44 protein-coding genes, 1 rRNA gene and 1 riboswitch (1 of these 46 running past the window's edge) are annotated in these 57,671 nt (G+C 67.5%); of the genes, 19 read left to right on the top strand and 26 right to left on the bottom strand.

The window, feature by feature from the left end; genetic code table 11:
- On the top strand, positions 1-221 hold the 3' portion of the coding sequence (locus tag AC5P5S_RS12020) for a glycosyltransferase (protein WP_062605324.1). The gene continues 994 nt to the left of window position 1, outside the view; the window shows 221 of its 1,215 coding nt (coding positions 995-1,215); its start codon lies off the left edge, out of view; it ends in the stop codon at positions 219-221.
- 13 nt (positions 222-234) lie between these two features.
- Here the strand turns inward: AC5P5S_RS12020 and dnaQ are convergent, their stop codons facing one another.
- Both dnaQ and AC5P5S_RS12010 read right to left on the bottom strand, forming a co-directional pair.
- Positions 235-744: a DNA polymerase III subunit epsilon gene (gene dnaQ / locus AC5P5S_RS12015; protein WP_062605322.1), complete on the bottom strand. Its 510-nt coding sequence runs from the start codon at positions 742-744 to the stop codon at positions 235-237.
- A 55-nt stretch (positions 745-799) separates the two neighbouring features.
- Entirely contained in the window at positions 800-1,693 is an 894-nt protein-coding gene (locus tag AC5P5S_RS12010; protein WP_062605320.1) for a LysR family transcriptional regulator, read from the bottom strand.
- Between the two features lie 108 nt (positions 1,694-1,801).
- Between AC5P5S_RS12010 and AC5P5S_RS12005 the strand changes: the two genes are divergently transcribed.
- From AC5P5S_RS12005 to AC5P5S_RS11985, 5 genes are all read left to right on the top strand, one after another.
- Positions 1,802-2,191 (top strand): RidA family protein, encoded by a 390-nt coding sequence (locus AC5P5S_RS12005; RefSeq protein ID WP_053504789.1) that lies wholly within the window; start codon positions 1,802-1,804, stop codon positions 2,189-2,191.
- 203 nt (positions 2,192-2,394) lie between these two features.
- Positions 2,395-2,727: a hypothetical protein gene (locus AC5P5S_RS12000; RefSeq protein ID WP_005414902.1), complete on the top strand. Its 333-nt coding sequence runs from the start codon at positions 2,395-2,397 to the stop codon at positions 2,725-2,727.
- Between the two features lie 56 nt (positions 2,728-2,783).
- The gene (locus tag AC5P5S_RS11995; protein ID WP_005414903.1) at positions 2,784-4,037 is read left to right on the top strand and encodes a TolC family protein; all 1,254 of its coding nucleotides are present in this window, start codon (positions 2,784-2,786) and stop codon (positions 4,035-4,037) included.
- The gene (locus AC5P5S_RS11990) at positions 4,034-5,239 is read left to right on the top strand and encodes an efflux RND transporter periplasmic adaptor subunit (protein WP_062605319.1); all 1,206 of its coding nucleotides are present in this window, start codon (positions 4,034-4,036) and stop codon (positions 5,237-5,239) included. Before AC5P5S_RS11995 ends, AC5P5S_RS11990 begins: the two co-directional genes overlap by 4 nt.
- Positions 5,240-5,249: 10 nt before the next feature.
- Positions 5,250-8,459 (top strand): efflux RND transporter permease subunit, encoded by a 3,210-nt coding sequence (locus AC5P5S_RS11985; RefSeq protein ID WP_062605317.1) that lies wholly within the window; start codon positions 5,250-5,252, stop codon positions 8,457-8,459.
- A gap of 95 nt (positions 8,460-8,554) precedes the next feature.
- Here the strand turns inward: AC5P5S_RS11985 and AC5P5S_RS11980 are convergent, their stop codons facing one another.
- From AC5P5S_RS11980 to AC5P5S_RS11940, 9 genes are all read right to left on the bottom strand, one after another.
- Entirely contained in the window at positions 8,555-10,327 is a 1,773-nt protein-coding gene (locus AC5P5S_RS11980; protein WP_062605316.1) for a DUF885 domain-containing protein, read from the bottom strand.
- A gap of 693 nt (positions 10,328-11,020) precedes the next feature.
- On the bottom strand, positions 11,021-11,368 hold the full coding sequence (locus tag AC5P5S_RS11975) for a lipid-A-disaccharide synthase N-terminal domain-containing protein (protein ID WP_005411648.1): 348 nt from the start codon (positions 11,366-11,368) through the stop codon (positions 11,021-11,023).
- Positions 11,368-12,090 carry a glycosyltransferase family 2 protein gene (locus AC5P5S_RS11970; RefSeq protein WP_062605314.1) on the bottom strand — a complete coding sequence of 241 codons (723 nt, stop codon included), beginning with the start codon at positions 12,088-12,090 and terminating at the stop codon, positions 11,368-11,370. Before AC5P5S_RS11970 ends, AC5P5S_RS11975 begins: the two co-directional genes overlap by 1 nt.
- 89 nt (positions 12,091-12,179) lie before the next feature.
- Complete coding sequence (locus tag AC5P5S_RS11965) at positions 12,180-13,145, bottom strand: NAD-dependent epimerase/dehydratase family protein (protein WP_005411650.1); 966 nt, start codon at positions 13,143-13,145, stop codon at positions 12,180-12,182.
- A 45-nt stretch (positions 13,146-13,190) separates the two neighbouring features.
- Entirely contained in the window at positions 13,191-13,925 is a 735-nt protein-coding gene (locus tag AC5P5S_RS11960; protein ID WP_024957791.1) for a suppressor of fused domain protein, read from the bottom strand.
- A 125-nt stretch (positions 13,926-14,050) separates the two neighbouring features.
- Positions 14,051-14,974, bottom strand: a complete 924-nt coding sequence (locus tag AC5P5S_RS11955) for a ParB/RepB/Spo0J family partition protein (RefSeq protein WP_062605313.1) — start codon at positions 14,972-14,974, stop codon at positions 14,051-14,053.
- A complete protein-coding gene (locus AC5P5S_RS11950; protein WP_005411653.1) occupies positions 14,974-15,771 on the bottom strand; it encodes a ParA family protein in 798 nt (265 codons plus the stop codon). Before AC5P5S_RS11950 ends, AC5P5S_RS11955 begins: the two co-directional genes overlap by 1 nt.
- A gap of 113 nt (positions 15,772-15,884) precedes the next feature.
- Complete coding sequence (gene rsmG / locus AC5P5S_RS11945; protein WP_012481632.1) at positions 15,885-16,523, bottom strand: 16S rRNA (guanine(527)-N(7))-methyltransferase RsmG; 639 nt, start codon at positions 16,521-16,523, stop codon at positions 15,885-15,887.
- A 39-nt stretch (positions 16,524-16,562) separates the two neighbouring features.
- Entirely contained in the window at positions 16,563-17,162 is a 600-nt protein-coding gene (locus tag AC5P5S_RS11940) for a 4'-phosphopantetheinyl transferase family protein (protein WP_043034419.1), read from the bottom strand.
- An 84-nt stretch (positions 17,163-17,246) separates the two neighbouring features.
- On the opposite strand from AC5P5S_RS11940, the gene AC5P5S_RS11935 reads away from it, so the two are divergent.
- Positions 17,247-17,498 carry a GlsB/YeaQ/YmgE family stress response membrane protein gene (locus tag AC5P5S_RS11935; RefSeq protein ID WP_005411656.1) on the top strand — a complete coding sequence of 84 codons (252 nt, stop codon included), beginning with the start codon at positions 17,247-17,249 and terminating at the stop codon, positions 17,496-17,498.
- A gap of 72 nt (positions 17,499-17,570) precedes the next feature.
- Here AC5P5S_RS11935 and xth read toward each other — a convergent pair whose 3' ends face one another.
- The 4 genes from xth to AC5P5S_RS11915 all read right to left on the bottom strand — a co-directional run bounded on the left by xth (position 17,571) and on the right by AC5P5S_RS11915 (position 23,341).
- Positions 17,571-18,338 (bottom strand): exodeoxyribonuclease III, encoded by a 768-nt coding sequence (xth, locus tag AC5P5S_RS11930; RefSeq protein ID WP_062605312.1) that lies wholly within the window; start codon positions 18,336-18,338, stop codon positions 17,571-17,573.
- 131 nt (positions 18,339-18,469) lie between these two features.
- The gene (locus tag AC5P5S_RS11925) at positions 18,470-19,879 is read right to left on the bottom strand and encodes a coniferyl aldehyde dehydrogenase (protein ID WP_062605310.1); all 1,410 of its coding nucleotides are present in this window, start codon (positions 19,877-19,879) and stop codon (positions 18,470-18,472) included.
- A gap of 213 nt (positions 19,880-20,092) precedes the next feature.
- Positions 20,093-21,754 (bottom strand): MFS transporter, encoded by a 1,662-nt coding sequence (locus tag AC5P5S_RS11920; RefSeq protein ID WP_005411659.1) that lies wholly within the window; start codon positions 21,752-21,754, stop codon positions 20,093-20,095.
- Positions 21,755-21,913: 159 nt separating this feature from the next.
- Complete coding sequence (locus AC5P5S_RS11915; RefSeq protein WP_005411660.1) at positions 21,914-23,341, bottom strand: DcaP family trimeric outer membrane transporter; 1,428 nt, start codon at positions 23,339-23,341, stop codon at positions 21,914-21,916.
- A gap of 245 nt (positions 23,342-23,586) precedes the next feature.
- Here AC5P5S_RS11915 and acs point away from each other — a divergent pair, with 245 nt between their 5' ends.
- The 3 genes from acs to AC5P5S_RS11900 all read left to right on the top strand — a co-directional run bounded on the left by acs (position 23,587) and on the right by AC5P5S_RS11900 (position 27,261).
- Positions 23,587-25,530 (top strand): acetate--CoA ligase, encoded by a 1,944-nt coding sequence (gene acs, locus AC5P5S_RS11910; protein WP_005411661.1) that lies wholly within the window; start codon positions 23,587-23,589, stop codon positions 25,528-25,530.
- Positions 25,531-25,609: 79 nt separating this feature from the next.
- Positions 25,610-26,275: a response regulator transcription factor gene (locus AC5P5S_RS11905; protein ID WP_005411662.1), complete on the top strand. Its 666-nt coding sequence runs from the start codon at positions 25,610-25,612 to the stop codon at positions 26,273-26,275.
- A gap of 232 nt (positions 26,276-26,507) precedes the next feature.
- A riboswitch (yybP-ykoY riboswitch) is annotated at positions 26,508-26,597 on the top strand.
- Positions 26,598-26,685: 88 nt separating this feature from the next.
- Positions 26,686-27,261: a manganese efflux pump MntP gene (locus AC5P5S_RS11900; protein ID WP_049397048.1), complete on the top strand. Its 576-nt coding sequence runs from the start codon at positions 26,686-26,688 to the stop codon at positions 27,259-27,261.
- A gap of 39 nt (positions 27,262-27,300) precedes the next feature.
- On the opposite strand, the gene AC5P5S_RS11895 is transcribed toward AC5P5S_RS11900, so the two are convergent.
- Both AC5P5S_RS11895 and AC5P5S_RS11890 read right to left on the bottom strand, forming a co-directional pair.
- Positions 27,301-30,747 (bottom strand): hybrid sensor histidine kinase/response regulator, encoded by a 3,447-nt coding sequence (locus AC5P5S_RS11895; RefSeq protein WP_043034414.1) that lies wholly within the window; start codon positions 30,745-30,747, stop codon positions 27,301-27,303.
- Between the two features lie 207 nt (positions 30,748-30,954).
- On the bottom strand, positions 30,955-33,102 hold the full coding sequence (locus AC5P5S_RS11890; RefSeq protein WP_062605309.1) for a S46 family peptidase: 2,148 nt from the start codon (positions 33,100-33,102) through the stop codon (positions 30,955-30,957).
- 127 nt (positions 33,103-33,229) lie between these two features.
- On the opposite strand from AC5P5S_RS11890, the gene AC5P5S_RS11885 reads away from it, so the two are divergent.
- Genes AC5P5S_RS11885 through AC5P5S_RS11875 form a run of 3 tightly spaced genes read left to right on the top strand, consistent with a single transcriptional unit; the run spans position 33,230 to position 37,616 of the window.
- Positions 33,230-34,918 carry a molecular chaperone HscC gene (locus tag AC5P5S_RS11885; protein WP_062605307.1) on the top strand — a complete coding sequence of 563 codons (1,689 nt, stop codon included), beginning with the start codon at positions 33,230-33,232 and terminating at the stop codon, positions 34,916-34,918.
- Entirely contained in the window at positions 34,915-36,372 is a 1,458-nt protein-coding gene (locus AC5P5S_RS11880; RefSeq protein WP_049397053.1) for a J domain-containing protein, read from the top strand. The genes AC5P5S_RS11885 and AC5P5S_RS11880 overlap by 4 nt, the downstream gene beginning before the upstream one ends.
- A complete protein-coding gene (locus tag AC5P5S_RS11875; protein ID WP_049397055.1) occupies positions 36,369-37,616 on the top strand; it encodes a J domain-containing protein in 1,248 nt (415 codons plus the stop codon). The genes AC5P5S_RS11880 and AC5P5S_RS11875 overlap by 4 nt, the downstream gene beginning before the upstream one ends.
- A gap of 11 nt (positions 37,617-37,627) precedes the next feature.
- On the opposite strand, the gene AC5P5S_RS11870 is transcribed toward AC5P5S_RS11875, so the two are convergent.
- From AC5P5S_RS11870 to glyQ, 4 genes are all read right to left on the bottom strand, one after another.
- Positions 37,628-41,485: a translocation/assembly module TamB domain-containing protein gene (locus tag AC5P5S_RS11870; protein ID WP_033835359.1), complete on the bottom strand. Its 3,858-nt coding sequence runs from the start codon at positions 41,483-41,485 to the stop codon at positions 37,628-37,630.
- The gene (locus AC5P5S_RS11865; RefSeq protein ID WP_005414924.1) at positions 41,482-43,278 is read right to left on the bottom strand and encodes an autotransporter assembly complex protein TamA; all 1,797 of its coding nucleotides are present in this window, start codon (positions 43,276-43,278) and stop codon (positions 41,482-41,484) included. The genes AC5P5S_RS11870 and AC5P5S_RS11865 overlap by 4 nt, the downstream gene beginning before the upstream one ends.
- Before the next feature lie 256 nt (positions 43,279-43,534).
- Positions 43,535-45,610 (bottom strand): glycine--tRNA ligase subunit beta, encoded by a 2,076-nt coding sequence (gene glyS, locus AC5P5S_RS11860; RefSeq protein ID WP_012481648.1) that lies wholly within the window; start codon positions 45,608-45,610, stop codon positions 43,535-43,537.
- Positions 45,611-45,697: 87 nt separating this feature from the next.
- On the bottom strand, positions 45,698-46,609 hold the full coding sequence (gene glyQ, locus AC5P5S_RS11855; RefSeq protein WP_012481649.1) for a glycine--tRNA ligase subunit alpha: 912 nt from the start codon (positions 46,607-46,609) through the stop codon (positions 45,698-45,700).
- Between the two features lie 83 nt (positions 46,610-46,692).
- Here glyQ and AC5P5S_RS11850 point away from each other — a divergent pair, with 83 nt between their 5' ends.
- Genes AC5P5S_RS11850 through AC5P5S_RS11840 form a run of 3 tightly spaced genes read left to right on the top strand, consistent with a single transcriptional unit; the run spans position 46,693 to position 50,208 of the window.
- Positions 46,693-48,528: a GspE/PulE family protein gene (locus AC5P5S_RS11850; protein WP_062605306.1), complete on the top strand. Its 1,836-nt coding sequence runs from the start codon at positions 46,693-46,695 to the stop codon at positions 48,526-48,528.
- The gene (locus AC5P5S_RS11845; protein WP_062605304.1) at positions 48,500-49,246 is read left to right on the top strand and encodes a glutamine amidotransferase; all 747 of its coding nucleotides are present in this window, start codon (positions 48,500-48,502) and stop codon (positions 49,244-49,246) included. The genes AC5P5S_RS11850 and AC5P5S_RS11845 overlap by 29 nt, the downstream gene beginning before the upstream one ends.
- Positions 49,247-49,296: 50 nt before the next feature.
- Entirely contained in the window at positions 49,297-50,208 is a 912-nt protein-coding gene (locus AC5P5S_RS11840) for a BPSS1780 family membrane protein (RefSeq protein WP_005411674.1), read from the top strand.
- A gap of 107 nt (positions 50,209-50,315) precedes the next feature.
- Here the strand turns inward: AC5P5S_RS11840 and tatC are convergent, their stop codons facing one another.
- From tatC to AC5P5S_RS11820, 4 genes are all read right to left on the bottom strand, one after another.
- Complete coding sequence (gene tatC, locus AC5P5S_RS11835; protein WP_005411675.1) at positions 50,316-51,065, bottom strand: twin-arginine translocase subunit TatC; 750 nt, start codon at positions 51,063-51,065, stop codon at positions 50,316-50,318.
- The gene (gene tatB, locus AC5P5S_RS11830) at positions 51,062-51,523 is read right to left on the bottom strand and encodes a Sec-independent protein translocase protein TatB (RefSeq protein ID WP_005414931.1); all 462 of its coding nucleotides are present in this window, start codon (positions 51,521-51,523) and stop codon (positions 51,062-51,064) included. The genes tatC and tatB overlap by 4 nt, the downstream gene beginning before the upstream one ends.
- Before the next feature lie 15 nt (positions 51,524-51,538).
- On the bottom strand, positions 51,539-51,766 hold the full coding sequence (tatA, locus tag AC5P5S_RS11825; protein ID WP_005414932.1) for a Sec-independent protein translocase subunit TatA: 228 nt from the start codon (positions 51,764-51,766) through the stop codon (positions 51,539-51,541).
- Positions 51,767-51,841: 75 nt separating this feature from the next.
- Positions 51,842-52,735 (bottom strand): lipid-binding SYLF domain-containing protein, encoded by an 894-nt coding sequence (locus AC5P5S_RS11820; protein ID WP_005411678.1) that lies wholly within the window; start codon positions 52,733-52,735, stop codon positions 51,842-51,844.
- A 165-nt stretch (positions 52,736-52,900) separates the two neighbouring features.
- On the opposite strand from AC5P5S_RS11820, the gene hemH reads away from it, so the two are divergent.
- From hemH to AC5P5S_RS11805, 3 genes are all read left to right on the top strand, one after another.
- Positions 52,901-53,863, top strand: a complete 963-nt coding sequence (gene hemH / locus AC5P5S_RS11815; RefSeq protein ID WP_062605303.1) for a ferrochelatase — start codon at positions 52,901-52,903, stop codon at positions 53,861-53,863.
- Complete coding sequence (locus AC5P5S_RS11810) at positions 53,860-54,714, top strand: alpha/beta fold hydrolase (protein WP_062605301.1); 855 nt, start codon at positions 53,860-53,862, stop codon at positions 54,712-54,714. Before hemH ends, AC5P5S_RS11810 begins: the two co-directional genes overlap by 4 nt.
- Before the next feature lie 290 nt (positions 54,715-55,004).
- Positions 55,005-57,110 carry a methyl-accepting chemotaxis protein gene (locus AC5P5S_RS11805; RefSeq protein WP_062605299.1) on the top strand — a complete coding sequence of 702 codons (2,106 nt, stop codon included), beginning with the start codon at positions 55,005-55,007 and terminating at the stop codon, positions 57,108-57,110.
- A gap of 479 nt (positions 57,111-57,589) precedes the next feature.
- On the opposite strand, the gene rrf is transcribed toward AC5P5S_RS11805, so the two are convergent.
- Positions 57,590-57,671 (bottom strand): 5S ribosomal RNA (rrf, locus tag AC5P5S_RS11800); the annotation flags it as partial.

The raw sequence follows: 57,671 nt of genomic DNA, 5'->3' as shown, positions 1-57,671 counted from the left end.
CCGATCAGTTCTTCTGGGCTGATCGTCTGTATCGGTTGCGGGTGGCACCGGCGCCGCTGTCAGCGAAGCGACTGGATGCAGCGACGCTGGCGGCAGCCATCACCTTTGTTGAAACCGACGCAACGCGTACACGCGCTGTTGCCTTGGGCGCGGCGATGAGCCATGAGGACGGGGTGGCATGTGGCGTAGCAATGATCGAACGCCGGTTGCGGCCGGTGTGACATCGGCCAGGCCTCAGCGCAGGTGCGGAATCACCTGCGCCAGCAGGTGCGCATCCTTCAACGCGCCATGCAGGCCGCGCTGGCTGGGAATGCGCAGGCGCTGCAGCACATCATCCAGCTTGTTGCCCTGACCCGGCCAGCGTCCCCGCGCAAGCTTCAGGCTGCAGGTGATGCGGCAGTGCTGGGCCAGCGTGCCGGGGATGCCGGACAGGCGCAGCTCGTTGTCCAGGAAGCCCACATCGAAGGTAGCGTTGTGCGCGACCATCTCGCTGCCGCGCAGGAACTCCAGCAGTTCGACCGCCTTGCTGGAGAACAGCGGCTTGCCCACCAGCATCGCATCGCTGATGCCGTGCACGCGCTGTGCGCCCCAATCCACCTTGCGCTGCGGCTGCAGGTATGTGTGGAACTGGCGGCCGGTGAGCTGGCCATCGATCAGTTCGACGGCACCGATTTCGATCACCCGGTGCCCCAGGCGGTGGGAGATGCCGGTGGTTTCGGTATCCAGTGCAACGATGCGGCTCATCAGGGTGTGCGTTCTCCAGTACGTGCACGCCGATTCTCGCACGCGGCCGATGCACTCACCCCAACGCTTCCACCACCCAATCGATGAACACCCGCAGCCGCTGGCTCATGTGCCGGTTCGGCGGGAACATCACGTGCATCGGCATCGGCGGCAGCTGCCAGTCCTGCAACACCGGCAGCAGCTCGCCGCGCGCCACGTGCGGCTCGGCCATGTAGCTGGGCAGCGCCACCACGCCCAACCCCGCCAACGCAGCGGCCAGATAGGCGTTTCCATCATCGAAGCCGACCGTATAGCGGCCCTGCACCTCAACGCGTTCATCGCCGCGCTGTGCAACGAACACGCGTGCGCGGCCACTGCGCGGGCTGAGGAAGCCGACCATGTGGTGATCGGGGCCTTCCAGCGCGCGCGGATCGGTCGGCAGGCCGAAACGCTGCACATAGCCCGGACTGGCGTGGAAACCGATCGGCAGCGCGCCGAGCGGTCGCGCCACCAGTGCCGGGTCGGCCGGGGTGCCACCCCGGATCACGCAATCGACGTTGTCGGCGATGACATCGACTTCGCGGTCACTCACGCCGATGTCCAGCTGGATCTCCGGGTAGCGCGCCTGGAAATCCGGCAACGCCGGCACCAGCCGCAACCGCGCGTACGGCCCGGGCACATCCACGCGCAGCCGCCCGCGTGGCTGGGTGGCCGCGTCGCCCAGCCCGCCCTCCACTTCTTCCAGCTCGGCCAGCAGGCGGGCGATGCGCGGGTAGTAGGCCGCGCCATCGGCGGTGACGCTGACCCGGCGCGTGGTGCGGTTGAGCAGGCGCAGCCGCAGGTGTGCCTCCAGCTGCTGCACCAGCTGGGTGACCGTGGTGCGGCTGATCTGCAGGGTCTGCGCGGCGCGGGTGAAGCTGCCGGTTTCCACTACCCGGGCAAAGGCCCGCATCGCCTCGAAACGGTCCATTGCGGGCCATGATTGTTTGGAATTGGCAATCAATCTAGGCCGATCATCGCGGTTTATCCAGACAGCACTGGCGCGGAGGATGGCGTTCTCTCCCACGGGATCTTCCCCATGTCACAGCGTGATGTCGTTTTCCCCACCGGCCGCCAGGCCCTGTACGAGCGCAACCGCTACTCGCCTGCGATCCGTTCCAACGGCTTCCTGTTCGTCTCCGGCCAGGTCGGCAGCCGTGAGGACGGCTCGCCCGAGCCGGACTTCGAAACGCAGGTGCGCCGCGCCTTCGAGAATCTCAACGCGGTGTTGGCTGCTGCGGGCTGCACGTTCGATGACGTGATCGACGTGACCGTGTTCCTGGTCGATCCAGAGAAGAACTTTGAGAAGGCCTGGGCGATCGTGCCCGAGTACTGGGGCGAGGCGCCGCACCCGACCCTGACCGGCATCGGCGTGACTTGGCTGTATGGGTTCCAGTTCGAGATCAAGGTGATCGCGAAGCTGCCGTGATACGGGTAGTGCCGGCCGCTGGCCGGCAACGCGGTGGGGTCGAAAAGCGTGTCGACCAAGGTCGACACCCACCAAGGCAGGAAGTCCGCACCCACCAGGGCAGGATGCCCCCAGGCCGTCCACCTGAACGGGAGATTCCGACGAATTCCCGAACTGACCATTGATATTGTATCCGGCGAAAACCGCTTGCTAGCCTCCCTTCCATGCGCCGGATCACCCGCCAACTGCGTACGTACCTGATGATGCTGCTGATGGCGGCATTCGTGGTCGTGCCGGTGGCCGACGCGCTGGCCTGCACGGTGGAACCGCACGCCAGCACGGTGCACGTGGAGTCCGCACCGGATGCCGATGGCGATACCGACGGCAAGCATGTTGGTGCCTGTGGCCACAACCACTGCCACCACTCCAACCTGAGCCTGCCGGCCAGTACCCTCGCCGCCTTCGGTGCGCCACTGCCGGCGCGCTGGATGAATGCCGGCGACGCGGCGACCTATGCGGTCGCCCAGGATGAATTGACGCGTCCCCCCCGGGCGTGAGTTGAGCGCGTCCCGCGATTGCGGGCTCCCGTTTCACTCACAACCGGAATCCTCCTATGTCGATCCTGACACCTCGGTCGCCGCGCGCGGCCGGGCTGGTCGTCGCCGTGTTGCTGGGCCTGGCCCCGGCGGCATCGGTGATGGCGCAAGCCGCCCCTTCCTACGACGCCCTGCTTGAACGCCTGGACCAGCTGCCCGGCACCCGCGTGGGTGCGGCGCTGGCCGAGGCCGCCGACGCGCGCGCCGACCAGGCCCGTGCATTGCCCAACCCTTCCCTCTCCTACTCAGCTGAAAATGCCTGGGGCACCGGCTCCTATGGCGGCATGGGCAAGGCCGATACCGTGCTCACCTTGTCCCAGCCGCTGGAGGTCTGGGGCCAGCGTGGCGCGCGCGTCCGTGCGGCCCGGGCCGAAGCCCAGGCGGCCAACCTGCGTGGTGCCCAAAGCCGCAGCGACGTGGCCAGCCAGCTGGCGGTGGTCTACGCACAGGCGGAAAGTGCACTGCGCCGCTACACCCTGGCCGAAGAAGCACTGACCCTCACCCGCGCTGACGCCAACGCCGTCAACGCGTTGGTCAAGCAGGGCCGCGAACCGCAGCTGCGTGCGGTGCAGGCGCAGAGCGAGGTGGCCAACGCCAGCGCCGCGCTGGATGAAGCGCAGGCGTTCCGCGATGCCGCGCTGGCCCGCCTGGCCGGTGCTGCACTGCTGGATGCACCGGTGCAGTCGATCAACGACAGCCTGCTCGACCGTGCGCCGCCGCTACCGCGTGGCGCCACCGACGTGGCACTGGCGGTGCGCATCGCCGAAGCCGAAGCCGATGCGGCGGGCAAGCTGGTCGAGCTGGAGCGCAAGCGTGCCCTGCCCGACCTAAGTGTCACCGCTGCGCAGACCCGCTTCCGCGAAGGCGGCGAGCGTGCCTACAACCTCGGGGTCAGCCTCAGCATCCCGCTGTTCGACCGCAACCGCGGTGGCATCCGCGCCGCCAATGCCGACCAGCGCGCGGCCGAAGCGCGCCTGGACCAGCAGCGCCGCGACAGCGAGGCCGAGCGCCTCTCTGCGGTGGCCGGGTTGAAGGCCGCCAGTAGCCGTACCCGCGCCGCCGATGAAAGCGTGGTCGCCGCCGAAGAGGCGTATCGCCTGGCCCGCATTGGCTTCGACGCCGGACGCATCTCGCAGCTGGAACTGCGCAGCACGCGTAGCGCCCTCATCGCCGCCCGCGGCACCGCCGTGGATGCGCGCCTGTCGCGCGTCGCCGCGGAAATCGATCTTGCCCGCCTGGAAGGGCGCGCACCCTTTGTGGAGGCTCCATGACTCTCTCCCGTACTTTCCCGCTGATCGGCGGCGTACTGCTGACCGTCCTGCTGGCTGGCTGCGCCGGCAACGCGCAGACGCCTGCCAATGAAAACCCCGCTGCGGCCAAGGCCGGCACCGACGATGGCCACGGCCATGCCGCCGGCAGCAAGGAAGCCAAGGCAGAAACCGCGAAGGCACCTGCTGACGCCGACGAAGGCGTGGTGCAGCTGACCCCGGAGCAGATCAAGGCCTCCGGTATCGAAGTGGTCGCGATCGGTCGCGGTGGCGGTGGCTCCACGCGCCTGTCCGGCCGGGTCGAACCGTCGGTCGGTGCACGCGCCTCGGTGGCGTCGACCGTGACCGGCCGCGTCGAACGCGTTCTGGTCGCACCGGGCACCGCGGTGAAGCAGAACCAGGCACTGGCGATCGTGGTCAGCGGCGAAGCGGCGGTGTTCCGCGCCAATGCGCTGGCCGCAGCGGCCGAAGCCGAAGCCGCGCGGCTGGCCTATGGCCGCGACAAGGCGCTGGTCGACCAGGGCGTGGTCGCCCGCCAGGAGATGGAAGCCTCCCGTGCACGTTCGCTGGCGGCACAGGCCCAGGCTGCTGCCGCGCAGGCCCAGGCCGCCGCCAACGGTGCGCCCGATGCCAGCGGTCGCGTGCGCATCACCAGCCCGGTGGCCGGCATCGTCGGCAACGTGCAGGTCACCCCGGGCGGCGTGGTCGCCGCCGGTAGCGCGGTGGCCGACGTCGCCGACCCGACGATGAACGAGCTGGTGTTCACCGCACCGCCGGCGCTGGCCGCGCAGGTCACGCCCGGCATGAAGCTGGAAGTCAGCGTGCCGGGTGGCAGCTTCACCGCCACCGTCACCGGTTCGGCCGCCGATGTGCGCCAGCAGGGCGGCGTCGCGGTCATCCGTGCCACGCCGGTGGATGCCTCGTTGCCGCCGGCAGGTTCGCCGGTATCGGCGGTGGTGGTCACCGAAGGCCAGGACGACTCGCTCAGCGTCCCGGCCGATGCAGTGCAGAACGTCGATGGCAGCAGCGCGGTGTTCGTCGCCGTCGAAGGCGGCTTCAAGGCGCAGCCGGTGCTGGCCGGCCGTCGCGCTGGTGAACGCATCGAGATCCTCGGTGGCCTGACCGGCAGCGAGCGCATCGTTGGCAGCAACGCCTTCCTGCTCAAGGCCGAGCTGGCCAAGGGCGAAGCCGAGCACGGCCACTGAGGAGGCGACCATGTTCAAGCTGATCATTGAAACAGCGGTGCGCCACCGCTGGCTGGTGGTGTTCATGGCGGCGCTGATCGCCGCGGTGGGCCTGTTCCAGCTGGGCAAGCTGCCGATCGACGCGGTGCCGGACATCACCAACCGCCAGGTGCAGATCAACACGGTGGCACCGGCGCTGACCCCGGAGCAGATCGAGCGGCAGGTGACCTACCCGCTGGAAACCGCGCTGGCCGGCATCCCCGGCCTGACCACCACGCGTTCACTGTCGCGCAATGGCTTCTCGCAGGTCACCGCGATCTTCACCGATGCGACCGACATCTACTTCGCGCGCCAGCAGGTGGCCGAACGCATGCGCGAGGCATCTGAAGACCTGCCCGATGGCGCGTCGCCGATGCTGTCGCCGGTTACCACCGGCCTCGGCGAAGTGCTGATATGGACCGTGGACTTCACCACGTTCGATCCGGCCAGGCTGGCCAAGCCGGGTGAAGCCGGCTGGCAGGCCGGCGAGGTCTACCGCACGCCGGAAGGCAATCTGCTGCGCACGCCGGAAGAACGTGCGACCTACCTGCGCACCGTGCAGGACTGGATCATCGCGCCGCAGATGCGTTCCAGCCCGGGGCTGGCCGGCGTCGATACGGTCGGTGGCTACGTCAAGGAATATGGCGTGCATCCGGACAGCGCCCGGCTGGCCGCGCACGGCCTCGGCCTGGCCGATCTGGTCACCGCCCTGCAGCGTTCCAACGTGCAGGCCGGTGCCGGTTTCGTGCAGCGCGCCGGCGAAGGACTGGTGGTGCGTGCCGATGGCCTGGCGCTGACCACCGAGGATCTGGCACAGGCCCCGGTGGCCACCCGCAATGGCGTGGTGGTGCGCGTGGCCGATGTGGCCGAGGTCGGGCTGAGCCGCGCGCCGCGCCTGGGTGCGGCCAGCCGCAACGGCCATGAAGCCGTACTGGGTACCGCGCTGATGATTGCCGGCGGCAACAGCCGCACCGTGGCGCAGGCCGCTGCGGCGCGCCTGGAACAGGTGAACAAATCGCTGCCGGCCGACATTGTGGCCGCGCCGGTGCTGGACCGCAGCGTGCTGGTCAATTCCACCATCAAGACCGTGGCCAGGAACCTCACCGAGGGCGCGCTGCTGGTGGTGGTGGTGCTGTTCCTGCTGCTGGGCAACCTGCGTGCAGCGACGATCACCGCGCTGGTGATTCCGCTGTCGTTCGTGTTCGCAGTGATCGGCATGAACCGCTTCGGCATCAGCGGCAACCTGATGAGCCTGGGTGCACTGGACTTCGGCATCCTGGTGGACGGTGCGGTGATCGTGGTCGAGTCGACGCTGCTGATGTTGGGCCAGCGCCGCGCCGAACTGGGCCGTGCGTTGACCGCGATGGAGCGGCTGCGCGTGGCCGCCGATTCGGCGATGAAGATGGCGCGCCCTGCGGCCTTCGGCCAGCTGATCATCCTGCTGGTGTTCGCGCCGATCCTCACCCTGGAAGGTGTGGAGGGCAAGACCTTCCACCCGATGGCGGCGACCTTCATGCTGGCCCTGGTCGGTGCCTTCCTGTTCTCCTTCACCTTCGTGCCGGCGATGGCCGCGCTGCTGGTGCGCGAGCCGAAGGTGAAGGACGGCGATACGCATGCGGACGACGGTGAGCATGAAACCAGGCTGATCCGCGTGCTGCGTGCGCGCATCGAGCCGGTGGTGCGCAAGGCCGTGGCGCATCCGCGCACGGTGCTGGCCGGTGCGGTGATGATGGTGGTGGTGGGCATCGGCGCGTTCTCGCTGCTGGGCCGCGAGTTCATGCCGACGCTGGACGAAGGCAACGTGGCGATGCAGGCCCTGCGCGTGCCGTCGACCTCGCTGGAGCAGTCGCTGGCGATGCAGCTGGCACTGGAAAAGGCGATCGCCACGCAGCCGGAAGTGGAGACCGTGTTCTCGCGTACCGGTACCGCCGAGGCGGCCATCGACCCGATGCCGACCAACATCTCCGACAGCGTGATCGTGCTGAAGCCGCGCAAGGACTGGCCCGATCCGAAGCTGGACAAGGAAGCACTGGTGGCACGCTTCGAGAAACTGGCCGGGCAGCAGCTGGGCAACAGCTTCGAGTTCAGCCAGCCGATCGAACTGCGCTTCAACGAGCTGATCTCCGGCGTGCGTACCGACCTGGCGGTGATGATCTTCGGCGATGACTTCAGCCAGCTGCAGAAGGTGGCCGACCAGGTGGCGCTGAAGCTGCGTGCGGTGAACGGCGCGGCCGACGTGCGGGTGGAACAGATCTCCGGCCTGCCTACGCTCAACGTGGCGATCGACCACGTGGCGGCGGCGCAGTACGGCCTGACTGCCGCAGACGTCAGTGATGCACTGTCCACCGGCATTGGCGGCACCGCGGCCGGCAAGATCTTCGAAGGTGATCGCCGCTTCAACGTGGTGGTGCGCCTGGACGATGCCTCGCGCAACGATCCGGACCAGCTGGCCTCGCTGCCGATCGCCACGCCTTCGGGGCTGGTGATTCCGCTGTCGTCGGTCGCGCGCATCACGGTCAGCGAAGGACCGAACCAGATCAGCCGCAACAACGGCAGCCGCCGCGTGGTAGTGCAGGCCAACGTGCGTGGCCGTGATCTGGGCGGCTTCGTGGGGGAAGCACAGGCGGCGGTGGCAGACGTGGCGCTGCCGCCGGGTGCGTACCTGACCTGGGGCGGTCAGTTCGAGAACCTGCAGCGCGCGGAGAAGCGACTGGCAACGGTGGTGCCGGTGGTGTTCCTGCTGATCGGCAGCCTGCTGTTCATGGCCCTGCGCAGCGGCAAGGAAGCCATTCTGGTGTTCAGCTGCGTGCCGCTGGCGCTGGTCGGCGGCATCCTCGCGCTGCTGCTGCGGGGCATGCCGTTCTCGGTGTCGGCGGCGGTCGGCTTCATCGCCGTCTCCGGCGTGGCCACCTTGAACGGCCTGGTGCTGATGCAGGCGATCCGCGAACGCCTGGATGCCGGTGACCTGCCGCTGCAGGCAGCGATCAACGGTGCATCGAGCCGTATCCGTGCGGTGCTGACCACGGCGCTGGTGGCGATCGTCGGCTTCATTCCGATGGCGATTGCCAGCGGTTCCGGTGCGGAAGTGCAGAAGCCGCTGGCGACGGTGGTGATCGGTGGCCTGATCACCGCCACCGTGCTGACCCTGCTGGTGCTGCCGACCTTTGCTGCACGGGTGGCCAAGCCGCGGGCGGTGGGGTGAGCTGAGAGGGGGTCGGAGCCCTTTCCTTGGGAAAGGGATCCAACCCCGTGACCGGGTCGGATTGCCGGCCAGCGGCCGGCACTACCCGGTAGCGGTCAGGCCTTCTTGCGCTCGGCGATGTAGGCCTGGATCTGCTGTTCCAGCACCGGCAGCGGCACCGAGCCCTGCTTGAGCAGGGTGTCGTGGAAGCCCTTGATGTCGAACTTGTCGCCCAGTTCCTTCTCGGCCTGCGCGCGCAGGCGCACGATGGCGATCTCGCCCAGCTTGTAGCTCAGTGCCTGGCCCGGCCAGGAGATGTAGCGGTCCACTTCGGTGGTCACTTCATGCTCGCTCAGCGCGGTGTGGTCACGCAGGTAGGCCAGCGCCTGCTCGCGGGTCCAGCCCTTGCTGTGCACGCCGGTGTCGATCACCAGGCGCGCGGCGCGCCACATCTCATAGGTCAGGCGGCCGAAATCCTCGTACGGGGTTTCGTAGATGCCCATCTCCACGCCCAGCTTCTCGCAGTACAGCGCCCAGCCTTCGCCATAGGCGGAGATGTAGGCGTTGCGGCGGAACTCGGGCAGGTTCTTCTGTTCGGCGGCGATCGCGCCCTGCAGCGCGTGGCCCGGATCGGACTCATGCAGCGTCAGTGCCGGCAGGTTGTACAGCGGGCGCGACGGCAGGTTGTAGGTATTGAGCCAGTAGGTGCCCATGCCACCACGGCCGGCGGTCCAGAACGGCGCGATATCCGGCGGCACCGGCACGATGGTGAAGCGCGCGCGCGGCAGCGTCATGTATTTGCCCAGCTGGCCATCGGCGCGCTTGGAGATCCACGCGGCACGCGACAGCAGCTCTTCCGGCGTCCTGGCATAGAACTGCGGATCGGTACGCAGGAAGGTCAGGAACTCGGCGAAGCTGCCCTTGAACTTCACCTGCTTGATGATGTCGTTCATTTCCTTCTGGATGCGTGCGACTTCATCCAGGCCGATGCGATGGATCTCGTCCGGCGACAGGTCCAGCGTGGTGTATTCGTGGATCTGCTGCTTGTAGTACGCCTTGCCATCAGGCATCGCTTCGGCGGCCAGGGTGGTGCGCGCCTGCGGCACGTACTCGTTGACGAAGAAGGTGCGCAGCTGCTGGAACGCCGGCACCACCTTGCCGCTGATCGCTTCACGCGCCTGCGCCTGCAGCCTGGCCTGCTCGGCGGCCGGGATGGTGGTGGGCAGTTTCTTGAACGGCGCGTACAACGGCGATCCGGTCGGGTCCTTCAGCTCGGCGACGGTGGCGATGGACACTTCGCGGCCATCGAGCACGGCACGCGGCACGCTGAAGCCACGCTTCAGGCCGGCACGCATGTTCTCGGTCTGCTGGCCGAAGTATCGCGGCACATCGTTCAGCCGTGCGATGTAGTTCTGGTAGTCCTGCACGGTCTTCATCTCGCGCCGGGCCATGAAGGACAGGTTGGACCAGAACGAGGAGTCGGCGTTGAACGGCATCTCGTAGCCGCGCAGGCGCGTCTCTTCGGCCAGGTTGAACACCTGGTCGTGGTAGATCGCGTAGTTGACCTGGTTGTCGGGCGACAGGGTCTTCAGGTCGATCTTCTTCAGCGCGGCGAGGGTCTCGTCCCACACCTTCAGGCGCGCCTGCTGCGCGGCCGGGCCGACATCGGGCATGCGGGTGGCATTGGCCGGCGCGTCTTCGTCCTCGCTGGCCTCGCCGCCGCCCTGCTGGCGCCACTTCCATTCCTTCTCGTACAGCGCGCGGAAGGCGGCATCGGCGGGCGATTCGGTGGCCACGCTGGCCGGTGCGGCGGTGGCAGGCGGCGCGGCAAGGGCCACGGCGGGGGCGGACAGGGCAATCAGCAGGGCAACGGCAAGACGGGTTTTCACGAGCACAGGTTCCCGGGAAGGCAGACCCCGATGATGGCACCGCCCACGGCCCACGGCATGGGACGAAGGTCCTGCCTGCAGCGCAGGCAGGACCGGGAACCGGCCGCAGGCCGGGGCCCCAGCGCCGAAGGCGCGTGGTAGAGCCGACTGTCAGTCGGCTGCTCTTCCGCCACATGCAGCAAACCCCGCGCTCCGCGCGAAAGTCGACTGACAGTCGACTCTACCCACGGCAGGCAGGGCCGGGAACCGGCCGCAGGCCGGGGCCCCAGCGCCGGGGGCGCGTGGTAGAGCCGACTGTCAGTCGGCTGCTCTTCCGCCACATGCAGCAAACCCCGCGCTCCGCGCGAAAGTCGACTGACAGTCGACTCTACCCACGGCAGGCAGGACCGGGAACCGGCCGCAGGCCGGGGCCCCAGCGCCGGGGGCGCGTGGTAGAGCCGACTGTCAGTCGGCTGTTCTTCCGCCATATGCAGCAAACCCCGCGCTCCGCGCGAAAGTCGACTGACAGTCGACTCTACCCACGGCAGGCAGGACCGGGAACCGGCCGCAGGCCGGGGGCCCAGCGCCGAAGGCGCGTGGTAGAGCCGACTGTCAGTCGGCTGCTCTTCCGCCACATGCAGCAAACCCCGCGCTCCGCGCGAAAGTCGACTGACAGTCGACTCTACCCACGGCAGACCGCATCCCGGCGCAGCCTCAATGGCTGGCCCTGTCCCGCTTCCAGCCCCTGTGCTTGATGTCCAGCTGCAGGCTGTACAGCGCGGTGAACGCCGGGAACAGGTTCTGCAGCACGCCTACCGAGTCCTGCTTGGCCGAGAACAGGAAGTAGCTCAGCGTCATCAGGCTGCCGACCACGCTCATGTACCAGAACAGCCGCGGAATCACCGGCTTGCCCGCACGCTTGGACGCGATGAACTGGACCAGCCAGCGGCCGCCGAACATCAGCGCGCCGGTATAGCCGATCAGCTTCCAGCCGGTCACATGCAGGCCGGTCCAGTACAACCAGGTCAGCGGCTGGTCGAGCCAGTGCAGCTCCAGATCCATCAACGCTCCTCCACCGCGGTGCGCTTGCTGCGGGTGATCAGCCACGCCACGCCGCGCAGGTCACGGATGCCGACCAGTGCACGGCCCAGGTTGTTGTACTTGGACACGCCGGCGGTACGGTGGCGGTGGTTGACCGGCACGCTGGTGGTCTTCCAGCCGGCACGCTGCATCAGCGCGGGCAGATAGCGGTGCATGTGGTCGAAGTACGGCAGGTCGAGGAACGCGCTGCGCTCGAACAGCTTGATGCCGCAGCCGGTATCGGGCGTATCGTCGCGCAGCATGCGTGCGCGGATGGCGTTGGCCCACTTGCTGGCCCAGCGCTTGCTGCCGCTGTCCTGGCGGTTGATCCGCCAGCCGGCGAACAGCTTCACCTGCGCCTCGGCGGCATCGCGCGCGGCCAGCAGCTTGGGGATATCGGCCGGATCGTTCTGGCCATCGCCATCCAGGGTGGCGATCCACGGCGCCCGCGCATGCTTGACACCGGTGCGCACGGCGGTGCTCTGCCCGCTCTGGTTCACATGGTGCAGCACCCGCAGTTCCGGTGTGGTCGCCTTCAGGCCCTGCAGCACCGCCAGGGTGTCATCGCGCGAGTGATCATCGATGTAGACGATCTCGAACGGCAGCCGGCCACGCAGTGCAGCGGTGATTTCGGCAACCAGCGGGGCGACGTTGTCGCGTTCGTTGAACACCGGGACGACAACGGAAAGCTCGGGTTGGCTCATAAGGCACTCGGCCAAAGGGGGACAAAGACCGCGCATTCTCCGAAGCCGAGGTTATCCGAAGATGAATCCGGCTGTGTGAGGATCCGTCCTCAGGCGCGGTCGCCAAAATACTCGCGGCACCACTGCACGACGGGGGGCAACCCTTCTTCGATCGGGGTCACCGCGTCGAAGCCGAATGCGTCATGGGCGCGCCGGGTATCGGCCATCGTGCGCACCATGTCGCCCGGCTGCATCGGCTTGTAGACCTTCTGCGCGGGGCGACCGGCGGCCTGCTCGATCACGCTGATGAAGCGCTCCAGCTCGACCGGCGTATGGTTGCCGAGGTTGAACACCCGGTGCGGTACCGGACCATCGGCCGGATGCGCGAGCGCGCCGAGGATACCCGACACGATGTCGGAGACATGTGTGAAATCGCGCTGCATGCGGCCCTCGTTGAACACGTCGATTGGCCGCCCGGCCAGCACCGCGCGCGAGAACAGCAGCGGTGCCATGTCCGGCCGGCCCCACGGGCCATACACGGTGAAGAAGCGCAGGCCGGTGGCATGCAGGCCGTACAGCTGCGCGTAGGTGTAGGCCATCAGCTCGTTGGCCGCCTTGGTCGCCGCGTACAGCGAGCGCGGCTGGTCCACGCGCTGGTCCTCGGAGAACGGCGGCGTGGCCGAATCACCGTAGACCGAGCTGCTGGAGGCATACACCAGGTGCTGCACGCCACGGTGACGGCACAGTTCGAGCATGTTGACGAAGCCGACCAGGTTGCTGTCGACGTAGGCGTGCGGGTTTTCCAGCGAATAGCGCACGCCGGCCTGCGCGGCCAGGTGGATCACCGCAGTCGGCTTCACCTCGTCGAACAGTGCCGCCAGGCCCTGCTGGTCGGTCAGGTCCAGGGTGCGCAGGTCCAGCGCCGGGCACAGCGCAGCCACGCGGTCGCGCTTGATCTGCGGGTCATAGTAGTCGTTGAAGTTGTCCAGGCCGACCACGGGCTGGCCGGCCTCCAGCAGCGCGCGGGCGGTGTAGGCACCGATGAAGCCGGCAGCGCCGGTGAGCAGGATGGTCATGACAGGGGCCTGGAAACGAAGTTCAGGCCCCTGATGTTACCGTTCTCAGAACAAACCGAAACGCTTCTTCGCCACGTTGGTGCGGCCGGGTTCGATCACGTCCTGGATGTTCTTCGCATCGAAGCGGTCGAGCAGCACCTCGGCGCCCTTCCTCAGCTTCAGGTCCATCTCTTCCGGGTACAGCGGAACCAGGCTCATGAAGCTGATGGTCCTGCCGTCCTCCAGCGCCAGCGTGGCGAAGTCCTCCGGGGCGGTCACCGGCGACAGCACGATGGCACCGTCGAAACCCACGCCCGGCGCGTAGGGCTCGCTGGGATGGCCGTTGGGAATGGTGTGGCCGAAGCCCAGCCAGGTGTCGTACTCGTGCGGCAACCGTGCCATGCCCTTCAGCAGGCGCACCGGCCAGTAATTGCGCTCGTCCTCGAAGGCGTCCTGGGAGATCGGCCAGTCGGCCGGCAGGGTCACCATCAGTTCCATGTAGCGCGGCACGTCCGCGTCCACCTCGGCGGGCACGGTCATCGGCAGGTCGCTCATGCCGGAGGTGACCAGGCGCAGGTACGGGCAGTGGTCATTGGCCGGCACCACGTGCACGTCGATGTGCACCAGGTCGGAGATGATCTCGTGGAAGACACCGGACACCGGGCCCAGATGGCGTTCGAGGTGGGCGCTGATCGCCTCGATGTGCTGTTCTTCGCCGATGGCGGGCACGAAGTCCTTTTCGCGGCGATGTACCAGTATCTGGGTGCCGTCCGGGCTGACGTCCTCGTATTCGTTGCTCATGTCCTGTTCCCTGGATGAGGCCACGGACCGGAGAGCAGTGCATCCCCGGCACGCGCGGCGGTGCGTTCCCTGTCATCTGCAGGACGCGGCGGGAACAGGCCGCACCCCCTGGCGCTGCGCCGGGCTCAGCCCTGGCGCGTGCGCAGCTTTTCCAGCACGCCGTCCAGGGTGTCCAGGTCGGTGTAGTGGATGATCAGCTTGCCCTTGCCGCCCCGGCCGTGGTTGATCGCCACCTTGGCACCCAGTGCTTCGGACAGTTCGGTTTCCAGCGAGGCGATGTCGGCCTGCTGCACCTTCTGCGTCGCCACCGGGCGGTTGCTCGGCACCTTGCCGGCGGCGAAGGCCTGCGCACGGCGCTCGACCTCGCGCACCGACCAGCCTTCATCGGCCGCTTCCTGCGCCAGCTTGCCAGCCAGCTCGGGAGCCAGGGTCAGCAGCGCGCGGGCGTGGCCCATTTCCAGGCGGCGGGTTTCCAGCAGCAGTCGGATCGCCACCGGCAGCTCCAGCAGGCGCAGCAGGTTGGACACCGCCGCGCGCGAGCGGCCGACGGCCTCGGCGGCCTCGGCATGGGTCAGGGTGAACTCGCTGATCAGGCGCTGCAGCGCCTCGGCTTCTTCCAGCGGGTTGAGGTCTTCGCGCTGGATGTTCTCGATCAGCGCCATCGCGATGACGGTGCGGTCTTCCAGCTCGCGCACCACCACCGGCACTTCGTCCAGGCCGGCCAGCTGCGATGCGCGCCAGCGGCGCTCACCGGCGACGATTTCGTAGTTGCCTGCCGGCAGCTGGCGCACCAGGATCGGCTGGATCACGCCCTGCGACTTGATCGAGTCGGCCAGCTCGGAGAGCTTGCCCTCGTCCATCTCGCGGCGCGGCTGGTACTTGCCCGGCTGCAGCTGGCCGACCGGCAACTTGCGCAGCACTTCACCCGGCAGCGGCTCAATCACCGCGGTGGTGGCCTGCACCTGGCTGACCGCGCCTTTCGGGCCCAGCAGCGCGTCCAGGCCACGGCCGAGGCCTCGCTTCTTGGCTGCCGGCTTGCTGCTGGTCATCAGACGGTCTCCACGGCCTTGGCGGCCTTGTTGCGTTCGTTGTTGCGGCGGATGATCTCGCCGGCCAGGCCCAGGTAGGCCACGCCACCGCGCGAGGCGCGGTCGTAGCCGACGATGCTCTGGCCATGGCTGGGCGCCTCGGCCAGGCGCACGTTGCGCGGCACGATGGTGCGGAACACGCGGTCGCCGAAGTGCTCGGTGAGCTCGGCCGACACTGCGTTGGCCAGGTTGTTGCGCACGTCGAACATGGTGCGCAGCACGCCTTCGATCTCCAGCGCCGGGTTCAGGCTGGTGCGCAGCGCTTCGATGGTTTCCACCAGCGCGCTCAGGCCTTCCAGTGCGTAGTACTCGCACTGCATCGGCACGATCACCGAATCGGCGGCGGCCAGCGCGTTGAGCGTCAGCAGCGACAACGCCGGCGGGCAATCGATCAGGATGTAGTCGTACTCGTCGCGGATCGGCGCCAGTGCGCGCTTCAGGCGCTGCTCGCGCTCGCTCTGGCCCATCAGCTGGATCTCGGCGGCGGTCAGGTCGATGTTGCCCGGCAGCAGGTCGTAGCCTTCGGCGGTCTGCACGCGCACATCGGCGGCGCTGTTCTCGCCCAGCAGCAGATCGCAGGTGGAGGCCGCCAGCTCACGCTTGTCCACGCCGCTGCCCATGGTCGCGTTGCCCTGCGAGTCCAGGTCGACCAACAGCACGCGCTTGGGTGCGTTGGCCAGGGAAGCGGCCAGGTTGACGGCGGTCGTGGTCTTGCCGACGCCACCCTTCTGGTTGGCGATGGCGATGATGCGGGCCATGCGGGTGTGCCTCGTCGACGGATGGTTGGGACCGGTCATTATGCGTACAACCGGCCCCTTGCGGAAATCGTGGATCGCCAACCCGTTGTTCCACAAAGGGCTGGCGGCGGGAATCAGGGACCTGTAACGGTGACCAGGTGGCGTTCGCCGGCCAGGCCGGGCACGCTCAGCGGGGTCACCTCACGCACCTGCCAGCCAGCCGGCAGTTCCGCGATCTCCTCATGCGGGTAGACGCCCTTCATGGCCAGCAGCACGCCACCGGGGCGCAGCAGATGGCCACCGACGCGGACGATGCCAGCCAGGGTATCCATTGCGCGCGCGGTCAGCTGGTCGTAACGACCGGCCTCGTCCAGCGCTTCGGCCCGCGATTCGGCCACGCGGGCGTTGCCCAGGCCGAGCTGGCGCACGGCCTCGCGCATGAAGCGCGCCTTCTTGCCGTTGCTCTCCACCAGGGTGACCTGCAGGCCCGGGCAGGCGATCGCAAGCGGGATGCCGGGCAACCCGGGGCCGGTACCGAGGTCGGCCAGGCTGCCATCAGCCACGAACGGCTGCATCGCCAGCGAATCGAGCAGGTGGCGGGTAACCATCTCCTGCGGGTCGCGGATGGCGGTGAGGTTGTAGGTGCCGTTCCAGCGGTGCAGCAGGGCCAGGTAGCGCAGCAGCGGCGGCGCCAGCGCGGCGTCCAGGCCCATGCTGGCCAGGCCCTGTTCCAGCGTGGCAGCCACGCTGGCGGGAAGTGGGTGTTCGCTCATGCCGACATTATCGCCGGTTTTGCGCGCTGATTCCCCGCTTCAGTGCGGATACCAGGCCAACGCCGCACGGAACTGGCCGCTGGCCTGCCATTCGTGCAGGTGCCAGCGCGCGGCCTCGCCCAGTTCCGGGTCGCACCAGCGCAGGTGCAGGGCGCCATCGGCCCCCGGCGCCAACTGCAGGCGGTGCAGCCCGAACGAGATGCCCTGCCCGTGCGCCTTCAGGATCGCCTCCTTGACGCACCATACGCGGAAGAACCAGTGCTCGCGGTCGGCCTCGTCCAGGCGTTCCAGCCAGGCCACCTCCTGCGGGTGGAAGAAGCGCCGCACGATTTCCAGAAGACGCGGCCGCGGCCGCAGCAGTTCCAGGTCCACGCCCAACCGCACGCCTTCGCCCAGCGCCACCAGCAGCACCTCACCGCTGTGGCTCCAGCCGGTCCCATAGTGGGCCAACGGGCCGCTCAGCTCCGGCCGGCCCTTGTCGTCACGGACCAGTGGCAGCGTCTGCGGATCGGTGCCCAGCGCCTGCGCCAGTACCTGCCGGGCCTGCGGTTCACCGCGCTGGCCCGGCACGTGCGGACGCCGCCAGACCGTTACCGGACCGAAGCGCCACGGGCCGTCGAGGGTGGCTGGCAGGCTCATCCGCACGCGTCCATCACGCAATTGCACGACGGGTTCACGGCCGTGCGCGTCAACTGGTCACAGTTTCCCACCGGAGGTTCGATCATGGGCATCATCATCTGGCTGATCGTCGGCGGCATCGTAGGCTGGCTGGCCAGCATCATCATGAAGCGCGATGCCCAGCAGGGCATCATCCTCAACATCGTGGTCGGCATCGTCGGCGCGCTGATTTCCGGCTGGCTGTTCGGCGGCGGCATCAACGAAGCGATCACCATCCGCACCTTCCTGTTCTCGCTGATCGGCGCGGTGATCCTGCTGGCGATCGTCAACCTGTTCACCCGCAAGAGCATACGGTGATCCGAGGGTAGCGCCGGCCACTGGCCGGCAGATGTTCCAGAACGGGCCCGGCAATCGTCGGGCCCTGTTCGTTCAACCGATCTGCACCCAGGCCGGCGCATGGTCGCTCGGGCGTTCCCAGGTGCGCGGCGCGCGGTCGATGCCCGAGGCCACCGCGCTGCCCTTCAGCGCATCGGAGACCAGGGTCAGGTCGATGCGCAGGCCCAGGTTGCGGCGGAAGCCGGCGGCACGGTAATCCCACCAGCTGAAGGTGCCCGCCTCGTCGTTGTGCAGGCGGAAGCCATCGTGCAGACCCAGCTGCAGCAGCTTGTTGAGCGCGCCGCGCTCGGCGGTGGAGGTCAGGATGTGGTTGTCGTTCCACACCTCCGGGTCGTGCACATCGCGCGCGTCCGGGGCGATGTTGAAGTCACCCATCACGATCAGCTTCGGATGCCGCTGCAGTTCTTCGGCGATCCAGGCATGCACCGCTTCCAGCCAGCGCAGCTTGTAGTCGTACTTGTCGGTGCCGATGTCCTGGCCATTGACCACGTACAGGTTGATCACCCGCAGGTCGCCGAAGGTACCGGCAATGACGCGCTTCTGTTCGTCCTCGAAACCGGGAATGCCGATCTGCACGTCCTGCGCCGACTCACGCGACAGCAGCGCCACGCCGTTGTAGGTCTTCTGGCCGGCGAACACGCTGCGGTAGCCGGCGGCGATCAGCGCCGAATCGGGGAACTTGTGGTCCTCCAGCTTGGTTTCCTGGATACCGACGATGTCCGGGCCGAACTCCCTGAGCCACTGCTCCAGGTGCGGCAGGCGGACATTGAGCGAATTGACGTTCCACGAGGCGATCTTCATGCGGGCATTCTACCCGGGTGGGCTTGGCACGCGTGCCACCCCAGGTGGGCACCCACCGGTAGTGCCGGCCGCTGGCCGGCAACTGCAGGGTCTTGCCGACGGTCCATGCAGTTGCCGGCCAGCGGCCGGCACTACCGAAGCAGCAGCTTCAACAACCCCGCAATCTTCGAATACGGCGGCCGCAGCCGGTCGCTGGCCGCCCAGCGCGACTGCCACAGCACCGGCAGCCGCTTGCTCATCGCATCGAACCCGGCGCGGCCGTGGTACGCGCCCATGCCGCTGGCCCCCACCCCACCGAACGGCAGGCCATCGGCGGCGAAGTGCAGCAGCGTGTCATTCACCGTCACCCCGCCGGCCACCACCTGGCCGAGGATGCGTTCCACCGTCGCCGTGTCATGACTGAAGGGATACAGTGCCAGCGGCCGGTCACGGGACAATACGTCGGCCAGCGCCGCCTCCAGATCCGGATAGGCCCGCACCGGCAGGATCGGCCCGAAGATCTCCTCGCGCATCAGGTCCAGGTCGTCCGGCGGGTCCAGCACCACGGTCGGCACCAGCAGGCGCTCGCGGTCGGCACGCGCCTCATCCACCTGCGCCAGCGGAATCACCGGCACCCCGCGCTCGCGCGCCTGCGCCAGGTACCCCTGCAGGCGCCGGTACTGACCCTCGTTGATGATGCGGGTGTAATCGTCAGCATCGCTGAAGTCGCCATAGCGCTCGCGCACCTGCTGCTGCAGCGCCTGCACGAACTCGCGCTGGCGCGCGGTATCGATCAGCACGTAATCCGGCGCGATGCAGGTCTGGCCGGCGTTGAACCACTTGCCGGTGGCCAGCCGTGTGGCTGCTTTGTCCAGCGGGAAATCGCGACAGACGATGGCCGGCGACTTGCCGCCCAGTTCCAGCGTGACCGGCACCAGATGTTCGGCGGCGGCGGCCATCACCTTGCGGCCGACCGCCGTCGAACCGGTGAACAACAGATGGTCCAGCGGCAGCGAAGACACTGCCTCCGCCACGTCCGCCCCGCCCTGCACCACCGCCACGCGATCGGGCGGGAACACACTGGCCAGCAGATCGGCCAGGAATGCACTGGTGCGTGGTGTGTGTTCCGAGGGCTTCAGCAACACATGGTTGCCGGCGGCAATCGCGGTGGCCAGCGGCACCAGCGCCAGCGTAACCGGGTAATTCCAAGGCGAGATCACCCCGACCACGCCCAGCGGCGTCGGCCGCAGCTGCGCACGCGCGGGCCAAAGCCGCCAGCCCGCCCCCACCCGCTGTGGCTTCGACCAGCGCCGCAGGTGGCGGCGCAGGTGATCGATGGCCGACAGCACGCTCATGCCATCGGCCAGCTTCGATTCAACGCGGGCGCGATGGCCAAAGTCCTCGGCGATGGCTTGGGCCATCTCGTCCAAACGTGGCTTCAACGCCTCGCGCAGGCGGCGCAGGTCAGCTTCGCGCTGGTCCAGCGACGGGCGCTGCGACTGCCAGGCGCTGCGCAGGGTGTGCAGGAGGGCGGGGAGGTCTTCCGGCGTAGTGGTGGTCATGGGCCGACTATACGGGGTGCTGCGCGACGCAATGGTAGTGTCGGCCGCTGGCCGGCAACCTCATGAATCTCCGCGGACATAAAGCCGTTGCCGGCCAGCGGCCGGCACTACCGGAATGCGAGCCGAGTGGGCACGCCCCACAAACAGAAAGGCCGCGGTCTGCACCGCGGCCCCTGAAACCCGGTGAGTGCCGACCGTTGGTCGGCACACCGGTTACTTGGTGATATCCACGTCCTTGGTCTCACGCAGGAACAGGCCGCCGATCACCACCGACATCAGCGCAATGATGATGGGGTACCACAGGCCGTAGTACAGGTTGCCGGTACCGGCCACCAGCGCGAACGAGATCGCCGGCAGGAAGCCACCGAACCAGCCGTTGCCGATGTGGTACGGCAGCGACATCGAGGTGTAGCGGATGCGGGTCGGGAACAGTTCGACCAGATAAGCGGCAATCGGGCCGTAGACCATGGTCACGTACAGCACCAGCAGCCACAGCATGAAGATGGTGCCGGCGATGTTGATGCGGGCGCCATCAGCCTTGGCCGGGTAGCCGGCGGTGGTCAGGGCGGTCTTCAGTTCCGCACCGAATGCATCGGCCTTGGCCTTGCCTTCTTCCTTGGTCAGGCCAGCGGCCTCATACGAGGTGACGCTGGCACTGCCCACGTTCACCATCGCCAGCGAACCGGCGGCGGCGGGCTGCACGTCGTACGGCACACCGGCCTTGGTCAGCGCGGCGGTGGCCACGTCGCAGGAGCTGGTGAACTTGCGCAGGCCCACCGGATCGAACTGGAATGAACAGGTGTTCGGATCGGCGACGACCAGCGCCGGCGAGGATGCACGCGCTTCTTCGATGGCCGGGTTGGCGAAGTGGGTCAGGCCCTTGAAGATCGGGATGTAGGTGATGGCCGCCAGCAGGCAGCCGGCCAGGATGATCTTCTTGCGGCCAATGCGGTCGGACAGCCACCCGAAGAAGATGAAGAACGGCACGCCCAGCGCCAGCGCGGCCGCGATCAGCAGGTAGGAGGTGGTGGCATCGACCTTCAGCATGCTGCTGAGGAAGAACAGCGCGTAGAACTGGCCGCCGTACCAGACCACGGCCTGGCCGGCCGCCGCACCGAGCAGGACCAGCAGCATCAGCTTCAGGTTGCCGCCCTTCAGGCTGTCACGGAACGGCGTCTTGGAACCCTTGCCCTCGGACTTCATCTGCTGGAACAGCGGCGACTCGCTCAGCTGCAGGCGGATCCACACCGACACGCCCAGCAGCAGGATCGAGACCAGGAACGGGATGCGCCAGCCCCAGGCTTCAAAGGCTTCATTGCCCAGGAAGTAACGGCAGGCCAGGATGATCAGCAGCGACATGAACAGGCCGAGCGTGGCGGTGCACTGGATGAAGCTGGTGTAGAGGCCGCGCTTGTCGTCCGGCGCGTGCTCGGCCACGTAGGTGGCGGCACCGCCGTACTCGCCGCCCATCGCCAGACCCTGGGCCAGGCGCAGGATGATCAGGATCACCGGTGCGGCGAAACCGATCGAGGCGTAGTTGGGCAGCACGCCGACCAGGAAGGTCGAGATGCCCATGATCAGGATGGTGACCAGGAAGGTGTACTTGCGGCCGATGCGGTCGCCGAGGCTGCCGAAGAAGGCCGCGCCGAACGGACGCACGAAGAAGCCGGCGGCAAACGCCAGCAGGGCGAAGATCATGCCCGTGGTTTCATTGACGCCACTGAAGAACTGCTTGGCGATGATGGCCGCGAGCGAGCCGTACAGGAAGAAGTCATACCACTCGAAGACCGTGCCGAGGCTCGAGGCGAAGATGACCTTCTTGTGGCCCTTGGTCAGGGTGCCCGCTTTATGTGCGGTGCTGGGTGTACTGGACATGGGACGCTTCCCCTCCGAAGCAATCGTTGTTGGTGGGTGCCGACCTTGGCCGGCACTCAATTCGGTAGATGCCGACCTTGGCCGGCACTCCATCTCGGTAGATGCCGAACTTGGCCGGCACCCCATCTCGGTAGGTGCCGGCCGCTGGCCGGCACGCTCTTAGAAGCTGTACTTCGTGGTGAACTGCAATCGGGTGATGTCACCCTTGTTGCCGTTCTCCACTTCGCGACGGCCGTACATCAGCTCGGCGCCGATATCGACCTTGGGCAGCGGCGAATAGAAGATGTTGCCGCGGATGCTCTGCACGCTCTTGGTCACCAGCGGGCCCAGGATGCTGTCGTTGTCGTAGTCGCTGCGCGCATAGATCAGGTTGGTGCGCAGCTTCGGTGAGAACGCATGCCGCCAGCCCACGTAGCCGGCCAGCACGCCGGTCGGGTTGAGCTCGTCGCGGGCCACGTCGTAGGCGCTATCGGCGGTGATGCCCAGGCCGATGTAGCGGGCGATGCCTTCGCCGCCGGTCAGCTGGTAGTGCAGCGAATCGCTGTCACCCATCACCCACTTGCCGCCCAGGGTCAGGCCGCCAGCCACCTTGTCGGCCTTGGCGCCGGTGGCCTGGTTGTCGACCTTCAGCTGACGGACGATGCCGCCGACACCGAAGGTGCCCCAGTCACCCTTCCAGCCATAGCGCAGGGTCAGGTCAGGCAGGCTGCCACGGTCGGAGTTGGCGCTGGTGTTGGTCCAGGCGCCGGTGACCGGGTTGCGGGTACCGGTAAGGGTGGTGGTTTCCGGGTTTTCCAGCGCGACGCTGAAGCCACCCTGGGTGTAGCGCACCTGGGCCTGGCGCACGAAGATCACGCCGTCGGTGGGGCCGACGAAGTCGACCGCTTCCGGCAGTGCGGCCGCGTCCATGAAGTTGGACCAGGTCTGGCCTGCCATCCAGTTGTTCCAGTACATGTAGGCGTGGCGCAGGGTCACACCGTAGGTATTGGTGGCGGTCTGGTTGCCCAGCGAGTTGCCGAAGAAGTCCATCTCGAAGAACGCACCGGCCTTGTTGCCCGACTCGCTCACGTTGTCGATGCCCAGGTTGAAGCGCGAGAACTTGGCGTGGGCATTGAAGTCGGTGCCCGAACGCTTGCCGCTGCCGCCGGCGCCTTCCACCGGGGTCTGGCCCGGCAGGTACAGCGAGCGGCCGGTGGCGTCGTCGGCCAGCTGGCCATCGCTGGTCTGGGTGGCCAGGAAGTCGGCCTTGATGAAGCCGCCGATCTTGACCGTGGTACCCGGCGCCGCGCCCGGGGTGATGGTGGTGACCTGGATCGGCTGCTTGCCGGCCGGCACCGAAGCAACCGGCTTCTGCCCGGCCTGCACCGTGCGCACTTCGGTCACCGCCTGCTGGGTCTGGCTGATCTGGGTCTGTTGTTGTTGCTGCGAAGACAGCAGCAGCTGGACCTGGCGTTCCAGTTCGGCAACGCGTGCTTCCAGCGCCTTCTCTTTGGCGGTCTCAGCGAACGCCATGCCCGGTGCGACCAGGGCGACCAACAGGCAGGCCGCCAAAGGTGTGCGCACGGCTTTCAACGTACGGTGGCTCATGTTGCCCTCTCTCCCAAGTGGCAAGGTGATGCCGCGCGTGGGGCACGGTCGAGCCGAGACTGCGGGGCGATTATGTATAGCGGCTATTCGCCATTGGTCGAACCCGGCCCTGCTGGGCGCTCACTTTCGACCATGGTCTAACCAGAGTGGTGACGCGGCCGGGGGTGGATGGGGCAAACTGAAGGGGATCGGTCGCTGCGATGCTGCGACCGCACATACAAAGTCAACGTGCAAGTGAGGGTGCCATGGCTGATATCTACCCCGTCGATCCGCAGTTCGCCGCCAAGGCACGCATCGACAAGACGTCGTACGAACAGCAGTACCAGGCTTCGGTGACCGACCCGGATGGTTTCTGGGGCAAGGCCGCCGAGCGCCTGCAGTGGATGCGCAAGCCGACCAGGATCAAGAACGTCAGCTACGACCTGTCCGACTTCCACATCAAGTGGTTCGAAGATGGCGAGCTCAATGCCAGCGTGAACTGCCTGGATCGCCAGCTGGAAACGCGCGGCGACAAGACCGCCCTGCTGTTCGAGCCGGACGGCCCGGATGCACCGGCCCAGCACGTGACCTACCGCGAGCTGTACGAGCGCACCTGCCGCCTCGGCAATGCACTGCGCAATCTCGGCGTCAAGAAGGGCGACCGCGTCACCATCTACCTGCCGATGATCGTCGACGCCGCCGTGGCCATGCTGGCCTGCGCGCGCATCGGTGCGATCCACTCGGTGGTGTTCGGTGGCTTCGCGCCGAACTCGATCGCCGACCGTGTCAGCGACTGCCAGAGCAAGCTGATCATCACCGCCGACGAGGGCCTGCGCGGTGGCCGCAGGATTCCGCTGAAGGCCAACGTCGATGCCGCGCTGAAGCTGCCGGGCACCAATACCGTGGAAACCGTGCTGGTGGTGCGCCACACCGGCGGCGCGGTGGACATGCAGGCCCCGCGCGACCGCTGGTTCCACGATGTGGTGGACAGCCAGCCCGCCACCTGCGAACCGGAACGCATGAACGCGGAAGACCCGCTGTTCATCCTCTACACCTCCGGTTCCACCGGCAAGCCGAAGGGCGTGCTGCACACCACCGGCGGTTACCTGCTGTACGCGGCCTACACCCATGAAGCGGTGTTCGACCTGCGCGAGGACGACATCTACTGGTGCACCGCCGACGTCGGCTGGGTCACCGGCCACAGCTACATCGTGTACGGGCCGCTGGCCAACGGCGCGACCTCGCTGATGTTCGAAGGCGTGCCGAACTACCCGGACACCTCGCGCTTCTGGAACGTCATCGACAAGCACAAGGTGACCATCTTCTATACCGCCCCGACCGCCATCCGTGCGCTGATGCGCGAAGGCGAGGAGCCGGTGAAGAAGACCTCGCGCGCCTCGCTGCGCCTGCTCGGCAGCGTCGGCGAGCCGATCAACCCGGAAGCCTGGCGCTGGTACTACGAGGTGGTCGGCGACAGCCGCTGCCCGATCGTCGATACCTGGTGGCAGACCGAGACCGGCGGCATCCTGATCTCGCCGCTGGCCGGCGCGATGGACCTCAAGCCGGGTTCGGCCACCCTGCCCTTCTTCGGCGTGCAGCCGGCGCTGGTCAATGCCGATGGCGAGATCCAGGACGGCCCGACCGAGGGCAACCTGATCATCCGTGATTCCTGGCCGGGCCAGATGCGCACGGTGTACGGCGACCACCAGCGTTTCATCGATACCTATTTCCGCACCTACCCGGGCAGCTACTTCACCGGCGACGGTTGCCGACGCGACGAGGACGGCTATTACTGGATCACCGGCCGCGTCGACGACGTGATCAACGTGTCTGGCCACCGCATCGGCACCGCTGAAGTGGAAAGCGCGCTGGTTTCGCACCCGAAGGTGGCCGAGGCGGCCGTGGTCGGCTTCCCGCACGACGTGAAGGGCCAGGGCATCTACGCCTACGTCACCCTGGTGGCCGAAGAGGCACCGAGCGACGAGCTGCACAAGGAGCTGATCGCCTGGGTGCGCAAGGAGATCGGCCCGATCGCCACGCCGGACCACCTGCAGTGGGCGCCGGGCCTGCCGAAGACCCGCTCGGGCAAGATCATGCGCCGCATCCTGCGCAAGATCGCCGAGAACGCGCCGGACCAGCTCGGCGACACTTCGACCCTGGCCGATCCGTCGGTGGTGGCGTCACTGGTGGACGAGCGCAAGGTGCGCTGATGTACGACCGGGGTCGGATCCCTTTCCGCAAGGAAAGGGCTCTGACCCCATCTGCTTTCCCCCACGGTTCCCCCCGACCATGACCACCCTCCTGATTGCCGATGACCACCCGCTGTTCCGCGAAGCCCTGCGTGGGGCCGTGCAGCGGGTCATCCCCGGCGTGCAGCTGTTCGAGGCAGACAGCGTGGAAGCGCTGTACGCGCTGGCCGACCAGCACAACGACGCCGACCTGGTCCTGATGGATCTCAACATGCCCGGTGCGCAGGGTTTCAATGCACTGGTGCACATGCGCTCGCTGCATCCGCACCTGCCGGTGGTGGTGGTGTCCGCGCGCGAAGAGGCGACGGTGATGCGCCGCGCGCTCGACCACGGCGCGCTGGGCTTCATTCCGAAGTCTGCGGATTCGGACACCATCGGCCACGCACTGGGCACCATCCTCGATGGCGAGACCTGGGCGCCGCCGGAAGCGCACAACGTGCCGCCCACCGAGCGTGAGGAACGCGAAGTCGGCCAGCGACTGCGCGAGCTCACCCCGCAGCAGTTCCGCGTGCTGCAGATGCTGGGCGCCGGCCGCTTGAACAAGCAGATCGCCTACGACCTCAATGTCTCCGAAGCGACGATCAAGGCCCACGTCACCGCCATCCTGCGCAAGCTGGGCGTGACCAACCGCACCCAGGCCGTGCTGATGGCCGGCAAGCTGGCGATCGACGACGACGCCATCGTGCTGCCGCCGGAAGAAGACTGAGGTAGTGCCGGCCGCTGGCCGGCAATCGCCTTCAGCCCCTGAAATCACCCGAAACCGCTTCGGTAGGTGCCAAGCTTGCTTGGCACGCTCTCGCCGTTGCGCATGCCGGCCAGCGGCCGGCACTACCCGGCACCGTTGCGCTCGCGATATAGCCATCGCTATACAAACCAGCCCAGCCTGCGCGTTTCGCTGGAAATGCGCCACGCGCGAATCGCGATGCTAAGCTTCGCGTCCCCTTGGGGAGTAGCCGGATTCCTTCGCAGGAATCGTCCACGTCAACATACTCGGCCGGTGCGCCGTGGCGTGGACAACCATGATGGTTGGCGAGACCAGCGGCCCGCGCGCGCAACGTCAGGTTGGGCGCGAGCGCAGGCCGTGCGTCCGTCCTGGCCCGACCTCAGCCGCTGTCCATGTCCCCCATTTCGATCCTCCTGATCGGCTTTGCCATGTCCACCGATGCCTTTGCCGCCGCGATCGGCAAGGGTGCGGCCATGCGCAGGCCGGTGTTCCGCGATGCCTTGCGTGCCGGCATCATCTTCGGCGTCATCGAGGCGATCACGCCCATCATCGGCTGGCTGCTCGGTCGCGCCGCGCTGCAGTACGTCGAAGCCTTCGACCACTGGATCGCCTTCGGCCTGCTCGGCGCGCTGGGCATCCACATGATCTACAACGGCCTGCGCCCGGACAGTGCCGAGGAAGACGAAGACCCTTCGCAGCACCACGGCTTCTGGAAGCTGGCGCTGACCGGTTTCGCCACCAGCATCGATGCGATGGCGGTGGGTATCGGCCTGGCCTTCATGGATGTGCATATCGGCGTGATGGCCGCGGTCATCGGCCTGTGCACGCTGACCATGGTCACCGCCGGCATCATGCTCGGCCGCGTGCTGGGCAGCATGGTCGGCAAGCGTGCCGAGATCATCGGTGGCGTGATCCTGGTGATCATCGGTGCGACGATCCTGTACGAGCACCTGCACGGCGTGGGGTAACGCTTCCGCGATTACGTGGTTGCCGGCCAGCGGCCGGCACTACTGCGCGTCGCGCAGCGCGCCGAGGAAGGCGCGCAGCGAGGCCGGCTTGATCGGCTTGGTCAGCACGCGATAGCCACGTTCGCGTGCCATCCGCTTCAGCTCGTCGCGACCATCGGCGGTCAGCAGCGCACCCGGCAGCGGGTAACCGGCGGCTTCGCGCAGGGCCACCAGGGCGTCCAGGCCATCCATGCGGTCGTGCAGGTGGTAGTCGACCAGCATCACCTGTGGCCGTTCGGCCACTTTCTCCAACGCCTGATCCACCGTCGATGCCGTGATCACCTGCACCTGCCAACGGCCGAGCAGTGCGCGCATGCCGTCGAGGATCTCCTCGTCGTTGTCCACGCACAGCACGCGCAGGCCAGCCAGCGAATCGCTGCGTACCGGTGCGGCCACCGCCTGTACCGGCGTGGCCAGCTCGGTGTAACCCGGCAATGGTGCCACCCGCGGCAGAATGATCGAGAACATCGATCCCTTGCCGACCCGGCTGCGCGCATTGAGGCGATGGTCAAGCAGACGCGAGATGCGCTGGCAGATCGACAGGCCCAGGCCCAGGCCCTGCTCGCCCCAGTCGAACGGCTGCTGGTAGCGGTGGAACTCATCGAAGATCTGCCGCATGTGGTGCTCGGGAATGCCAGGACCGGTATCCCAGACCTGCAGCTCCACTTCATCGCCGCGCTGGCGCACGGCCAGCACGATGCGACCCTGGCGGGTGTAACGCAGCGCGTTGGCCAGGAAGTTCTGCAGCACGCGGCGCAGCAGGCGGCGGTCACTGCGCACCCATGCCGGGCGTGCGAACAGGTCCAGGCGCAGGCCACGGCCGGCGGCGACCGGGGTGTACTGCGCGGCCAGCTCACGCATCAACGCACTCACGTCGAACTCGCCGATCACCGGGTGCAGGCCACCGGCATCCAGCCGAGACACATCCAGCAGGCCATCGAGCAGCTCTTCGGCCGCACGCAACGACGCATCCACACGCTCGGCCAGGTGCTTCTGCTCATCGCTCACGTGATCGCTGTCGCGCAGCGCGGAAGCGAACAGGCGTGCGGCGTTCAGTGGCTGCAGCACGTCATGGCTGATCGCCGCCAGGAAGCGGGTCTTCGACTGCTGCGCGACCTCGGCCTCATGCGAACGCTCGGCCACGCGCTGTTCCAGCGTTTCGTTAGCTTCCAGCAGGGCCTTTTCCGCGTGCTTGTAGTCGGTGATGTCGTTGTAGCTGGTCACGTAACCGCCGCCGGGCAGCGCCTGGCCACGCATCTCGATCACCTTGCCATCGCTGCGGGTGCGCTCGAACACGTGCGGTGACCCCGCGCGCATGTAGCCGATGCGTCGGTTGATCTGCACTTCGATATCACCCTCGCCCAGCTCGCCGCGCTCGGCGTTGTAGCGGATCAGGTCGGCCACAGGGCGACCTACGTAGAGCATGCCGTCGGGGTAGCCGAACATGTCCTGGTAACGACGATTCCATGCGGTCAGGCGCATGTCCGGATCGACCACGCTGACCCCGGCGCTGATGTTCTCCAGCGTGGTCGACAGGATCTCGCGGTTGAAGCGCAGTTCCTGCCCGGCTTCGTCCAGCACCGCCACCACTTCGCCCAGGTCCATGCCCGAGCCACGCAGCAGGCTGGTCAGCAGCAGGCGCGCCGAGGCCGCACCAATCGACGCGGCCAGCAGGCGTTCGGTGAACTGCACCCACGGCCGGTCGGCCGGCGCCGAGGATTGCAGCTCGCGGCCCAGCGACTGTGCCTGCTCGAAGAACGAACGCCGCGCGTGGCGCTCGCCGACCACGCGCGAAGCCAGCGCCAGCAGATCGCCCACATGCACGTGACCCGGCCAACCACCCGCCACCGACGGTCGTTCGGCATACGGGTCGAGGAACGGCGCGGCGCGCAGCCGCTCGTCCACACCGGGCCGCCAGCGTGCAGACACCAGCATCATCGTCGCCGCATTGACCAGCAGCGACCAGAACGTGCCATGGGTCAGCGGGTCCCAGCCGGTCATGCCGAACAGCTGCTGCGGGCGCAGCCACTCGATGCCGAACGGGCCGTGCTGCACCCAGCCAGCATCGACCCAGCCGGCCATGGTCATCGCCGGCAGCAGCAGTGTGTACAGCCAGGTGGCGAAGCCCAGCAGCATGCCCACCTCGACACCACGCCGGCTCGCGCCGCGCCAGTACAGACCGCCGATCAGCCCGGGCGCGAACTGCGCCACCGCCGCGAACGCCATCAGGCCGTACGAGGCCAGCGTGCTGTCGTTGCTGCTGGTGCGGTAGTAGCTGTAGGCCATCAGCGCCAGCAGCAGGATCGCCAGGCGGCGGATCCACAGCACGCGCGAGGCAACGTCGGCGGCTTCCTGATGGTCGCCACTGCGACGCAGCAGCACCGGCATCACCAGATCGTTGCTGACCATGGTGGCCAGCGCGATGGACGAGACGATGACCATGCCGGTGGCGGCGGAGAAGCCGCCCACATAGGCGATCAGCGCCAGCGCGTTGCGGCCTTCGGCCAGCGGCAGGGCCAGCACCATCGAGTCGTCGGCGACGCTGCCGCCGGTGCCGAACAGGGTCACGCCGGCGGTGGCGATCGGCAGCACCATGCCCGAGATCAGTACCAGGTAGCCACCGAACATCCAGCGCGCGCGGCGTACGTCGCGCACGTCACCGCACTCGACCACGGCCACGTGGAACTGGCGTGGCAGGCAGATGATGGCCAGGAAGCTGAGCAGGGTCTGCGAGATGAAGCCCACCGGCGGCAGGCCGGTGAACAGCGTATGCACCGACTCGACCACCGCGTCGGTGCGGTTGCTCAGCCACAGGTAGGCGAACACGCCCACGGCCAGCATGGCCAGCAGCTTGATCACCGATTCGAAGGCGATCGCCAGCATCATGCCGTGGTGGTGCTCGGTGGCGTCGACCTGGCGGGTGCCGAACAGGGTGGCGAACAGCGCCATCAGCAGCGCCACGTACAGCGCCGGATCGGTGAAGAAGCCGGTCGGGCCGCTGTTGCCGGTCAGCACCTGCAGGCTCATCGCCACCGCTTTGTACTGCAGGGCCAGGTACGGGATGATGCCGATCAGGGCGATGATCGCCACCAGTGCCGCCAACCGCCGCGAGCGGCCGAAGCGCGAGGAGATGAAATCGGCGATGGAGACCACGTTCTGGCTGCGCGCGATCAGCGCCAGGCGTTCGATGATGCGCCAGCCGAACAACAGCAGCAGCAACGGACCGATATAGATCGGCAGGTAGCCGATGCCGTTGCGCACGGCGGTACCCACCGCGCCGTAGAAGGTCCACGACGAGCAGTAAACGGCCAGCGCCAGGCTGTACACCACCGGCCGCAGCCACGGCCGATCGGGATACATCGGCCGGCGGTCACCCCACCACGCCACGCCGAACAGCAGCGCGGCATAGGCAACCGAGACCAGCAGCAGGATCCAGCTGGAGACCACGCGTGCATTTCCGTCGGAACAGGGGCCAGTAGATCACGACCGTTGGTCGTGAGGGTAGGTCATGGCGGTGGGTCACGACCGTTGGTCCGTCTGGTGGGTCACGACCGTTGGTCGTGACGGGGACATCCGTGCCCACTGACAGTGGGCACCTACCGGGAATCAATGGGCACCCACCAGGAAGCGGTGGGCACCTGCCAGGTACCGGCTTTATTGGGCCGGCACGCCCATTTCCTTCAGCAGCTCGGGCGCCGGGTAGACCTTGGCCAGCAGCCAGCGCAGGTAGCGCATGTCCACGTGCACGGCGCGCTTGTAGCGCGGGTCGAACCACCAGCTGGCGCTGACCGATTCCCAGTTGCTGTCGAAGTTCAGGCCGATCAGTTCGCCCTTGGCGTTGAGCACCGGCGAGCCGGAGTTGCCGCCGGTGGTATCCAGGTTGGTCAGGAAGTTGACCGTCTGGGTCTTCAGCGCCGGGTCGGCGGTGCTGCCGAAGTCACCCTTGGCAATCGCCGCCAGCAGCGGCTTGGGCGCATCGAACGGATAGGCGTTGGTGTTCTTCTCGACGATGCCGGCCACGGTGGTCACCGGCGAGTAGGTCACGCCATCGCGCGGGTGCAGCGCCTCGACCTTGCCGTAGCTGATGCGCAGGGTGCGGTTGGCATCCGGGTACACGGCGCGGCCCTGCTTGGCACGCCAGGCGAACAGCGCCTGCATGTAGGCCGGGCGCAGGCGCAGCTGCTCGCCTTCGCGGGTCTTGCTCTCGTTCTCGATGCGCAGCTGCGCGGCCACCAGCGGGCCGGCCACGGCGATCAGCGGATCGGCGGCCAGCGCCTTGCCTTCGCGTGCGGCAGCGAAGCGCGACAGGCGCTGCGCCTCGTCACCCAGCTGGGTGCCCGCATACAGGGTGTCCAGCGCCTTGGCCAGCTGCTGCGGCGTACGGCCGAAGGCCGCGTCGAACTCGGCCACGCGCTGCGCGTCCGGCAGCTGCTGGTAGCGGGTCAGCAGAGTGGTCAGCAGCGCCTTCTCGACCTCCGGTGCGTAACGGCGCTGGACCTGCTTGAGCACGCCTTCGATCATCGCCTGGTCGCGCTGCTGGTAGCCGCTTTCGCGCTGCGCGTCCGGCTTGGCCGATTCGATGCGCAGGCGCTCCAGCAGCAACGCCGAACGCAGCAGCTGGCTCTGCGCGGCCATCTGGTCCAGCAGCAAGTCACGCTCGCCCACCGCCGCACCCAGCGACAGATTGGCCAGCAGTGCCTTGATGTCGCCCTGGTACTTGCGGTCGGTGGCCGCCAGCATCGCCGTCTCGTCGGCGGCACGCTGGGCCTTGGCGTCGCTGCGCAGCAGGCCTTCCAGCTCACCCGCGGCGCGCTTGCGGTTGTTCTTCAGCGACTGCAGCTGCGAGGCGTAGCGGGTGCGCGCCTGCGCGTCCTTGGCGCTGGCGGCCTCGATGGTGTCGATCATCTGCTGGAACACCGACACGCGGCGCGGCAGCACGGTATCGATCTGGCCAGCGAATTCGGCCGCGGTACGGTGGCGATAGGTGATGCCCGGGTAACCGGCCAGCATCGCGTAGTCACCTTCCTTCGGACCTTCCACCGACATCTGCAGGTGCGCCGGCGCCTGGTAGGGCACGTTGTCCTTGCTGTACGCGGCCGGCTTGCCGTCCTTGCCGACGTAGGCGCGCAGCAGGGTGAAGTCGCCGGTGTGGCGCGGCCACATGAAGTTGTCGATCTCATCGCCGTAGTTGCCGATCGCGCGCGGCGGCGCGTACACCAGGCGCACGTCGCTCAGTTCCAGCTGGGCGATGCGGTAGAAGTCGGTGCCGTAGTACATGTTGGCCACCGAGCAGCGCACGCTGCCGTCCTTCTCGCACTCGGCCACGATCTGCTTGCTGGCCGCATCGACGGCATCGAAGTAGGCGCGGCCGGTCTTGCCACGCGCCTGCGCCAGCACCTGATCGGTCACCTTGTCGAAGCCGACGGTGACCAGCACGCGGAAGTCCGGGTTGGCCGGGCGCTCGTCGCCACGGTCCCTGGCGATGAAGCCACCAGTGATCAGGTCGTGCTCGGGCGAGCTGTTGTACTGGATCACGCCCATCGCCACGTGGTGGTTGGTCAGCAGCAGGCCGTCGGCGGACACGAACGAACCGGTGCCGCCACCGGCACGCACCACGGCGCTCAGCGGCGGCGCAGTGACGTTGGCCAGGTCGGCCGGATTGCCCTTGAAACCTGCGGCCTGCAGCGGCTTGGCCAGTTCCGGCAGCTGGGTCGGCATCCACATGCCTTCATCGGCGTGGGCACCGGCGGCGAGGGTCAGGCCCAGGGCCAGGGCGGTGGGAAGGGCTTTGCGTGGTGACATGAGGCAATCCGGTACGACAGAACAACCCGGGACCATAGCCCGTGGGGCGCTGTCGGGCAACGCCCGATGGTCAGGGGGTCGGGGCCACTCCTACAATCGCGGTTCCCTGCACAACGGACGTCAGCAGATGATCGTCGGTATCGATCTTGGCACCACCCATTCCCTCATCGGCATGCACACGGCAACCGGGCCGCAGCTGTTCCCCAATGCCCATGGCGAGCTGTTGACGCCGTCGGTGGTGAGCCTGGTCGATGGCGCCGTGCTGGTTGGCCAGCCAGCCCGCGACCGCCTGGTCAGCCATCCACAGCAGACCGTGGCCCACTTCAAGCGCTGGATGGGCAGCGATCGCGAGACCCGGCTGGGTGAGCGCAGTTTCCGCCCCGAGGAGCTTTCGGCCATGGTGCTGCGCTCGCTGCTGGCTGACGCCGAAGCCGCACTGGGCCACAAGGTGGAGGAGGCAGTGATCAGCGTACCGGCCTATTTCTCCGACGCCCAGCGCAAGGCTACCCGGGCAGCCGGCGAGCTGGCCGGCATCCGCGTCGAGCGCCTGATCAATGAACCCACGGCCGCCGCGCTGGCCTATGGCCTGCAGGAGCGTGACGGCGAAGGCTGCGTGCTGGTGCTGGACCTGGGCGGTGGCACCTTCGACGTCTCCATCCTGGAACTGTTCGACGGCGTGGTCGAAGTGCATGCCAGCGCCGGCGACAATTTCCTGGGCGGCGAGGATTTCCTGCAGGTACTCGTGCGGGCCTTCCATGCCGACCAGGGCACGTCCGCCAGCGACCTGTCCGCTGCCGAACAGGCGCAGCTGCTGCGTCGACTGGAACTGTTCAAGCGCGAACTCAGCCTGAGCGGCGCTGCCAGCCTGCAGTTGCCCCTGGCCGGCAGCGAACGCCAGTGGCAGATGGACGAGGCGCGCTACACCCAGCTCTGCGAACCGCTGCTGCTGCGCATGCGTGGGCCCATCGAACGCGCGATCCGCGACGCCCGGCTCAAGCCCGACGCGCTGGACGACATCATCCTGGTCGGCGGTGCGGTACGCATGCCGATGGTCAGCAAGCTGGCGACCCGCTTGTTCGGTCGGCTTCCGCTGCGCCATATCCATCCGGACCAGGCGATTGTCTTGGGCGCCGCCGTTGCAGCGGGATTGAAGGCGCGCGACGAATCCTTGCGCGAAGTCGTGTTGACCGATGTCTGCCCCTACACGCTCGGCACGCAGGTGTCCCGCCAGGATGCTGCCGGTGGCGAACGCAGCGGCTACTTCCACCCGATCATCCAGCGCAACAGCGTGGTGCCGGTCAGCCGCGAGGATCGCTTCTACCCGCTGCACGAGCGGCAGGACGCCATCCGTATCGACGTGTTCCAGGGCGAGAGCCCGACGGTGGATCGCAACATCAAGCTCGGTGAGCTGACCGTGCCGCTGACCCATTCTGTCCCGATGCAGGAGCGCAGCGTCACCGCCCGCTTTACCTACGACGTGAACGGGCTGCTGCAGGTCGAAGTCACTGAGGATGCCACCGGCAAGCGCCACGAGCTCATCCTGGAACAGAATCCCGGGCTGCTGTCACCCGAAGAGATCCAGCAGCGCCTGCGCGCACTGGAAGCGCTGAAGATCCACCCGCGTGACGCCCAGCCCAACCTCGCGGTGATCGCCCGCACCGAGCGCCTGTACGAGGAACGCATCCATCACCGCGAACAGCTGCAGTCGTGGCTGAGCAGCTTCCGCCATGTGCTGGAAAGCCAGGACGCCATTGCCGTCGAGCGTCATCGCCGTCAGCTGGACGAGGCACTGGACACCCTCGAGCGCGATGCATGAGCTGGGCACTTCACGTCCTGGAGCTGGACGAAGCCGCTGACGAGCGCGCGATCAAGCGCGCCTATGCAAATCGCCTGCGGGTGACTCGACCCGACGAGGATCCCATCGCCTTCCAGCACCTGCATGAGGCCTATCAGGCGGCATTGGACTGGGTCCGCCAGGAAGCGCTGGCCAATACCGCAGACGAAGACGAACCGGCGGAGCATGCAACCGACATCGCACCCTGGCCGCCCGACGCAGACGTGGCATGGGCGCCGCCCGAAACGCGTTCGTACTCGCCTCCATGGCCACCTCGCGGCACGCCTGTGCTGCTGCGCACGGCACCAGTGGCGGAACTGGAGGGAGCGGTCCACGTATCGGGCCATGCGCACACGATCCTGCGCATGGCCCATCTGTCTTCCCCTGAAGACTTCGGCCCCTGGCTGGAGGCCACGCCGGTGCTGTGGTCGCTGCGCTACAAGCCATTGGTGGGCGACGCGCTGCTGGATGAACTGGCACGCAGTCACAACAGCGTCAGCGCAGCCAACATGGGTCTGCTGGCACGCTGCTTTGGCTGGGATGATGTACACGATGGCGTGGATCCGGACAGGCTGGCATCGATCCAGTCGCGCGGTCATCGACGCTGGGCCGCCGAGACCGGGAATGCGGCAGAGCTGTCGGCACTGCTTGAACAAGAGGGCAGCCTGCGGCTGGGGAGGATCACAGTCAGTCGTTGCCTGCGCTACCTGTCGCAGCCATGGAACCTGCGGCGATCCCTCTGGCAGGCGCAGCTGCCCGAGCACATCAGTGAAGTCAACGCGCTGCTGGATGCCATCGAGTCGGGGGGAAGCGAGCAGTTGCCCGAGGCATGGCATCCGCAGCAGATCCTGTTCTGGCGAAGTCTTGCCGACGTCTCCCGGCCCAGGCGGTGGCGCTGGCAGGTGAACGCGCTGCGTGGCGTGCTGCTGGGCGTCTGCAGCCTGTTGTTCTTCGGTGGAATCGCAGGTGTCTCGTTGGTCCAGGGAAAGGCGGGCGAAGCCTCGATATTCGTCCAGATGGGGGCGCTCCTGGGCCTGCTGCTGGCGGTGATGGGAGTACTGTGGGTGCCTGTTCGCTGGGCGCTGCGCCAACTTACGCTTGACCTCACTCATCGGCGTGCAGGGCTGCTGCTGGCCCTACCTGCGCCGTTGATGGCGATCGGCAGCCTGGTTCTTGTCCATGGCTTGGGCCACCGCATGGAGGGTACGCTGCTGATCTTCATGGCACTGCCCTTGGCGACTGCGCGCCTGTGGCGACGCGTCGGTGCCCGGATGCGATTCGGAGTCCGCCACGGCGTGTTCATGGTACTTGCCATGCTGATCGCCGAAGCAGGCATCGTTCTCACCCTGCTGCAGTGGGGCGCCGAGTTCGTGCACCGCGCGCGTCGTCACGCGCCGATTGACCGGCTTCCGCCGGCCTCTGGAAACACTGCGTGAACCGGGCGCTGGACGCTCTCGGGCTCGACGCCAGCGCCGACGAACGGGCGATCAAGCGCGCCTACGCGCAGAGACTGCGCGCGGCGCGCCCGGACGAAGACCCGGTGGCATTCCAGACGCTGCACGAGGCTTATCAGGAAGCGCTGCGGTGGATACGCAACCGTGCGCAGTGGCAGGAGGAAAGCAGTGCAGAAGCGCTCGCGACCACGCCTGCGGACAACAGCCCGCCCGAGCCACTGGAGCCGTACGACAGCCATTCGCCGATGGACCACATGCCGGAGCTGCATCATCCATGCACGCTCGACACCGACATGCCGGACGATGTGGTGGAGCCATCATTGAACCTGCCCCGGTTTGCGCGCCTGCTGATCAACACCGCCGGCGACACCGACCCGGCCAGCTTCGAGCACTGGCTGGCCGGGCGTCCGGAGCTGTGGTCATTGGCCGACAGGCCACGTATCGGTGACGTGGTCCTGCAGCAGCTGCTGCACCAGGGCGGCCCGCTGTGCGAGTCCAATTTCGATCTGCTCGGTCGATACTTCTGCTGGGATGAGATCCGGGCTGATATCGATCCCTACCGGGTCCGTGCACGACGCAGCCAACTGCATCGCCACTGGCAGCTGCAGCCGCGCAACCATGCGGCCCTCACCACAGCACTGGACCGACCGCAGGATCGGGTGTCCCCCCATGAAGCCCGTGCCCGCGTGGAACGCTTGACCCGGCCGTGGCACTGGCTGCAATCGCTGCTGTCGTCCTGCGTGCCCGGGCGCGCAGGCACCATGCGGCGCACGATGCAGCATCTGGGGGTGCATACCGTCCGCGACACGCTGGCGCCACTGGACGCGGATCAGGTCGCCTTCTGGCTGGCGATATCGCAGCCCAGGCGCTTCAACATCCCGAAGTTGCAGGTCGCGATTGTCCGCTGCCTGCTGGGCGCGCTGATCGTACTGGCGGTTCTGGCGGTGCTGGCACTACTGGGTGATGCCGTGCGACCACGTGCGCTCAACACGTCCGGCATGAAACGCGCGGCAATCCATGCCTCGGTGGTCATCGTGTCCGGCGCCCTCATGCTGGCGCACTTCGTGGGGTGGACTCCATCGCGAACGGCGTCCGCGCCAACACCGGCCGAACCACCGTCGCCGCTCGATGGGCAAGGCGTGCTCACGCACGGGCCTCGTCCGCGCAGGCCTGCTCCCTCATTCGCAGTCGTGAGCCAGCTGGACCCTGGCACCGGCAACGGTTGAATGGCGGCGGGTTATTTCTCCCGCCGCCAGTTGATCGACCCACGGTTTTCCACCGTGCTCGACTCCACTTCCACGTCGAAGCCACGACGCAGCAGGTACTTCAGCGTGATCACCGAACCGGCACCGACCAGCGACACGCCGTAGCCGACGTACAGCTTGGGCGAGATGTACTTGCCGACCCCGATCACCGAGCCGCCCAGCGCGCGCGACTGGCTCACGCCGGCATCGTCCAGGCCCAGCTTGGCGCCCAGCTGCGACGCCAGCAGGCCGCTGCCAGCCGAGAGCGCCGCCGAGGCCGCGTTGACCTGCTGGGCCTGGTCGCTGCTGGCACCGGTCAGGCTGCGCCCCAGCACCAGGTAGGCCAGTGCCTCGGACTGCGACATCGCCGGCTCGGACCACACGTCCGCGCGCGGCTGCTGCGCACGCCCGGTCACGTCGATGCCGGCGGTGACATCACCGATCCGGCGCTCGGCACGGATGTTGATGCGCGGGTCGGACACCGCGTTGTAGTTCCAGGTGAGGTTGCCACGGGTGATGGTCAGGTCCTGCCCGTATGCCTTGTAGCGACCACTCACTTCCAGGCCACCATTGGCGGTCATTTCGCGGCCAGGCTTGGCCCAGACCTGCATCTTGCCGGTCAGCGCGCCCTTCAGGCCGAAGCCGGTCATCTTGACCTTGTCGCCAAGACTGACGGTCAGGTCCATGTCCAGCGGCGAGGTGCGCGACTCTTCCGGGTCGGCCGGGTCCAGCACCACCACGTCCTCGGACACCGAGGTGCCACGATCCAGGCGTTCGAGATCGATGTCGGCCTCGGGCACGTGCACGGTGCCGCGCAGCTCCATCGCCGCCTTGGCCAGCGTGAAGTCGAGGTTGGGGTTGGCGACGATGCGCAGCTCGCTGGTGTTGGACAGCAGCACGTTCTCGCCGTGGATCTTCAGCTGCAGCGGCTGTGCATCACCAAACCACGACAGGCCACCATCGACATAAAGCGTGCCCTGGCCCGAGTTGGCCTGCGCGGTGATCTTTGCCGAACCGTCGGGCTGGGCCACGAAGCTGCCCTTGCCCTGGTCGAAGGTCAGGCCCAGCGCGGGGAATTCGCCCTTGAAGTTGCTCAGCTGGGCGTCACCGCCCAGCGATGGCTGGCCGCGCGTACCGCGCAGGCTGACGTGGCCCTCGATCAGGCCGGTCGGGCGCACGATGTCCGGCGAGAACAGCTCCAGCCAGTACAGCCGCGACATGTTGAGGTAGAGCTCGCCGTTCAGCGGCGCACTGGCCTCCCAGCCGGTCTGCATCCTGGCATCGACGAAGCCGTTGCCCTGGAAGCCCATGCCCAGGTAGCCCTTGATGCTGGCCGGGGTCATGTCGAGCTTGAGCGAGAACTGGTCATAACGCACCAGCTCGCCGCGGGTGGTATCCCCCACGGTGTTGCGGTTCTCGCCCAGGCGCACGCCGCCTTCCTTCGAGCGCACCTCTACATGGCCTTCCCAAGCATTGCCGCGCGGGCGGATCTGCGCGTCCAGGCTGACATCGCCACGCAGGTAGATGCGGCGGCCGGACTGCGGCGGCAGCCACGGCTGCACCAGCGCCAGCGGCAGCGCATCACTGCGCACCACCAGGCCCTCACGCGGCCAGTTGGCCTGTGCGCACAGCGCGCCGCTGCTGGCCGCGGCCAGGCAGGCTTCGGACAGGGTGTAGGTGCTGCCGTTGATCGCGAACGCCGCCGGTGCACGCAACGACCAGGCATCGCCCTTCACCGGTGCGATACGCAGCGACGCCAGCTCGCCGCGCCACTGCGCGCCCTGTTGGCGGACGCTGCCCTGCAGCTCGATCGCACCCATCTCGTTGCGGGTCTGCGCGGCCAGGCGCAGGTTGGAGACACTGCCCTGCGCATCCACGTTCAAGCGTTCCAGCAGCATGCCGGCGTTGACCTGCTGGCCCTGCACCGCCAGCGTGCCGCTGTCGCCGCGCCATGGCAGGTGGCCCTTGATGCTCACGCTCTCGGCGCCGTAGCCGTCCCAGTTGAGGTTGTTGCCGACCAGGTCGGCAGTGATGTCCGGCGCATCGCGCGGGCCCTTCACCTGTACCTGTCCACGCAGGCCGCCATCGGCGCCGGGCAGCAGATCGCTCAGCTGCAGCGGTTCGAAACGCGCGTCGATGTCGAGGCGATCACCCACCTTGCCCGACGCGGTCACCCGGCTGCTGCCCAGCGACAGCTTCAGATCGCCCTGGCCCTGCGCGCCCTGCAGCGCGAACTTGCCCTGTGCGTCGAGATTGCGCTGGCGCAGTATGCCCTTCAGCGAGGGTAGGTCGACGGTGGCTTCCAGCGTGCCGGCGGTGCCCGGCGGCGCGTTTGCCGGCGGCGGCAGCTGGCGGCCCTTGGAGGCCAGGTTGCCGGACAGGCGGCCGTTCCAGCCCGGCACGAAATAGCCGGGGTCGAAGTCCTTCAGCGTGGCCTTGGCATCCCAGTCCAGCTGCGGTGCCCACGCCACCTGGCCTTCCACCTGCAGCTGCCCACCCGGCGTCTGCGCCTGCAGCTGGTGGATCGACGCGGCCTGGTCATTGCCGCGTACGTCGAACTGCAGCTGTGCCTTCTGCTTTTCGCGTTCGACATCGGCACGGCCGATCGCGGCCCACGCCTTCAAGGTACCGGCCAGGCCGAAGCGCGCTTCCTTCAGGGTGACCGGCACCGGTGCGCTGCCGGCCGTGTTCGGATCGGGCGCCGGCACGTAGGTCAGGTCATGGGCGACCACCGAGAAATTGAGTTTCTGCTGGTCTTCCTGGCTGAAGTCGGCGGTGCCTTCCAGCCGTGCCTCACCGCCAAGCCCTTTCACCAGCAGGGGCGACACCTTCAGCACCTGGTCCTGCAGCGACACCACCGACGGTGCCAGCTCCAGCTCCTGATCACCCTGCTTCACCTTGCCACGCAGGTTGGCGTTGCCGCCCTTGCCAGCCGCGGTGAAGTCCAGTGCGAGTGGTGCGATCGCCGAGCTGGCCAGTGCCGGCGACAGCAGCGCCAGATCCAGTTCGTCGCTGCGGATGCTGGCGCTCCAGCTCGGATCGGTGCGGCCATCGAACACCAGCATCGCGTGCAGCGGCTTCGGCGCGCGCCCGGCTACGGCCACTTCCATGTGCGCCAGGTCACCGCGTGCCACCAGCCCCACCGTCGCTGCGGTACGGCCACGCGGGGCCGGCAACACTGCGGTGACGGTCACGTCGGTGTCGTAGTCCTTGGCCGGGATGTAGCGGCCCTGGGCGGTGAAATTGCCCATGTCGCTGTCCACGACCAGTTTGTGCGCCTGGAACTCGCCATTGGCGATCTCGATGCCACCACGCACACGGCTGATGTCGATCACCGGCTCGTTGGCCTGGCTGATGCGGAAGCCGTCGATGGCAATGGCATCGGCCTGGATCGCCAGCGGCATTTCGATCTGCGGCAGCGAATCGGGCCACGACGGCAGCTTGAACGGCTCGTCACTCTTGGCCAGGTTCAGCGTCGCGTTGGTCAGCTCCAGCTTGTCCAGCAGCAGCTTGCGGCCCAGCAGCGGGCGCAGGTCCGGCTCCAGGTGCGCGCGCTCGGCGTGGAAATGGATGTCGTCGTAGCGGAAGTCGACGTTGTACAGGGTCAGCGGACCGGCCACCGGGCCGTCCACCTTGTCCCAGGTGAAGCTGGCGCCCACCGGCAGCCGCGCCACCACCTGTGCCAGCAGCACGTCGCGGCCGGCCACGGTCTGCAGCAGCCAGTACACCGCCAGCAACGCCAGCAGCACCAGGCCGATCACGCCCACGCCGGACCACGCCCAGAAGCGGCGGCGGCGGTAGAAACGCACGCGCGGCGGCGGCGTGTTCGGGGTGGGTGCGGGCGTGCTCACAGGTCCGCTCCGATGTTGAGGTAAAGCTGGAACTGCGAATCCGGATTGTTCAGGCCATGCGCGATATCCACGCGCACCGGGCCCACCGGCGATTTCCAGCGCACGCCGAAGCCGACGCCGGTGTGCAGATCAATGGTGTTGTCGAAGGCGCTGCCGGTATCGACGAACACCGCCGCGCCCCACGGGCCGCCATTGAAGTAGTGCTCGTACTCGGCCGAGCCGATCACCAGGTTCTTGGCGCCCAGCGCGTATTTGTCGGGTTTGGGTGTGCGCGGGCCGACTTCGCGGTAGGCGTAACCGCGGATGCTGCGGTCACCGCCCGCGAAGTAGCGCAGGCTCGGCGGCATCGCCACCAGATCGCTGGTCCAGGTGGTACCCCCCTCGCCGCGCAGGATCAGGCGGTTGCTTTCACCCACCGGGATGTACCAGCGCAGCACGGCGTTGGCCTGCACGAAGCTGGTGTCCGAGCCAGCACCTTCAACGCCGGCGCGCATCGTCGCAGTACCGCTGATGCCCTTGCGCGGGAACATCTCGTCGTCGACGTTGACGTAGTCGGCAACCATCTGCGGGTACACCAGCGTCGAGGTGTTGTAGACGGCATCGGTGAATTCAGTGCCGGAGGCATAGCGCCAACGCTCGCGCAGTGCGTTGATCGAGGCGATCGCGGTCCAGTGCTCGTTGATCTCGCCGCTGCGGCTGGCGATCAGCTTGAAGTTGCGCAGGTCGATGTAATCGGTCTGCTCGTCATACGCACTGGCGGCGAAGGTGTACCAGCCGTCAAGCCAGTTGAAGGCGGGGATGCGGTAGCTGGTCACCAGGCTCTTGCGCTTCTGCGCATAGTCCAGCTGCGTGTTCATCTTGTGGCCGCGGTTGTTCAGGAACCGCCGCTCGATGCCGCCGCGCACACCCGGACCACTCTCGCTGCCGTAGCTCAGACCCGCGGTATAGATGGTGCGCTTGGCGCGGGTCAGCTTCACATCCACCGGCACTTCGCCGTTGGCATCGGCCTGGTCGGGCCGTGGCTGGATGTCGATCACGCTGAAGTAGTCCAGCTTGGTCAGCGACTCGCGCAGCCGGTCCAGCTTGCCCTCGTGGAAGTAGCTGCCCTGTTCCCAGTACACCAGCGGGTCGAACAGCTTGTCGACGAAGTAATCCTGCTCGAAACGCACCGGCCCCATGTTGTAGCGGCGGCCGCTGTCCCAGGTCAGGTCGATGTCGGCTGCGTTGTCGGCGCGGGTGATCTGCACCTGGCGCTGGGTGTAGTCGGCATCGAAGTAGCCACGCTCGGCCAGGCGACGGGTGATGGTGATCTTGCTGGCTTCGTACTGCGTGTGCTCGAAGCGCTGGCCCTTGCGGGGCTTGAATGCGGCCAGGTCGTCCTGCAGGTACTGGTCATACATCGCCGGCCCGGTGATGTCGATGTGCTCACGGCGCACGGTCACCGGGGTGCCCTTGTCGACATGGATCAGCACCCGCACATGCTCGTCCTCGCGCGGCGCCTCGACCTTGATCACCGGGTTATAGTACCCGAAGGGTTCCAGTGCCTGGCGGGTCTGCCGCTCGGCCTGTGACAGCAGGTACTCCAGGCGCGATTCGCCCTGTTCCTTGCCGATCGTGTCGTACAGCGACAGCGATTCCTGGATGTTCTCGATGATTGCGGCGTCGTCGCCCTTGTCCAATCCCTTGATGTCCACCTTGTCGATGGTGCCGCGCGCGTGGGCCACGGAGGTGGCGGCCAGCGACAGGACCATCAGCGGCAGGGCGTATTTCTTTGGCTGCATGCGGCACAGCATACCGACCGAAGGTGACGATGCGAAATGCATCACGTCATTCGGGATCGGTTGTTAAGTGGCGGTCAAAATACGCGCCTTTGTGGCGATCCTCGTGATCGCAGGCGAGGATGCCGGCATCGTGCGCGATGCCGGCGATGACCCCGATGGACATCCGCCGACGGTGTTCCGGTAGTGCCGGCCGCTGGCCGGCAATCCACAGGTCGATGCGATGCGCGGTGGCAATGCCGGCCAGCGGCCGGCACTACCGATACGGGCATCAGCTCGACAGATGCTCGATCGCTGCCACCTTGCCCAGGCGCTCGCCCAGCATCGTCAGCAGCGCCAGGCGGTTGCCACGCAACGCCGGATCTTCCGCATTGACCATCACGCCATCGAAGAACGCGTCGACCTGCGGGCGCAGGCGGGCCAGGCGCGCCAGCACCGCCACGTAATCCTTCTGATGCAGGCTGGCGCCGGTGTCGTCGATGGCCGCAGTGACCGCTTCAGCCAGCGCGCGCTCGGCGTCTTCCTGCAGCAGCGCCGGGTCGATCTGGGCCGGAATGTCGCCTTCAGCCTTGCGGAGGATGTTGCGGATGCGCTTGTTGGCCGCAGCCAGCGCCTCGGCTTCCGGCAGCGCGGCGAAGGTGCCGATCGCGTCCAGGCGGCGGTCGAAGTCATACAGCGAGACAGGCTTCAGTTCGGCCACCGCATTGAAGTGCGTGGCTGGCACGTTCTTGTCGCCGTAATAACCCTTCAGGCGGTCGAGGATGAAGTCGTACAGCTCGCCGACGTCGGCCTGCACGTTGCGTGCGGCCAGGCCGGCGTTGGCGCTGGCCAGCAGTGCGCGCAGGTCCAGCTCGAAGCCGCTTTCGATGATCGTGCGCGCCAGGCCCAGCGCATTGCGGCGCAGCGCGAACGGGTCCTTGTTGCCGGTCGGCTTCAGGCCTGCGGCGAAGCCGCCGGCCAGGGTGTCCACGCGTTCGGCAATGGCCAGGACCTTGCCCAGCGGCGACAGCGCGATGTCATCACCACCGAAACGTGGCTGGTAGGCCTCGTCGATGGCCAGCGCCACCTCGGCCGATTCGCCACCGGCCACGGCGTAGTGGCGGCCGGCGATGCCCTGCAGCTCCGGGAACTCGTTGACCATGCGCGACTGCAGGTCGTTCTTGGCCAGTTCGGCAGCCCGCCTGGCCTGCGCGGCATCGGCACCGACCTGGGGTGCGATCACTTCGGCCAGTGCAGCCACGCGCGCCACCTTGTCGGCCACGCTGCCCAGCTTGGCCTGGTAGGTCACCGTCTTCAGCCCCTCACCCATCGACACCAGGCCCTGCTTCAGGTCCTCGTCGAAGAAGAACTTGGCATCGGCGAACCGCGGACGGATCACCCGCTCGTAGCCCTTGGCCACTTCGGCCACGTTCTTCGATTCGATGTTGGCGATGCCGATGAACTTCTCGGTCAGCGTGCCTGCCGCATCCAGCACCGGGAAGAACTTCTGGTTGATCTCCATCGTCTCGATCAGCGCTTCCTGCGGCACCGCCAGGAACGCGCGCTCGAAGCTGCACAGCACCGCCGACGGCCATTCGACCAGGTTCACCACCTGCTCCAGGTTGTCGTCGGTGATGCGGGCGCTGCCACCGGCCTTGGCCGCAGCGGCCTCGACCTCGGCGACGATGCGCGCGCGGCGCTCGCTCGGGTCGACCAGCACGAACGCGGCGCGCAGCGCTTCAACGTAGTCCTGCGGCTGCGCCAGCGACACCGCCTGGTCATGGTGGAAGCGATGGCCACGGCTGACGCGGCCGGCCTGCAGGCCGAACAGTTCGGCCTCGACCACGTTGGCGCCGTGCAGCAGCACCAGCCAGTGCGCCGGGCGCGCGAAGCCCCAGGCGTGGTCGCCCCAGCGCATCGGCTTGGGAATCGGCATCGCCGCGATCGCCTCGCGCAGGATCTCCGGCAGCAGGCTGGCGGTGCTCGCGCCCGGGGTCACCGCGCGGTGCACGAAGCGCTCGCCCTTGTTGTCGGTGGTCTTCTCCAGCGCGGTCCAGTCGATCCCGGCCTTGGCGGCGAAGCCCTGCAACGCCTTGGTCGGCTGGCCTTCGGCGTCCAGCGCAATGTTCAGGTACGGGCCCAGCACTTCGCTGTGCTGCTCCGGCTGTTCCAGACCGACGCCCGGCAGCAGCACGGCCAGTCGGCGCGGGGTCGACAGCGGGCGCGCATCGCCCAGTTCCAGCGCGACGCCGCGCTTGCGCAGGCCTTCGACGACACCGTCGAAGAATGCCTGGGCCAGGCCCGGCAGCGCCTTGACCGGCAGCTCCTCGGTGCCCAGTTCGATCAGCAGGGGGGACAGTTGGCTCATCGGTTCGATCCTGTGGTGGGGGCGCAGCGCGCAACGCGTCCGGCGCCCCGGGTAGTTGATGAAAAGCGGGTCGGTGCGGGAGGGCCGTCAGGCCTTCTTCGCGCCCGGGAAGCCCAGCTTCTCGCGCTGCTCGTAGTACGCCCTGGCCACCGCCTGGGCCAGCGCGCGCACGCGCAGGATGTAGCGCTGGCGCTCGGTCACGCTGATCGCACGGCGCGCATCCAGCAGGTTGAAGGTGTGGCTGGCCTTCATCACCTGCTCGTAGGCCGGCAGCGGCAGGTTCACTTCCACCAGCTTCTGCGCCTCACGCTCGCAGGCGTCGAAACGGTGGAACATTTCTTCCACGTCGGCGTATTCGAAGTTGTAGGTGCTCTGCTCCACCTCGTTCTGGTGGTAGACGTCACCGTAGGTCACCGGCTGGCCGTCCGGGCCGTAGGTCCAGATCAGGTCGTAGACGTTGTCGCAGTTCTGCAGGTACATGCACAGGCGCTCGAGACCGTAGGTGATCTCGCCCAGCACCGGGCGGCATTCCAGGCCACCGGCCTGCTGGAAGTAGGTGAACTGGGTCACTTCCATGCCATTGAGCCAGACTTCCCAGCCCAGGCCCCACGCGCCCAGCGTCGGCGATTCCCAGTTGTCCTCGACGAAGCGCAGGTCGTGCACCAGCGGGTCGATGCCCAGTGCCTTCAGCGAATCCAGGTACAACTGCTGGATGTTGTCCGGCGCCGGCTTCATCGCCACCTGGTACTGGTAGTAGCGCTGCAGGCGGTTCGGGTTCTCACCGTAACGGCCATCGGTCGGGCGCCGCGACGGCTGCACGTAGGCCGCATTCCAGCCTTCCGGACCGATCGCACGCAGGAAGGTGGCCGGGTGGAAGGTACCGGCGCCCACCTCCAGGTCGAGCGGCTGGATGAGCACGCAGCCCTGCTGGGCCCAGAACTGGTTCAGGGTCTGGATCAGGCCCTGGAAGGTGATCGGAACGGTCGGGGTCGCGGACATGCGTACGAGTCTTGGCCGGCAAGGGGGTGCGCTAGTATAACGGCCGACCTGCGGGGCATTCCGTACCCGGGAGGAGCAGGCAGATGGAACATCGGCTGCCGGCAGGCACGCCCGGCGAGGCGGACGGCGCCCCGCTGCCCTGGGGACGGCTGCATTTCGAGCAGATTGCCGCGGCCCTGACCGCCGATGGCCTGGTGGCCGAGCAGGACCGCGAGCGCATGCGGTTTTCCGCACAGGGCGCGCGCAACGCCAGTGAAGTGCATCCGCTGGTACTGCTGTCCAACCTCAAGCTGGCCGCCACCAGCGGCGGCGAACTGACCCTGGAACGCCTGACCGAGTGGCTGGCGCAGCGCACCGGCAGCCGCTACCTGCGCATTGACCCGACGCGGGTGGACGTCGCTGCGGTGACCGCGCTTGTGTCGCATGCCTACGCCCGCCGCCACCGCTTCCTGCCGCTGGCGGTGGATGCCGAGCGCGTGCTGGTAGCCACCAGCGAGCCGCTGGTGCAGGAATGGCGTCGTGACCTGCAGCACCTGACCCGCCGCCGCATCGAGCTGGCGGTGGTCAACCCGCTGGACCTGCACCGCTACACCATGGAGTTCTACGGGGTGACCCGCTCGGTGCGCGGCGCCCGTGGCGATGTGCGCGGCGAGGCCAGCACCACCCTGCCCAGCTTCGAGCAGCTGGTGGAGCTGGGCCGCACCGGCGACGTCAATGCCGACGACCAGCACATCGTGCACATCGTCGACTGGCTGCTGCAGTACGCCTACGAACAGCGCGCCTCGGACATCCACCTGGAGCCGCGCCGCGAGATGGGGCGCATGCGCTTCCGCATCGACGGCGTGCTGCACAAGGTGTTCGAAGTACCGCCGGCGGTGATGACCGCCGTGGTCAGCCGCATCAAGGTGCTGGGCCGCATGGACCTGGCCGAGCGCCGGCGCCCGCAGGATGGCCGCATCAAGACCCGCTCGCCGGGTGGCCGCGAGGTCGAGATGCGCCTGTCGACCATGCCCACCGCCTTCGGCGAGAAGTGCGTGATGCGCATCTTCGACCCGGATGCCGCGTTCAAGAGCATCGACCAGCTCGGTTTCAGCCCGCAGGAGGCCGCCGGCTGGAATGCGCTGGTCGAGCGCCCGCACGGCATCGTGCTGGTCACCGGCCCGACCGGCTCGGGCAAGACCACCACCCTGTATTCCACGCTGAAGCGGCTGGCCACGCCGGACGTGAACGTGTGCACGGTGGAGGATCCGATCGAGATGATCGCGCCCGAGTTCAACCAGATGCAGGTGCAGGCCAACATCGACCTGGACTTCGCCAGCGGCGTGCGCACCCTGCTGCGGCAGGACCCGGACATCATCATGATCGGCGAGATCCGCGACCTGGAGACCGCGCAGATGGCGGTGCAGGCCTCGCTGACCGGCCACCTGGTGCTGTCCACCCTGCATACCAACGACGCGCCCTCGGCGGTCACCCGCCTGCTCGACCTGGGCGTGCCGCATTACCTGCTGGCCAGCACCCTCAACGGCATCCTCGCCCAGCGCCTGGTGCGCACGCTGTGCCCGCACTGCAAGCAGCCGCACAGCCTCGGCGCCGCCGATTGGGCGGTGCTGGCTGATAGCCATGCTGCATATCCAGATGCCGCCACGCCCTGTCGGCCGGTCGGTTGCCTGGAATGCCGGCGCACCGGATTCCTCGGCCGCATCGGGCTGTATGAGTTGCTGCCATTGGGTTCGCGGCTGCGCGGGCAGATCCGCGCCGACATGGACCTGGCCGGTTTCACCCGTGCCGCGCGGGCTGAAGGGCTGCGAACCCTGCGCCAGGCCGGGCTTGAAAAGGTGGCGCAGGGGCTGACTACAATCGAGGAAGTCCTGTCAGTACTGCCGCCCCCGGATGAACCCAGCCCCGTTCCTGATCCTTGAAACCGGCCGACCGGTGCCGTCATTGCGCCGCTACGGGCGCTTTCCGCACTGGATCCGCGTCGCCGCCGGACTGGACGAGCACGAGACGGTGGTAATTGATGTCGAGCACGGTGACGCCCTGCCTGATCCGCACGCCTTCGCCGGCGTGCTGGTGACCGGCTCGGCGGCGTTCGTCACCGACCACGCCGACTGGAGCGAGCGCAGTGCCGCGTGGCTGCGCCAGACCGCGCACGAGGACCTGCCGGTGTTCGGCATCTGCTACGGCCATCAGCTGCTGGCGCACGCGCTGGGGGGCGAGGTGGCCTACAACCCGGCCGGCCGCGAGTCCGGCACGATCGAGCTGGAACTGCAGCCGCAGGCCGCGCAGGACCCGCTGTTCCAGGGCCTGCCGCAGCATTTCGCCGCGCACGCCACCCATCTGCAGACCGTGCTGCGCGCGCCCGACGGGGCCGAGGTGCTGGCCCGCTCGCCGCTGGACGGCTGCCATGCCTTCCGCTGGGGGCGCCAGGCCTGGGGCGTGCAGTTCCATCCGGAGTTCGCCACCCACCACATGCGTGGCTACGTGCGTGCCCGCGCCGACTGCATCGGTCGCCATGGCGGCTGCGCCCGCAGCATCGAGCGCGCGGTCAGTGCCGCGCCGCTGGCCCGCCAGCTGTTGCGGCGCTTCGTCCGCCAGGCACGGCTGTCTTCAGCCCAGCCGGCGGCAAAACAGGGATAATCGGCGGCACGGGCAGCCGCCCGGCCCCCTCCTGTCCTTCCCGGATGTCCATGAAAGAGATTCGCAAGCTGCCGGCTTCGGCGGGCGCCCAGTGGTTGCTGGATACGTTCTCCCTGTACCGGCGTGCGCCGCTGCAGCTGGCCCGGATCGGCCTGACCTGGCTGCTGGTGAGCTGGGTGGTCACCCTGTTGTCGACGCTGATTCCGGGCGCCGCCGGCATGGCGGTGCAGCTGATGACGCTGGCCATCTCGCCGATCATGTTCGGCGGCATGCTGTATGCCGTGGGCGAGATCGACGAAGGCCGCCCGGGCCTGGCTTCGCACCTGCTGCAGCCGATCCGCGACCACCGCGTCAGCCATCTGCTGGTGCCGCTGGCCATCCAGGTGCTGGCGGTGCTGCTACTGGGCGCGCTGCTGTTCCTGATGATCGGCCGCGAGGGCTTCACCGCCTTCAGCGAGGTCATGACCAAGATGGAAGAGATCAGCCGCAGTGGCCAGCAGATCAAGCCGGATGACGCGGCCGCGCTGGTCGCCAACCTGCCGGCCAAGCGCATCGCGCTGTGGATGCTGCTGGTGTTCCTGAGTGCGGTCGCGCTGTCGCTGGCGATGTTCACCCAGCCGGCACTGGTGGTGTTCGACAAGCAGAGCGGCATGCACGCGCTGCGCCTGAGCCTGCAGGGCTGCATCGAGAACATCGGCGCGATGATCGTGTTCGCCGCACTCGGCCTGATCGCCGCGTTCTGCATGTACATCCTGTTCGTGATCGTGATCCAGATCGCGATGCTGATCGGCGGCCCGCTGGCCGCCGCCTTCATCGCCCAGCTGGTACTGACCACGGTGCTGATGCCGCTGTATGTCGGCGCGGTCTACGCCGCGTGGAAGCAGATGTTCGTGCACCGCGGCAGCCGCGCGGCGCCGCCGATCCCGACCACGCCGACCTCCAGCGACGTGTTCCACGCCTGACCAGAACGCAGGTAGATCCACGCCATGCGCGGATAGAAAAGGGGACGGAGGGGATTAAGTCGTTAAAGGCAAAAACGACTTAATCCCCTCCGTCCCCTTTTTGTCTTTCAGGCGGCGGGCTTCTTCACTACCGACGACGGCACCAGCCAGCGTGCGGCGTGGATGCCCAGCTCGTACAGCAGGCACATCGGAATCGCCAGCATCAGCTGCGACACCACGTCCGGCGGGGTCAGCACCGCCGCCAGCACGAAGATGCCGACGATCGCGTAGCCGCGGCCTTCCTTGAACTGCTGCGGCGTCACCCAGCCCAGCAACACCAGGATCACCATCGCCACCGGCAGTTCGAAACTGCCACCAAAGGCGAAGAAGATCGCCAGCACGAAGTCCAGATAGGCATTCGCATCCGGTGTGATTGCGATCACGTCCGGGCTGAAGGTGGTGAGGAAGTGGAACACCGCCGGCAGCACCAGGAAATACGCAAAGGCGCAACCGGTGTAGAACAGCAGCACCGATGACACCAGCAGCGGCACCGCCAGGCGCTTCTCGCGTGCATACAGACCGGGCGCGACGAACGCCCACAGCTGGTACAGCAGCCACGGTACCGCCACGAACAACGCGACGAAGAAGGTCAGCTTCAGCGGTGCGAAGAAGGCACCGGCCGGGTTGGTGGCGATCATCGTCTGCCCGTTCGGCAGCTGCGAGACCAGCGGTTCGGCCAGCGCGTTGTAGAGCTTCTGGGTGAACGGCAACAACGCCAGCAGCACCACGCCCAGGCCCAGCAATGCGCGCACAAGCCGGCCGCGCAGTTCCACCAGGTGCTCTACCAGCGAGCTCTCGCCGAAATCCTGTTCACTCATGGCTGGCGCTCCGTGCTCTGCGCCGGCGGCGGCGTAACAGCTTCAGCGGGCGCGGCCGAAACCGGCTCGGCGGCACCACCGTCCTGCGCTGGTTCAACGGCATCGGGCGCGGCGCTCATGTGCGGCGGCAGATCCGCGGGCGCCGGTGCACGGACGTGCTGCACCAGATCATCGCCCTGCTGCTGCGCCTGCTGGGCTTCGCGACGGATCGCTTCACCGCTGGCGCGCAGCTGGTTCTCGGTGTCCTGCATGCCCTGACGCACATCCTGCATCTGCCGCTTGATGTCCTCGGCCTGCAGTTCGCGCTCCAGTTCCTGTTTCACCGAATCCCATTGATTGCGGGCGCGACGCACCCACAGGCCGGCGAAGCGGGCCGCCTTGGGCAGGCGCTCGGGACCGAGCACCACCAGGGCGACCACTGCAATCACCAGCAGTTCGCTGAAGCCGATATCGAACACCGCAACCGCTCCGGATCAGCGAGCGTTACGGTCGTGCTCGTCCTGCGCGGTGCGCGACGCGTCCTGGGTGCGCGACTCATCGCCCAGCTGCGCGTTCGGCTTGTCCTCGTCGCGCATGCCCTTCTTGAATTCCTTGACCGCCGAACCGAGGTCCTTGGCGCCGCTGGTCAGGCGCTTGGTGCCGAACACCAGCAGGACGATGGCCAGCACGACCAACCAATGCCAGATGCTGAAACTGCCCATAAAGACGCTCGTTACGTTAGTGATCAGGCTGTCGAGCATAGCGCACCGGCTGTCAGCCGGCGCGCGTGACGAAAGTCAGTTTCCGCCCAGCGTTTCCGTACGGATCTCGCCGTCATTCACCGGCTGGAAGCCCTGCTGCTGCGGCGGCGGGGTCTGCGGCACGTTCTGCAGCGGCGCGGTGGTGGCCTCAGCCGGCGCAGCCGGTGCTGCCTGAACAGGCGCCGGAGCAGCTGCCGGGGCGGCAGCCGGGCGCGGCGCGCTGCCGCCGTTGCCGCTGCGGTTGTTGCGCGCCGCGTAGGTGGCCTCTTCCAGGCGATCGCGGAAGGCGACCACATCCATCGACGGCGAACCGGCGGCGCGGCCTTCGAAGATCATCCGCGGCGTGGTGTTGCTGCCGTAGGCGTCCAGATTGGCGGCATCGTCGATCTGCAGCACCGCGCCATCCAGCGCGACGCCGGCAAACAGGCCGCGGGCGCGCGACCAGGACCAGATCTCGGCCTTCAGCTGGCCGTCGGTGGCCGCGGCGGCGTTGCGGCCCACCGGACCGGCGGCGACGCCAGCGTCGGCACCCAGCGTGAACTTGCCGTTGACCAGGTTGTCCAGGCTGCGGTCGTTGCGGAACACCAGCACCACATCGGAGGACTGCACGCCGGCCTGGAAGCCGATGCTGCCGCCGGTGAGCTTCACGAACACCGGGTTGGACCAGGCGCCGTTGGGCATGCGCACCGACATCAGGCCGTGGCCACGACGACCGCCAATGACCAGACCGGCCTTGATCGTGTCGGGAATGACGATGACCGCGCGGCCTTCGTCCAGCAATTTATCCGGAATGCCCTGTTCAGGGATTTCCTGGATTTCAGCCAGCACGCGCACGGCATTGCGCGCACGCTGGTCTTCCTGCGGCCCGGCCATGGCCTGGCTGGACAGCAGGCTGGCGGCGATCAGCAGGGCTTGGATCGGGCGACGCATGGCAGGCTCCAGAAGTCAGTCCATAGGAAGATATAGCAAGTGACTGAAATTAGTAGCGTTGTCATGAATCCCCAATGAGCGTTCCCTGCTCACATTGATGCGCGCTATGCCCGCAATCCGAACCCTGCATCCCGGCGCGACACCGGATCGGCGACAATACCGCCCATGCTCGACGCACCCGATACCGCCGTGCTGGCGGTCAACCTAGGCACGCCCGAGACGCCGACGGCCCCCGCCGTACGCCGTTACCTGGCTGAATTCCTGTCCGACCGCCGCGTGGTCGCGATCCCGCCACTGCTGTGGCAGCCGCTGCTGCGCGGACTGATCCTGCCCCTGCGCAGCAGTCGTTCGGCGGCCAAGTACGCCCAGGTCTGGCTGCCCGACGGCTCACCGCTGATGGTGCATACGCGCCAGCTGGCGCAGGCCATGCAGGCCCTGTTGCCGACCCTGACAGTGCGTCATGCGATGCGTTACGGCGAACCCGCGCTGGCCAGCGAGCTCGACCGCCTGGCAGCCGACGGTGCGCGCCGCATCGTGGTGCTGCCGCTGTATCCGCAGTACTCCACCACCACCACTGCCTCGGTTGAAGACCGCGTCGATGCCTGGCAGCGCCGCAATCCTGGCGTGACCGTCAGCCTGGTGCGCGACTATTCGGTCGATCCGGGCTGGGTCGAGGCCGTGGCCGGCTCGATCCGCCGCTACTGGGAACAGCACGGTCGCGGCCAGACACTGATGTTCTCCTTCCATGGCATCCCGCAGCGCCTGGCCGATGCCGGCGATCCGTATCCGCAGCGCTGCGAGGCCAGCGCACAGGCCATCGCCAAGGCGCTGGAACTGGGCAGGGACGAGTGGCAGATGGGTTACCAGTCGCGTTTCGGCCGCGAGCGCTGGCTGCAGCCGTATGCCGAGCCCAGCCTGTGGGCGCTGGCCGAATCCGGCGTGAAGCAGATCGACGTGGTGTGCCCCGGCTTCGCCACCGATTGCCTGGAGACGCTGGAAGAGGTCGCCATGGGCTTCACCGAAACACTGGCCGAGCGCGGCGCGACGATGCGCTACATCCCCTGCCTCAACGCCGAACCGGAGCACGCACGCGCGCTTGCGCGGCTGGCCGTGGCCTCGCTGGCATGAGTCTGCAACCGTTTGAACTGGAGGTCGGTGGCGCGCGCGTCGCCGGCCTGCGCAACCACGGCGATGGCCCGCGCGTGCTGGCCCTGCACGGCTGGCTCGACAACGCGGCCAGCTTCGTGCCGCTGGCGCCGCACCTGTCGTCGCTGCAGCTGGTTGCCATCGACCTGCCCGGTCATGGCCACAGCGCGCATCTGCCGGCCGGTGCCAACTACACCACGGCCGCCGCGATCTGCCACGTGCTCGACGTCGCCGATGCACTGGGCTGGGACCGCTTCAACCTGCTCGGCCATTCGATGGGCGCCGGCATCGCCAGCCTCACCGCCTCGGTCAGTGACCGCGTCGAGCGCCTGGTGGCGATCGAAGCGCTCGGCGGCCTGCGCGGCCCCGAGGAAGAAACCGCCAACCGCCTGCGCGAGCATGTGAATGCCACGCGCGCACTGGCACGCAAGCAGCTGCGCGTGTTCCCCGACCTCGCCGCGCCGATCCGCGCACGGATGATGACCAACCAGCTCAGCGAGCACTGTGCACGGCTGCTGGTCGAGCGCGGCGTGGAACCGGTCGAGGGTGGCTACCGCTGGTGCAGCGATCCGCGCCTGATGCTGCCCACTGCGATCCGTCTCAGCGAAGGCCAGATCGACAACCTGCTGCAGGCCATCGCCTGCCCGACGCAGGTGATCTATGCCACGCCAGCGCAGTCCTACTACCCCGAGCCGATGCGCAGCGATCGCCTGCAGCACCTGCGCGATGGGCGGTTGGCGGTGTTTCCCGGCAACCATCACCTGCACATGGAAGATCCGGAACAGATCGCAGGCGTGATCCTGCGCTTCTTCAGCAACGACAACGCGGGCTGAGCAAAGGTATCCGCGCGCTTCACTCTGCGCGTCTGCGGCCGATACATCAGTTGCGGGCCCCTGCGTCCGCAGCACGCAGGTCCGGTCGGGCCTGCGGCGTGTGTCTGGTTCTGCAAGGAAGTCCGCATGCCTGCTCCATTGCACCGTCACCCACAGGATGTGGCCGCGGTGTCCCGTCTCCGCGTCGCTGATCGCGTCGCATTCCCCGAATTCCCGGCTCGCGCCCTGGTCACGCACTCCTGCGTGCGCCGCGGCGTGGCCGTTGTCGTCTGCTGATCCAGGAGTCGCCGATGTCCGTTGCATCCTCCCGTCCCCCCGATACCGCCCGCCTGCCGCACCTGCAGCAGCTCGCGCACCGCGCTGACCGCCGCCTGCTGATCGGCAGCGCGGTACTGGCCTTGGCTGGCCTGGCGCTGGCCCTGCGCGGCCCGCAGGTGCAGGCCGCCGCGTTGGCGGCCGTCGCCGTGCTGCCAGCCGCGTGGTTGGGCGGGGCCCAGGCGGGCCGGGCCATCGCCCGCAACGGTCTGGCGTTGCTGTTGTCGCTGCAGCTGGCCGTGTTGTGCGCGATCATCAGCCTGTCGCCGGCATTGCCGATTGCCCTGCTGCTGGGCGTGCTGCTGGGCCATCGCGATCGCCTTCCGGTGTGGCTGGCCGGTGGCGTCGGTACGCTCGCCCTGCTGGCACCGCTACAGGGCGGTGCCGCGCTGTGGCCGACGCTGCTGCAGGCCGGCATGCTCGCGGGCCTGACCCTGTTCCTCGGCCAGGTCGCACTGCGCCTTCGGCAGCAGACCGAGGCCCTCGGCCACGGCCCGCGTCGGCTTGCCGCGCTCGCACGCGATATCGCCACCGGTGCCGATCTTGGCGCGCATGCCGATACCGGCGCCTATGCGCCGGGTTCACTGGCCCACGCCCTGGCCGACACTGCACGCCACGTGCAGGCCCAGCGTGGGCGCGAAGCCGCGTCACATGCCGAGAACGCGCAGATCCGCCAGGCCCTCGATGCCTCGCGCACCGCGATGATGATCGCCGACAACGACCATGTGATCCGCTACGTGAACCGCTCGGTGGTGGCACTGCTGCGCAACCAGCAGGCGACGTTGCGACAGGCCTTCCCCGATTTCGACGCCGAGCGCCTGGTCGGCAGCAGCATCCATCGTTTCCACGCCAACCCGGACCGCATCCGCGCGATCCTCAACGGCCTGCAGGTAGCGCACAACGGCAAGGTGCAGATCGGCCCGGTGCACTTCGCGCAGGTGGTCACACCGGTGTTCGACGCGCAGGGCGTGCGCCTGGGCTTCGCCGTGGAATGGCATGACCGCACGCATGAGCTCGCGCTGGAGAATGCCGTGGCCGGCATCGTCGCAGCGGCAGCGGCCGGTGACCTCGACCAGCGCCTGCAGGCCACTGAAGGCGCCAGCTTCCTCGATGGCCTGACCGGTGGCATCAACCAGCTGCTCGATACGCTCGGCAGCACCGTCAACGAAGTACGGCAGATGCTCTCGGCACTGGCCAACGGCGATCTGGATCGGCGCATGCACGGCGAGTATCACGGCGCCTTCGCTGCCATCCAGCGCGATGCCAATGCCACGGCCGGGCAGTTGGCACGCATGGTCGGCCGCATCCAGGAATGCGCGGCGTCGATCAGTACCGCCGCCAGCGAGATTGCCGCCGGCAACGGCGCGTTGTCCGAGCGCAGCGAGCGCCAGGCAGCGCACCTGCAGGAGACCGCAGCATCGATGGAGGAACTGACCGCCACCGTGCGCCAGAACGCCGCCCATGCGCGTGAGGCCAGTGCGTTGGCCGCCTCCACGCAGAACGCTGCCAGTGACGGCAACACGGCCATGCAGCGGGTGGTGGATACCATGCAGGCCATCGAAGGTGCCTCGAAGCGGATCGGCGACATCACCGGCGTCATCGACGGCATTGCCTTCCAGACCAATATCCTGGCGTTGAACGCAGCGGTGGAGGCGGCACGCGCCGGCGAGCAGGGCCGAGGCTTTGCCGTGGTGGCCAGCGAGGTGCGCGTGCTGGCGCAGCGTTCGGCGGCGGCCGCACAGGAGATCAAGAAGCTGATCGACGAAGCGGGCCGGCAGGTGGGCGAAGGTGCCCAGCTGGTGGCCGATGCCGGCCAGCGCATGCAGGGAATTGTCGGCGGCGTGGAGGATGTCAGCCACCTGATGCGCGAGATTTCTGCAGCGTCGCAGGAGCAGTCGATCGGTATCGAGCAGATCAACCAGACAGTGGTGCAGATGGATCAGGCCACGCAGCAGAATGCGGCGCTGGTGGAAGAAGCCACCGCTGCCGCACGCGAGCTGCAGAACCAGGCCGGCACGTTGACCGAAGCAGTCTCGGTATTCCGCCAGCAGGAACCGCTCGAGGTCTCGCGGGTCGCCTGATCCTGGCCTTCCATTCGAGTTTGATCAGGACGGCGCCCGCAGGGCGCCGTCTTTTTATGCGTGACCTGCCCCTGGTAGTGCCGGCCGCTGGCCGGCAAACGATTGCTGTGTGGGCCTGCTGTTGGTAGCGGCCAACCTTGGTTGGCACCGCTGCTCCTCGCAGGGGGTATCCATGCATGGCGTGGATCTACCGGGCGATGTAATGCCATCGGGTTGCCGGCCAGCGGCCGGCACTACCCGGTGTTTACCGCGCACAAAGTTGCCGGCCGCTGGCCGGCAATCGATTGCTGTGTGGGCCTGCTGTTGGTAGCGGCCAACCTTGGTTGGCGCCTTGGCTCCTCGCAGAGGGCATCCACGCATGGCGTGGATCTACCGGGTGATGCAATGCCATCGGGTGCCGGCCAGCGGCCGGCACTACCTGCATTTACTGCGCACAAAGAAAAACCCCGCTGCGTGAGCAGCGGGGTTTTGGGTGTAAACCCTGGCGATGACCTACTCTCGCATGGCTTGAGCCACACTACCATCGGCGCAGCTGCGTTTCACTTCCGAGTTCGGGATGGG

The sequence above is a fragment of the Stenotrophomonas sp. YJH_SMC_54 genome, from assembly GCF_059368435.1.
This window is presented reverse-complemented; position numbering and strand designations above follow the sequence as displayed.

Bases quoted from the DNA above. Each gene is read 5' to 3' on its own strand.
- AC5P5S_RS11990 (WP_062605319.1), top strand. From the start codon at position 4,034: ATGACTCTCTCCCGTACTTTCCCGCTGATCGGCGGCGTACTGCTGACC.
- AC5P5S_RS11925 (WP_062605310.1), bottom strand. From the start codon at position 19,879: ATGACCACCACTACGCCGGAAGACCTCCCCGCCCTCCTGCACACCCTG.
- AC5P5S_RS11965 (WP_005411650.1), bottom strand. From the start codon at position 13,145: ATGACCATCCTGCTCACCGGCGCTGCCGGCTTCATCGGTGCCTACACC.
- AC5P5S_RS11975 (WP_005411648.1), bottom strand. From the start codon at position 11,368: ATGGATCTGGAGCTGCACTGGCTCGACCAGCCGCTGACCTGGTTGTAC.
- AC5P5S_RS11905 (WP_005411662.1), top strand. From the start codon at position 25,610: ATGACCACCCTCCTGATTGCCGATGACCACCCGCTGTTCCGCGAAGCC.
- tatC (WP_005411675.1), bottom strand. From the start codon at position 51,065: ATGAGTGAACAGGATTTCGGCGAGAGCTCGCTGGTAGAGCACCTGGTG.
- AC5P5S_RS11845 (WP_062605304.1), top strand. From the start codon at position 48,500: ATGAACCCAGCCCCGTTCCTGATCCTTGAAACCGGCCGACCGGTGCCG.
- glyS (WP_012481648.1), bottom strand. From the start codon at position 45,610: ATGAGCCAACTGTCCCCCCTGCTGATCGAACTGGGCACCGAGGAGCTG.
- AC5P5S_RS12000 (WP_005414902.1), top strand. From the start codon at position 2,395: ATGCGCCGGATCACCCGCCAACTGCGTACGTACCTGATGATGCTGCTG.
- AC5P5S_RS11805 (WP_062605299.1), top strand. From the start codon at position 55,005: ATGTCCGTTGCATCCTCCCGTCCCCCCGATACCGCCCGCCTGCCGCAC.
- AC5P5S_RS11820 (WP_005411678.1), bottom strand. From the start codon at position 52,735: ATGCGTCGCCCGATCCAAGCCCTGCTGATCGCCGCCAGCCTGCTGTCC.
- AC5P5S_RS11915 (WP_005411660.1), bottom strand. From the start codon at position 23,341: ATGAGCCACCGTACGTTGAAAGCCGTGCGCACACCTTTGGCGGCCTGC.
- AC5P5S_RS11840 (WP_005411674.1), top strand. From the start codon at position 49,297: ATGAAAGAGATTCGCAAGCTGCCGGCTTCGGCGGGCGCCCAGTGGTTG.
- glyQ (WP_012481649.1), bottom strand. From the start codon at position 46,609: ATGTCCGCGACCCCGACCGTTCCGATCACCTTCCAGGGCCTGATCCAG.
- AC5P5S_RS12005 (WP_053504789.1), top strand. From the start codon at position 1,802: ATGTCACAGCGTGATGTCGTTTTCCCCACCGGCCGCCAGGCCCTGTAC.
- AC5P5S_RS11865 (WP_005414924.1), bottom strand. From the start codon at position 43,278: ATGCTGTGCCGCATGCAGCCAAAGAAATACGCCCTGCCGCTGATGGTC.
- AC5P5S_RS11810 (WP_062605301.1), top strand. From the start codon at position 53,860: ATGAGTCTGCAACCGTTTGAACTGGAGGTCGGTGGCGCGCGCGTCGCC.
- AC5P5S_RS11940 (WP_043034419.1), bottom strand. From the start codon at position 17,162: ATGAGCCTGCCAGCCACCCTCGACGGCCCGTGGCGCTTCGGTCCGGTA.
- AC5P5S_RS11955 (WP_062605313.1), bottom strand. From the start codon at position 14,974: ATGACCAGCAGCAAGCCGGCAGCCAAGAAGCGAGGCCTCGGCCGTGGC.
- AC5P5S_RS11950 (WP_005411653.1), bottom strand. From the start codon at position 15,771: ATGGCCCGCATCATCGCCATCGCCAACCAGAAGGGTGGCGTCGGCAAG.
- acs (WP_005411661.1), top strand. From the start codon at position 23,587: ATGGCTGATATCTACCCCGTCGATCCGCAGTTCGCCGCCAAGGCACGC.
- AC5P5S_RS11850 (WP_062605306.1), top strand. From the start codon at position 46,693: ATGGAACATCGGCTGCCGGCAGGCACGCCCGGCGAGGCGGACGGCGCC.
- AC5P5S_RS11900 (WP_049397048.1), top strand. From the start codon at position 26,686: ATGTCCCCCATTTCGATCCTCCTGATCGGCTTTGCCATGTCCACCGAT.
- AC5P5S_RS11985 (WP_062605317.1), top strand. From the start codon at position 5,250: ATGTTCAAGCTGATCATTGAAACAGCGGTGCGCCACCGCTGGCTGGTG.
- dnaQ (WP_062605322.1), bottom strand. From the start codon at position 744: ATGAGCCGCATCGTTGCACTGGATACCGAAACCACCGGCATCTCCCAC.
- xth (WP_062605312.1), bottom strand. From the start codon at position 18,338: ATGAAGATCGCCTCGTGGAACGTCAATTCGCTCAATGTCCGCCTGCCG.
- AC5P5S_RS11885 (WP_062605307.1), top strand. From the start codon at position 33,230: ATGATCGTCGGTATCGATCTTGGCACCACCCATTCCCTCATCGGCATG.
- AC5P5S_RS11960 (WP_024957791.1), bottom strand. From the start codon at position 13,925: ATGAGCAACGAATACGAGGACGTCAGCCCGGACGGCACCCAGATACTG.
- tatA (WP_005414932.1), bottom strand. From the start codon at position 51,766: ATGGGCAGTTTCAGCATCTGGCATTGGTTGGTCGTGCTGGCCATCGTC.
- AC5P5S_RS11880 (WP_049397053.1), top strand. From the start codon at position 34,915: ATGAGCTGGGCACTTCACGTCCTGGAGCTGGACGAAGCCGCTGACGAG.
- AC5P5S_RS11935 (WP_005411656.1), top strand. From the start codon at position 17,247: ATGGGCATCATCATCTGGCTGATCGTCGGCGGCATCGTAGGCTGGCTG.
- rsmG (WP_012481632.1), bottom strand. From the start codon at position 16,523: ATGAGCGAACACCCACTTCCCGCCAGCGTGGCTGCCACGCTGGAACAG.
- AC5P5S_RS11890 (WP_062605309.1), bottom strand. From the start codon at position 33,102: ATGTCACCACGCAAAGCCCTTCCCACCGCCCTGGCCCTGGGCCTGACC.
- hemH (WP_062605303.1), top strand. From the start codon at position 52,901: ATGCTCGACGCACCCGATACCGCCGTGCTGGCGGTCAACCTAGGCACG.
- AC5P5S_RS12010 (WP_062605320.1), bottom strand. From the start codon at position 1,693: ATGGACCGTTTCGAGGCGATGCGGGCCTTTGCCCGGGTAGTGGAAACC.
- AC5P5S_RS11920 (WP_005411659.1), bottom strand. From the start codon at position 21,754: ATGTCCAGTACACCCAGCACCGCACATAAAGCGGGCACCCTGACCAAG.
- AC5P5S_RS11995 (WP_005414903.1), top strand. From the start codon at position 2,784: ATGTCGATCCTGACACCTCGGTCGCCGCGCGCGGCCGGGCTGGTCGTC.
- AC5P5S_RS11970 (WP_062605314.1), bottom strand. From the start codon at position 12,090: ATGAGCCAACCCGAGCTTTCCGTTGTCGTCCCGGTGTTCAACGAACGC.